Annotated in this window: 52 protein-coding genes (1 of these 52 only partly in view); 23 read left to right on the forward strand and 29 right to left on the reverse strand. The window is 66.9% G+C overall.

What is annotated here, in order from left to right:
- Window positions 1-340 precede the first annotated feature (340 nt).
- Together ASD86_RS12560 and ASD86_RS12565 are read right to left on the reverse strand one after the other, a co-directional pair.
- Entirely contained in the window at window positions 341-2617 is a 2277-nt protein-coding gene (locus ASD86_RS12560; RefSeq protein WP_056110914.1) for a DUF4082 domain-containing protein, read from the reverse strand.
- 348 nt (window positions 2618-2965) lie between these two features.
- Window positions 2966-4219: an ectonucleotide pyrophosphatase/phosphodiesterase gene (locus tag ASD86_RS12565; RefSeq protein WP_056110916.1), complete on the reverse strand. Its 1254-nt coding sequence runs from the start codon at window positions 4217-4219 to the stop codon at window positions 2966-2968.
- 169 nt (window positions 4220-4388) lie between these two features.
- On the opposite strand from ASD86_RS12565, the gene ASD86_RS12570 reads away from it, so the two are divergent.
- The gene (locus tag ASD86_RS12570) at window positions 4389-4943 is read left to right on the forward strand and encodes a hypothetical protein (protein ID WP_056110918.1); all 555 of its coding nucleotides are present in this window, start codon (window positions 4389-4391) and stop codon (window positions 4941-4943) included.
- Window positions 4944-5043: 100 nt separating this feature from the next.
- Window positions 5044-5376 (forward strand): hypothetical protein, encoded by a 333-nt coding sequence (locus ASD86_RS12575; RefSeq protein WP_056110920.1) that lies wholly within the window; start codon window positions 5044-5046, stop codon window positions 5374-5376.
- A gap of 137 nt (window positions 5377-5513) precedes the next feature.
- On the opposite strand, the gene ASD86_RS12580 is transcribed toward ASD86_RS12575, so the two are convergent.
- A complete protein-coding gene (locus tag ASD86_RS12580; RefSeq protein WP_056110922.1) occupies window positions 5514-6503 on the reverse strand; it encodes a retropepsin-like domain-containing protein in 990 nt (329 codons plus the stop codon).
- A 234-nt stretch (window positions 6504-6737) separates the two neighbouring features.
- Window positions 6738-7319 carry a TetR/AcrR family transcriptional regulator gene (locus ASD86_RS12585; protein ID WP_056110924.1) on the reverse strand — a complete coding sequence of 194 codons (582 nt, stop codon included), beginning with the start codon at window positions 7317-7319 and terminating at the stop codon, window positions 6738-6740.
- A gap of 144 nt (window positions 7320-7463) precedes the next feature.
- Between ASD86_RS12585 and hutU the strand changes: the two genes are divergently transcribed.
- Window positions 7464-9134 (forward strand): urocanate hydratase, encoded by a 1671-nt coding sequence (gene hutU / locus ASD86_RS12590; RefSeq protein ID WP_056110926.1) that lies wholly within the window; start codon window positions 7464-7466, stop codon window positions 9132-9134.
- A 122-nt stretch (window positions 9135-9256) separates the two neighbouring features.
- Here hutU and ASD86_RS12595 read toward each other — a convergent pair whose 3' ends face one another.
- The 3 genes from ASD86_RS12595 to ASD86_RS12605 form a co-directional block, all read right to left on the reverse strand.
- On the reverse strand, window positions 9257-9700 hold the full coding sequence (locus tag ASD86_RS12595) for a hypothetical protein (protein WP_056110928.1): 444 nt from the start codon (window positions 9698-9700) through the stop codon (window positions 9257-9259).
- A 137-nt stretch (window positions 9701-9837) separates the two neighbouring features.
- Window positions 9838-10074, reverse strand: coding sequence for a hypothetical protein (locus ASD86_RS12600; RefSeq protein WP_056110931.1), 237 nt, complete (start codon window positions 10072-10074; stop codon window positions 9838-9840).
- Between the two features lie 84 nt (window positions 10075-10158).
- Complete coding sequence (locus tag ASD86_RS12605; protein WP_056110932.1) at window positions 10159-10509, reverse strand: VOC family protein; 351 nt, start codon at window positions 10507-10509, stop codon at window positions 10159-10161.
- A gap of 195 nt (window positions 10510-10704) precedes the next feature.
- Here ASD86_RS12605 and ASD86_RS12610 point away from each other — a divergent pair, with 195 nt between their 5' ends.
- Window positions 10705-12501, forward strand: coding sequence for a DUF885 domain-containing protein (locus ASD86_RS12610; protein ID WP_056110933.1), 1797 nt, complete (start codon window positions 10705-10707; stop codon window positions 12499-12501).
- A 117-nt stretch (window positions 12502-12618) separates the two neighbouring features.
- Here the strand turns inward: ASD86_RS12610 and ASD86_RS12615 are convergent, their stop codons facing one another.
- Window positions 12619-13584, reverse strand: a complete 966-nt coding sequence (locus ASD86_RS12615; protein ID WP_056110934.1) for a CsgG/HfaB family protein — start codon at window positions 13582-13584, stop codon at window positions 12619-12621.
- Between the two features lie 281 nt (window positions 13585-13865).
- Between ASD86_RS12615 and ASD86_RS12620 the strand changes: the two genes are divergently transcribed.
- On the forward strand, window positions 13866-15026 hold the full coding sequence (locus ASD86_RS12620; protein ID WP_056110935.1) for an AAA family ATPase: 1161 nt from the start codon (window positions 13866-13868) through the stop codon (window positions 15024-15026).
- 202 nt (window positions 15027-15228) lie between these two features.
- On the opposite strand, the gene ASD86_RS12625 is transcribed toward ASD86_RS12620, so the two are convergent.
- Window positions 15229-16167, reverse strand: a complete 939-nt coding sequence (locus ASD86_RS12625; RefSeq protein WP_056110937.1) for a LysR family transcriptional regulator — start codon at window positions 16165-16167, stop codon at window positions 15229-15231.
- A 159-nt stretch (window positions 16168-16326) separates the two neighbouring features.
- Between ASD86_RS12625 and ASD86_RS12630 the strand changes: the two genes are divergently transcribed.
- From ASD86_RS12630 to ASD86_RS12640, 3 genes are all read left to right on the forward strand, one after another.
- Complete coding sequence (locus ASD86_RS12630; protein WP_056110938.1) at window positions 16327-17343, forward strand: NAD(P)-dependent alcohol dehydrogenase; 1017 nt, start codon at window positions 16327-16329, stop codon at window positions 17341-17343.
- Window positions 17344-17536: 193 nt separating this feature from the next.
- Entirely contained in the window at window positions 17537-18097 is a 561-nt protein-coding gene (locus ASD86_RS12635; RefSeq protein WP_056110940.1) for a GNAT family N-acetyltransferase, read from the forward strand.
- Window positions 18098-18422: 325 nt separating this feature from the next.
- A complete protein-coding gene (locus tag ASD86_RS12640) occupies window positions 18423-19139 on the forward strand; it encodes a glycoside hydrolase family 75 protein (RefSeq protein WP_157476568.1) in 717 nt (238 codons plus the stop codon).
- Window positions 19140-19160: 21 nt separating this feature from the next.
- Here ASD86_RS12640 and ASD86_RS12645 read toward each other — a convergent pair whose 3' ends face one another.
- From ASD86_RS12645 to ASD86_RS12660, 4 genes are all read right to left on the reverse strand, one after another.
- A complete protein-coding gene (locus tag ASD86_RS12645; protein ID WP_056110943.1) occupies window positions 19161-20240 on the reverse strand; it encodes a DNA methyltransferase in 1080 nt (359 codons plus the stop codon).
- Window positions 20227-21324 (reverse strand): hypothetical protein, encoded by a 1098-nt coding sequence (locus ASD86_RS12650; protein ID WP_157476743.1) that lies wholly within the window; start codon window positions 21322-21324, stop codon window positions 20227-20229. Before ASD86_RS12650 ends, ASD86_RS12645 begins: the two co-directional genes overlap by 14 nt.
- Before the next feature lie 258 nt (window positions 21325-21582).
- On the reverse strand, window positions 21583-23007 hold the full coding sequence (locus ASD86_RS12655; protein WP_056110948.1) for a nicotinate phosphoribosyltransferase: 1425 nt from the start codon (window positions 23005-23007) through the stop codon (window positions 21583-21585).
- A 75-nt stretch (window positions 23008-23082) separates the two neighbouring features.
- Window positions 23083-24138 carry a bifunctional nicotinamide-nucleotide adenylyltransferase/Nudix hydroxylase gene (locus ASD86_RS12660; RefSeq protein WP_056110949.1) on the reverse strand — a complete coding sequence of 352 codons (1056 nt, stop codon included), beginning with the start codon at window positions 24136-24138 and terminating at the stop codon, window positions 23083-23085.
- Window positions 24139-24608: 470 nt separating this feature from the next.
- On the opposite strand from ASD86_RS12660, the gene ASD86_RS12665 reads away from it, so the two are divergent.
- Together ASD86_RS12665 and ASD86_RS12670 are read left to right on the forward strand one after the other, a co-directional pair.
- Window positions 24609-25643, forward strand: coding sequence for a hypothetical protein (locus ASD86_RS12665; protein ID WP_056110951.1), 1035 nt, complete (start codon window positions 24609-24611; stop codon window positions 25641-25643).
- 72 nt (window positions 25644-25715) lie between these two features.
- On the forward strand, window positions 25716-26744 hold the full coding sequence (locus ASD86_RS12670; protein ID WP_157476570.1) for a hypothetical protein: 1029 nt from the start codon (window positions 25716-25718) through the stop codon (window positions 26742-26744).
- 173 nt (window positions 26745-26917) lie between these two features.
- On the opposite strand, the gene ASD86_RS12675 is transcribed toward ASD86_RS12670, so the two are convergent.
- Complete coding sequence (locus tag ASD86_RS12675; RefSeq protein ID WP_056110955.1) at window positions 26918-28450, reverse strand: hypothetical protein; 1533 nt, start codon at window positions 28448-28450, stop codon at window positions 26918-26920.
- Between the two features lie 27 nt (window positions 28451-28477).
- Window positions 28478-28702 carry an RNA-binding S4 domain-containing protein gene (locus tag ASD86_RS12680; protein WP_056110961.1) on the reverse strand — a complete coding sequence of 75 codons (225 nt, stop codon included), beginning with the start codon at window positions 28700-28702 and terminating at the stop codon, window positions 28478-28480.
- Between the two features lie 161 nt (window positions 28703-28863).
- On the opposite strand from ASD86_RS12680, the gene ASD86_RS12685 reads away from it, so the two are divergent.
- On the forward strand, window positions 28864-29856 hold the full coding sequence (locus ASD86_RS12685; protein WP_056110963.1) for a zinc-dependent alcohol dehydrogenase family protein: 993 nt from the start codon (window positions 28864-28866) through the stop codon (window positions 29854-29856).
- A 253-nt stretch (window positions 29857-30109) separates the two neighbouring features.
- Window positions 30110-30499 (forward strand): MAPEG family protein, encoded by a 390-nt coding sequence (locus ASD86_RS12690; RefSeq protein ID WP_056110966.1) that lies wholly within the window; start codon window positions 30110-30112, stop codon window positions 30497-30499.
- 3 nt (window positions 30500-30502) lie between these two features.
- Here the strand turns inward: ASD86_RS12690 and ASD86_RS12695 are convergent, their stop codons facing one another.
- Window positions 30503-30796 carry a GIY-YIG nuclease family protein gene (locus tag ASD86_RS12695; RefSeq protein ID WP_056112641.1) on the reverse strand — a complete coding sequence of 98 codons (294 nt, stop codon included), beginning with the start codon at window positions 30794-30796 and terminating at the stop codon, window positions 30503-30505.
- A gap of 231 nt (window positions 30797-31027) precedes the next feature.
- Here ASD86_RS12695 and ASD86_RS12700 point away from each other — a divergent pair, with 231 nt between their 5' ends.
- Window positions 31028-32065 carry a fatty acid desaturase gene (locus ASD86_RS12700; RefSeq protein WP_200957250.1) on the forward strand — a complete coding sequence of 346 codons (1038 nt, stop codon included), beginning with the start codon at window positions 31028-31030 and terminating at the stop codon, window positions 32063-32065.
- A gap of 317 nt (window positions 32066-32382) precedes the next feature.
- Window positions 32383-32697, forward strand: coding sequence for a metalloregulator ArsR/SmtB family transcription factor (locus ASD86_RS12705; RefSeq protein WP_056110968.1), 315 nt, complete (start codon window positions 32383-32385; stop codon window positions 32695-32697).
- Window positions 32698-32772: 75 nt separating this feature from the next.
- On the opposite strand, the gene ASD86_RS12710 is transcribed toward ASD86_RS12705, so the two are convergent.
- The 4 genes from ASD86_RS12710 to ASD86_RS12725 all read right to left on the reverse strand — a co-directional run bounded on the left by ASD86_RS12710 (window position 32773) and on the right by ASD86_RS12725 (window position 36291).
- Entirely contained in the window at window positions 32773-33447 is a 675-nt protein-coding gene (locus tag ASD86_RS12710; protein ID WP_157476572.1) for a serine/threonine protein kinase, read from the reverse strand.
- A gap of 44 nt (window positions 33448-33491) precedes the next feature.
- Window positions 33492-34043, reverse strand: coding sequence for a sigma-70 family RNA polymerase sigma factor (locus ASD86_RS12715; protein ID WP_082578312.1), 552 nt, complete (start codon window positions 34041-34043; stop codon window positions 33492-33494).
- Between the two features lie 191 nt (window positions 34044-34234).
- Window positions 34235-35287: an SRPBCC family protein gene (locus ASD86_RS12720; RefSeq protein WP_056110973.1), complete on the reverse strand. Its 1053-nt coding sequence runs from the start codon at window positions 35285-35287 to the stop codon at window positions 34235-34237.
- A gap of 2 nt (window positions 35288-35289) precedes the next feature.
- Window positions 35290-36291: an acyl-CoA desaturase gene (locus tag ASD86_RS12725; RefSeq protein ID WP_082578313.1), complete on the reverse strand. Its 1002-nt coding sequence runs from the start codon at window positions 36289-36291 to the stop codon at window positions 35290-35292.
- A gap of 441 nt (window positions 36292-36732) precedes the next feature.
- Here ASD86_RS12725 and ASD86_RS25950 point away from each other — a divergent pair, with 441 nt between their 5' ends.
- Window positions 36733-37128 carry an Imm8 family immunity protein gene (locus ASD86_RS25950; RefSeq protein WP_162253661.1) on the forward strand — a complete coding sequence of 132 codons (396 nt, stop codon included), beginning with the start codon at window positions 36733-36735 and terminating at the stop codon, window positions 37126-37128.
- A 34-nt stretch (window positions 37129-37162) separates the two neighbouring features.
- On the opposite strand, the gene ASD86_RS12740 is transcribed toward ASD86_RS25950, so the two are convergent.
- Complete coding sequence (locus tag ASD86_RS12740; RefSeq protein ID WP_056110978.1) at window positions 37163-37693, reverse strand: GreA/GreB family elongation factor; 531 nt, start codon at window positions 37691-37693, stop codon at window positions 37163-37165.
- A gap of 145 nt (window positions 37694-37838) precedes the next feature.
- Entirely contained in the window at window positions 37839-38408 is a 570-nt protein-coding gene (locus ASD86_RS12745) for a hypothetical protein (protein WP_056110980.1), read from the reverse strand.
- A gap of 199 nt (window positions 38409-38607) precedes the next feature.
- Between ASD86_RS12745 and dbpA the strand changes: the two genes are divergently transcribed.
- Window positions 38608-40020, forward strand: a complete 1413-nt coding sequence (gene dbpA / locus ASD86_RS12750) for an ATP-dependent RNA helicase DbpA (protein WP_056110983.1) — start codon at window positions 38608-38610, stop codon at window positions 40018-40020.
- 264 nt (window positions 40021-40284) lie between these two features.
- Here the strand turns inward: dbpA and ASD86_RS12755 are convergent, their stop codons facing one another.
- On the reverse strand, window positions 40285-41484 hold the full coding sequence (locus ASD86_RS12755) for a glycoside hydrolase family 64 protein (protein WP_056110985.1): 1200 nt from the start codon (window positions 41482-41484) through the stop codon (window positions 40285-40287).
- A gap of 468 nt (window positions 41485-41952) precedes the next feature.
- Between ASD86_RS12755 and ASD86_RS12760 the strand changes: the two genes are divergently transcribed.
- From ASD86_RS12760 to ASD86_RS12770, 3 genes are all read left to right on the forward strand, one after another.
- Window positions 41953-43365, forward strand: coding sequence for a M1 family metallopeptidase (locus ASD86_RS12760; RefSeq protein ID WP_157476574.1), 1413 nt, complete (start codon window positions 41953-41955; stop codon window positions 43363-43365).
- A 301-nt stretch (window positions 43366-43666) separates the two neighbouring features.
- Window positions 43667-46117 carry a TonB-dependent receptor gene (locus tag ASD86_RS12765; RefSeq protein WP_082578315.1) on the forward strand — a complete coding sequence of 817 codons (2451 nt, stop codon included), beginning with the start codon at window positions 43667-43669 and terminating at the stop codon, window positions 46115-46117.
- 47 nt (window positions 46118-46164) lie between these two features.
- Window positions 46165-46701: a TfoX/Sxy family protein gene (locus ASD86_RS12770; protein ID WP_056110987.1), complete on the forward strand. Its 537-nt coding sequence runs from the start codon at window positions 46165-46167 to the stop codon at window positions 46699-46701.
- An 18-nt stretch (window positions 46702-46719) separates the two neighbouring features.
- Here ASD86_RS12770 and ASD86_RS26730 read toward each other — a convergent pair whose 3' ends face one another.
- Together ASD86_RS26730 and ASD86_RS26735 are read right to left on the reverse strand one after the other, a co-directional pair.
- The gene (locus ASD86_RS26730) at window positions 46720-47106 is read right to left on the reverse strand and encodes a hypothetical protein (protein ID WP_056110989.1); all 387 of its coding nucleotides are present in this window, start codon (window positions 47104-47106) and stop codon (window positions 46720-46722) included.
- 135 nt (window positions 47107-47241) lie between these two features.
- Window positions 47242-48126: a LysR substrate-binding domain-containing protein gene (locus ASD86_RS26735; RefSeq protein WP_056110991.1), complete on the reverse strand. Its 885-nt coding sequence runs from the start codon at window positions 48124-48126 to the stop codon at window positions 47242-47244.
- A 386-nt stretch (window positions 48127-48512) separates the two neighbouring features.
- Between ASD86_RS26735 and ASD86_RS12785 the strand changes: the two genes are divergently transcribed.
- Entirely contained in the window at window positions 48513-49442 is a 930-nt protein-coding gene (locus tag ASD86_RS12785) for a DMT family transporter (RefSeq protein WP_082578316.1), read from the forward strand.
- 188 nt (window positions 49443-49630) lie between these two features.
- Window positions 49631-50545 (forward strand): cyclase family protein, encoded by a 915-nt coding sequence (locus ASD86_RS12790; protein WP_056110993.1) that lies wholly within the window; start codon window positions 49631-49633, stop codon window positions 50543-50545.
- Window positions 50546-50901: 356 nt separating this feature from the next.
- Here the strand turns inward: ASD86_RS12790 and ASD86_RS12795 are convergent, their stop codons facing one another.
- Window positions 50902-51801, reverse strand: coding sequence for a LysR family transcriptional regulator (locus ASD86_RS12795; RefSeq protein WP_200957251.1), 900 nt, complete (start codon window positions 51799-51801; stop codon window positions 50902-50904).
- An 83-nt stretch (window positions 51802-51884) separates the two neighbouring features.
- Here ASD86_RS12795 and ASD86_RS12800 point away from each other — a divergent pair, with 83 nt between their 5' ends.
- Complete coding sequence (locus ASD86_RS12800) at window positions 51885-52535, forward strand: NAD(P)-dependent oxidoreductase (RefSeq protein ID WP_056110995.1); 651 nt, start codon at window positions 51885-51887, stop codon at window positions 52533-52535.
- Between the two features lie 297 nt (window positions 52536-52832).
- Here the strand turns inward: ASD86_RS12800 and ASD86_RS12805 are convergent, their stop codons facing one another.
- The 3 genes from ASD86_RS12805 to ASD86_RS12815 all read right to left on the reverse strand — a co-directional run bounded on the left by ASD86_RS12805 (window position 52833) and on the right by ASD86_RS12815 (window position 55416).
- The gene (locus ASD86_RS12805; protein ID WP_056111000.1) at window positions 52833-53804 is read right to left on the reverse strand and encodes an aldo/keto reductase; all 972 of its coding nucleotides are present in this window, start codon (window positions 53802-53804) and stop codon (window positions 52833-52835) included.
- A gap of 284 nt (window positions 53805-54088) precedes the next feature.
- Window positions 54089-55000: a DUF72 domain-containing protein gene (locus tag ASD86_RS12810; RefSeq protein ID WP_082578317.1), complete on the reverse strand. Its 912-nt coding sequence runs from the start codon at window positions 54998-55000 to the stop codon at window positions 54089-54091.
- Window positions 54997-55416 (reverse strand): VOC family protein, encoded by a 420-nt coding sequence (locus ASD86_RS12815; RefSeq protein ID WP_056111002.1) that lies wholly within the window; start codon window positions 55414-55416, stop codon window positions 54997-54999. Before ASD86_RS12815 ends, ASD86_RS12810 begins: the two co-directional genes overlap by 4 nt.
- Window positions 55417-55542: 126 nt before the next feature.
- On the opposite strand from ASD86_RS12815, the gene ASD86_RS12820 reads away from it, so the two are divergent.
- Window positions 55543-55747: the 5' portion of a GFA family protein gene (locus ASD86_RS12820; RefSeq protein ID WP_056111004.1), read on the forward strand. The gene runs 146 nt beyond the window's last position; the window shows 205 of its 351 coding nt (coding positions 1-205); it begins with the start codon at window positions 55543-55545; its stop codon lies off the right edge, out of view.

Genomic DNA, 55747 nt, shown 5'->3' on the forward strand with positions numbered 1-55747 from the left:
TGACGCGGGCATGCGCCACACGGGACATCCATGTCCCGGTGGCACACGGCGTGCATCCTGCACGCCGCCCTCTGGGTGTGCTTTTGCTAACGCGGGTTCCATGCCTCGCAGCGCTGGATGAACTGCGTGACTTCAGACCCCAAGCCAAAGCCACATGGCTTCCTGTAGGAGCGGCGCAAGCCGCGACATCGTTCGATCAGGTCGCGAAGATGGTTGCGGTCGGGCCAAGATCGTCGGTGGGGGAAAAGCGACTGCTAGCGAAACGCACCACCAAGAAAACCCCCGAGACCAACGCGCGGCCTCGGGGTGGACCAAACCAGCCATGCCTGCGATGTAACGATTACTGACAACTAGGCAGCGGCGTCCCGTCATCCCAGGCATTGCGCAACCACTTCAGCCCCTCGCTGCCGTTGTACGCAATCGTCGGCGAATGATTGGCCGGACTGTTGTTGCCCACGTAACACGCGCTGCCCCATTGCGAATTGCGCACGAACCGGGTGTCGCTGACTTCGATCACCACGCCCGAACCCAATCCGGAATCGTACGGCGCCAGGGTGTAACCGCCGCCAGCGAGCCGGCTTTCGCGGATGGTCAGGGTCGACCCCGCGCCCGGGCGATCGGCCCAGAACACCGCGGCGTTGCCGTAACCGGAGGCGTTGACCGGACGCGCGTCGATGTTGCTGTGCAGGATGCTGACGTGGCCGACCTGGCCCGGCGAATAGAACTGCACCGCGTCCAGATGATCGTCGGGATAGAAGCAGGTGTTGTGGATCAGGCTGTCCTGGATCAGCACCGGTTCGCCACCGCCGGTGATCAGCATGTCGTCGCCGTTGTGGTGCAGGTGGGCGCGGATCAGGGTGTAGCCGTTGTCGCCGGTGATCAGGCGGCGTCCGCCGTTGTTGACCGCGGGGCAAGAGTCGGGGCCGACGTCGACATCCTTGAGTACCAGGTTGCGGATGTTGCGATTGTCGACGAAGCCTTTGATCCGGCTGTTGGTCACGGTGACGTTGTTATGGCGGATGACCAGGTCGCCGGTGATCAGCAGGCCGTTGATGACCTGCCCGTCGCGGGTGCTGCTCAGATTGCCGTTGATCGTGGTCAACGCCTGGCCGGCCGGTACGCCGGTGCAGGCCGCGTTCGGGAACGCCGGGAACGGCGGGCAATTGCGCGTGCTGCCGGTTGGCGGGGTGGTGACGACGATCGCCGACGAACGCGCCGATTCGTTGCCGGCGGCATCGACCGCGCTGACCCGGTAGCTGTAGCTCGTCTGCGGCTGCGCGCTGTCGTGCACGAACGCGGGCACATCGACTTCGCCCAGCGCTACCGGATTGGCGTCGACATAGACGCGGTAACGCACCGCGCTGGTGTCGTCGCTGCTGGCGTCCCAGTTCAACGATACGGTGGTCGCATCGCCGACGATCGCGCGCAAGCCGGTCGGCACGCTCGGCGCGGTGGTATCGCCGTCCAGTGGGGAGAATTCGACATCGACCCAGTAATTCGCCGAGCGCCAAGTCGCGTCCGGGAACGCGCTTTGCGCGCCGTAGCGGTAGTTGCCGTTGCCGCCGTCGCTGCCGTCGCGCAATGCGCGCAAGGGGCCGTTGGCGTAGTCGGCGACGGCGAAGTAATCCAGATCGGCCGAGTAATGGCCGCCGGGCGCGTAATACGACACCACGTAGGTCGTGTCGGCGACGATCCGCACCGGCGTGGCGAAGGCGACGCGCTGCCAGCCCGAGACTGTTTCGTCGACGAAGTTCGCGCGCGCCAGCAAGGCGCCGTCGTTGCTCCAAAGGTTGCCGACGTGGACGCCCGTATTGGCCGCGGCCTTGTAGAAGCGCACGCCCTTGATCCAGCCCGGTTGGACGCTGCGGAACCGCAGGCCCAGCTCGACCCCGCCGGTATCGGGGGCATCGACCACGGTCGGCACGGCGCTATCGTTCCACAGGCTCAGGCGGCCGGCTTCGAACGCGCGCACTTCGCGGATGTTGGTCCAGTACGAACTGTTGTGGGTGCAGTGCAATTGGCCGGTGATGCGCACCGCGCGCACTTCGCTCGGCGCGCCGCGGAAGGTGTAGGTGACGCCGGCGGTTTGCGAGGAGTCGTACTGATACGCCGGCTCCAGGGTCCAACCGCTGTCGCGCCAGTCGCCGCTGAAGCTGTTGGAGAACTGCAGGGTAAGGCCCGCGCAGAAGGCGCCGTCGCCGCTGCTGTTCCAACTGCCGTGGACGATCTCGACCCGGTCGATGGTGCGCAGTCGGTCGCGCCACATCACTCCGGCGGCCTCGTAATTGTTGATCGGTTCGGGCTGGCCGCCGCTGAGGTCGACGTCGACCGTGTCGTCGCCGTCGTTGAGCAGCGGCGCGGCGACACGCACGCTGGTCGGCTCGGTTTCGCTGCGGCCGTCGGCGCCGGGCGTGAGCCCGTGCGCCCAACGGTAGGCGGTGCCGGCCGGCGCGATGTTCTGCGCGCCGGCCGAGCCGACGCACAGCAGCGCGGACAACGACAAGACACACGCCGACAACAGGCGCACCGCATCGGTGCGGGTTCGGCTGCGTTCGGGAACTGCGAAACAGCGGCGCGCGCGGCAGCGCGCAGGCTCGGTGCCTGGGGTGGTGTGCATGGGCGGATCTCGAGAATGGATCGCGATGACGCGGCGCGTCCAGGCGTGGGCGCGCCGTCGCTTGGACGGTGACGGTGCGGGAACCGACTCGCTGAATTCCCGCGGCTAAGCTAGCGCCACGCAGGTCGGCGAAATTCGGGCGGCGGTCACCAAAATCCGCATCGATGACAAACGTCAGCGCGGCGGGCTGTTAGCGATGCCGGCGAAGCGTCGATTCGCGCATTACGGTCTGTGTGTTGTCATCGAGCGGGCATGACAACGCCCGCATGATGATGCGTCGCCGATGCGATTGCGCGGGTTAGTGCGCGGCGACCGCGGTCGCCATGCGTGTCGCCGCGTTCGTGGTCGTCAGCGCCGCTCGGGATCACGCAACGCCGGCAGCAGCGGCGCGATATCGCCGTCGTTCCTGGCCGGGCGGATGCCGATCAGGCGCGCCAGCAGCGGATACACATCGACGTTGTCGAATGCGGGAATGGTCGCGCCGCGTTTGAACGCGGGGCCGCGGGCGACAAAGATCGCGCGCATCGACGGCAACGCCGGATCGAAACCGTGAGAGCCGCGGGTCTGGACCTTGGTCGCGCCGCGCAGCTTTTCGCCTTCGATCGCATCCCAGCCTTCGTGCATCTGACACACGATCGGCGGCACCCGCGGATGGGTGCCGTAATGCCAGCGCGCCGGCAGCTCGCTCTTGCGCCAGCAGTCGTATTGCGCGTGCGCGCCGAGCAGGCGACGCTCGACCTGGGCTTCGAAGCCGGGATTTGGGGCGATGCCGATCGACTGGCCGACCGAAGTCACCACGGCCTGCTCGGGGGTGACCATGTCCTCGACCGCGATGCGATGGCCCGGTACCACTTCGGCCATGCCGTGGTCGGACACGACGATCAAGTTGACGTGTTCGAGTTGATCGCGCGCGGACAGACCGTCGAGCAGACGGCCGATCGCCGCGTCGATGCGCACCATTGCCTCACGCGCTTCGGGCGAATTCGGACCGTGCTCGTGGCCTTCGTGATCGAGCGCGTCGAAGTACAAGGTCGCCACGTGCGGTCGGGTCGAGGCCGGTTCGCCGAGCCAGCCCAGCACCTCGTCGACGCGCGCGTTTTCATCGACCTTGGCGTCGAACGGGCGCCATCGGTTCGGGCGCAGGCCGTGGATCGGCGCTTCGCTGCCCGGCCAGAACAAGGTCGCGCTGCGCAGGCCGGCTTTTTGCGCGCCGATCCAGATCGGTTCGCCGCCGCTCCACCAGCGGGTATCGCCGACCGCATCGCGATCGGCGACCTTGAACTTGCCGATGGCCGCGTCGCTCATGCTGTTGTGGATCACGCCGTGGTGGTCCGGACGCAGGCCGGTGACCAGGGTGTAGTGATTGGGAAAGGTCAGCGACGGGTAGGACGGGGTCATCCATTGCGCGCGCACGCCGTCGCCGGCCAGCCGTTCCAGGTTCGGGGTCTGGCCGAGTTCGAAATAACTCGCGCGAAAGCCGTCGATCGAAATCAGCAGCAGGGGCGTGTCGGCCGGCGGCGCCTCGGGGCGAGTCGGCGAAGAGCAGGCGGCGAGGGCGAAAACGAGCAGGGCGGCGCTGGCCGCGGTAAGAATCGAGCGCATCGCGACATGATAGCCGGCGCCGATGGCCGGCCTGTGTCACCGCATCGGCGGCGCGCGCCGCGCGGCGAATCGCCAGGATCGGCACGGGGCGCTCGGCATGACTTCCGTCGCTGGCGGGGACACGGCGCGCGGCCGATAGTGATCGCGGGATCCTGTCGCGAGTTCCGCCATGCGCCGCATCGTTCGCACCGTCTGCCTGCTGGGCTCGTTGAGCGTATCGGTCGCGGCCGCGCAGACGCCGCCCGCGCCACCCGCGCCGCCGTCGCCGCAACTGAGCGCGGACGAATGCGCGGTGTGGGCGCGCGAGCTGGGATTCGCCCGCTCCATCGTCGAACACGACCGCAAGGCCTTTGCCGAGCATGTGCATGAACAGGCCGCGTTCGGCGCCGGTCGCGCCCAGCCCACGCGGGGCCGCGACCGCATCGTTGAAGAGTGGGCGGGCCTGATCGAAGGCAAGCGCCTGCGCCTGCGCTGGTATCCGACCCGGGTCACCATCGCCGGCGCGCCCGACATCGCCTGGTCGAGTGGGCCGGCGCTGTATCAGACGCTCGAGCCCGGCGCGCAGCCGCGTTACGCGATCGGCGCCTATCAATCGGTCTGGCAGCGCGGCGCGGACGGGGTGTGGCGGGTGTTGTTCGATGACGGCATCGTGCCGCGGCCGGCGACCGAGGCCGAGGCGATGGCGTTCCAGAGCGGCCGCCGCGAGACCTGTCCACAACGCTGACAACCGGCTAAACGGCGCGCATGACACTCGCGTCATGCCGATGCGGCCGGCGTATGGTGATGGAGCCCTTTCCCAACCCTGTTCGTACAGGAGGCGCTTCATGAAACGTCTGATGCTCGCCACGGCGTTGAGCGCATTCGCGTTCGTCGCCGCGGCGCAAACCCCCAATGTGCAAGCTCCGGTCGAAACCGCGGCGCAGCCGGCCGTGCAGGCCGATGTACGCGTCGATGCCAACGCCGACACCCAGGCGCAACCGGCGAAGAAAAAACTCAGCGACGCGTACTGCCTGCGCCAGACCGGCTCGCGCATCCAGTCCAAGGCCAAGCAGGACTGCGCCGCTCACGGCCGCAGCTACAGCCGTGACGATATCAACGGCACCGGCGAGGTCGATGTCGCCAGCGCGCTGCGCAAGCTCGATCCGGCCGTGCACTGAGGCCGCGCTCGCGCGGTAAGCAGTAACCGTTTCGCTTAACTTCTGGTCCGACTCTGGATCGATCGAACGCCCGGCTCGTGCCGGGCGTCTTTTTGTCCGCGGCCGGGCTTGTCCGGCGCGGCCCGCACGAGCGACGGTCAGCGTTCGAACACCGCCATGCCGCTCGGGTAATCGACGCTGATCTTCAAGCTCGAAAACGCGTTGCCGCCGATCGCACCGTCGACGCGCCGGTCCATCCACTGCGACATGAACTCGTGGAAATTCTTGTCCGGCCGCTCGGCGAACCAGACCGGGCCGACGCGGTAGCCGCCGACCTGCACCTGCGGCACCTCGATGATGCGCACGCGTCCGTCGCCATCGGCCTTTTCGATCACCCGCCATCGCGGATGGCGCTCGCGCCAGCGTTGCAACACGTCGCTGGTGATGAAGCTGCCGGCGCGCACGGTCGGGCCGCCGTCGAGTTCGCGCGCGGCCTGCGCGCTCAGACGCAGGCTCGCGCCGGTATCGAACAGCAGTTGCAGGGTTTCGCCTTCGATCCGCACCGGAATGCGCGGGAAATGCGTGGTCGCTTTGCCGTCCGCGTCTTTCTGAAATCCCAGTCTGACCCGATGCCTGGCCGCGACCCGCGGCAGCGCGTTCGCGGGCAGCAGGCGCAGCTCGCCGCGCGGGTAGTCGAACTGCCAGCTGCGTCCGCCGAACCAATCCGCGCCGAGCATGCCGTCGCCCAGGTGCCGGACCTGATCGGGCGGCGCCTGCATCAGCGGCACGCGGTGTTCGCTGCGCAGCGAGGCGGGAATCCAGGCGCCGGCCTGGAATTGCGGCCAGCTCACCAATTGCGGCTGCTCGCGCGATGCGTTCGGATCGGGCGTCACGCCCAGCGCCTTGGCGCCGGTCTCGGTGAACAGCAGGCCGCCGCCGGTGTCGGAAAACAGGCGCAGCGCGCGGCCGTCGGCCAGTTTCGGATGCAGGTAGAACAAGCCGGCTTCGAGCGTCGCCGGCAAGGTCAGCGGTTTGCCGTCGGCGATTGGCGGCGGCGTCTGCGCCAGCGCGGGAATCAAGGTCGACGCGGCGGTCATCATCATCATCGCCAGCGTGGCGCGCGGACGGGGCTCGGAGCGTGCGGGCATCGTGCAATATCCTGTTCGGGGTGCCGCGACTTTGGCGTCGCGCGGTCGCGGCAGGCAGTGCCGAATGTAGGCCAACCTTTGACCCAGATCCGGACAGGTTGTGCGGATCGAACCGATGGTCGCGATCGGAGCAGCCAATCGGTACGGACCGGTCAATCCGGAGCCGGTGCGAAGTCCGTGATAGCGAGGTGTCGCGAAGAAGGGTTGGTCGCGATCCGGACCGGCGCCGCGGCTTCAGACCTCGATGCCCTGCAGCAAGCGCGCCAGCGAGGCCTGATAGAAACGCCGGAATTCGCGCTCGTCGTAACTGAAACGGCCGGCCCGGTACAGCACGATCAGGCCGTGCGTATGCGCCCACAAGGTCATCGCGATATCCCAGGCGTCGCCGGGACGCAGGCGTCCGGCCTGCTGCGCTTCGATCACCACGTCGGCGACCACGTTCAAGGTCGGCGAGCGGCGCGCGCGAAAATCCTCGGGAAAGCGCCGCGCCTGTTCGCGCGGCATCGAGAAGGCGTGATCGAACAGATGCGGATGCGCCAATGCGTAGTCGAGGTAGATCTGCTGAATCGCCAGCAGTCGCGCGATCACGTCGCCGCCTTCGTTGCGCGCGCTCCAGTGGCGGGAGATTTCCTGGAAGCTGTCGTCGCTGATCCGCTGCAACAGCGCTTCGCGATTGGGGAAATGACGATAGATCGCCATCGGCGTCAGCCCGACGGCCTGGGCGATGCGGCGCATGCTGATCGCCTGCGCGCCGCCACGTTCGAACAGCGCGCGCGCGGCGCGCAGGATGCGATCGGCGGTGGCGGGCGCGCTCATGTGTACAGCGTATACATTTTCGCTCCGGCGCGACAGTTTCGGGCGCTAACCCCGCTTTGCCGCCGCTCGCGGCGCTGCCGGCGCTGGCGAGCGGCTGGAACGCGGCGCGATAATTCGAGTCTCTTTCGCGCATCGGAAACCGCCATGTCCGCAGCCACTCGCAACGATCCCACCCGCGTCATCCGCGCCCCGCGCGGCAGCGAGAAGAGCTGCAAGTCCTGGCTCAGCGAAGCCGCGTTCCGGATGATCCAGAACAACCTGGACCCGGACGTGGCCGAGAACCCGGCCGAACTGGTGGTCTACGGCGGCATCGGCCGCGCCGCACGCGACTGGCCCTCGTTCGATGCGATCCTGAAATCGCTGCGCGAACTGGAGGACAACGAGACTTTGTTGATCCAGTCGGGCAAGCCGGTCGGTGTGTTTCCGACTCACGCCGATGCGCCGCGGGTGCTGTTGGCGAATTCCAACCTGGTGCCGCATTGGGCGACTTGGGAACACTTCAACGAGCTCGATAAGAAGGGCTTGATGATGTACGGCCAGATGACCGCCGGCAGCTGGATCTATATCGGCTCGCAGGGCATCGTCCAGGGCACGTACGAAACCTTCGTCGAGATGGGCCGCCAGCACTACGGCGGCGATCTGACCGGCAAGTGGATCCTGACCGCCGGGCTGGGCGGCATGGGCGGCGCACAGCCGCTGGCCGCGTCGCTAGCCGGCGCGTGTTCGCTCAACATCGAATGCAAACAGAGCAGCATCGACATGCGCCTGCGCACGCGTTACGTCGATGAGCAGGCGAGCGATCTCGACGATGCGCTCGCGCGTATCGCGAAGTACACCGCCGCGGGCGAAGCCAAGTCGATCGCGTTGCTAGGCAACGCCGCCGACGTGCTGCCGGAACTGGTGCGTCGCGGCGTGCGTCCCGATGCGGTCACCGATCAGACCAGCGCGCACGATCCGGTGCACGGCTATCTGCCGATCGGCTGGACGGTCGAGCGCTGGCTGGCCGAGCAGAAGAGCGATCCGCAGGGCGTGAGCGACGCGGCCAAGAAATCGATGCGGGTGCACGTCGAAGCGATGCTCGCGTTCCAGCAGCAGGGCATCCCGACCTTCGATTACGGCAACAACATCCGCCAGATGGCGCAGGACGAAGGCTGCGAAAACGCCTTCGATTTCCCCGGTTTCGTGCCGGCCTATGTGCGTCCGCTGTTCTGCCGCGGCGTCGGTCCGTTCCGCTGGGTCGCGCTCAGCGGCGATCCGGAGGACATCTACAAGACCGACGCCAAGGTCAAGGAACTGATCGCCGACGACGCGCACCTGCACCGTTGGCTGGACATGGCGCGCGAGCGCATCAGCTTCCAGGGGCTGCCGGCTCGCATCTGCTGGGTCGGCCTGGGCCTGCGCCACAAGCTCGGCCTGGCGTTCAACGAGATGGTGCGCAACGGCGAGTTGAAGGCGCCGATCGTGATCGGCCGCGATCACCTCGACAGCGGTTCGGTGGCCTCGCCCAATCGCGAAACCGAAGCGATGAAGGACGGCAGCGACGCGGTCAGCGACTGGCCCTTGCTCAACGCCATGCTCAACGTCGCCGGCGGCGCGACGTGGGTTTCGCTGCACCACGGCGGCGGCGTCGGCATGGGCTATTCGCAGCACTCCGGCGTGGTCATCGTCTGCGACGGCAGCGAGGAAGCCGACAAGCGCATCGCGCGAGTGCTGTGGAACGATCCGGGCACCGGCGTGATGCGTCATGCCGATGCGGGCTATGAGATCGCGCAGCAGTGCGCGAAGGAACAGGGCTTGAAGCTGCCGATGCTGTAAGCGCTGCGGTTTGTCGCGGATCGAAACGGCCCGGATTTCCGGGCCGTTTTTTTATCGGGACTTTGTTACTGGAACAGTTCCGCTGGCGGCGTGATGGCGCAGGCGAAACCACCTCGCGCCGCTCAGCCCGGCGCGTTTTCCGGCGGCTGCGTCCACTCGATTTCGAGCCGGTTCCATTGCCCGGGAAACAGTTCGCCGTCGATCGATGCGCGGCGGATTTCGCCGTGACGGCGCACGGTCTGCGTCGCGAGCCGGTCGATGGCCTTGTCGAGCAGGGCTTCCAGCTCGTTGTAGCGCGGGTCGAAATGCCCGTACTTCGGATGCGAGTCGGCGCTCAGCCGGCCGGCGTGGGCTTCGGTTTCCCAGCGTTGCCAGATCGCCCAGTGCTCCTGCGCCCAGGCGAAGGTTTCCTCGTCGATCGGGGTGATGTCGAACAGATCGCCGTAGATGCCGAGTTCGTCATCGAACACGCAGGAGAAGTAGTGCGGGCGGCCGTCGTGGTCGGCGACGCCGGTACGCGGGCCGTCCGCGTAATCCCAGATCATGCGCAGGGGTTCGTAGGCCATGGGGGCGATCGGTGAGTGGAAGCGATGGGCATAGCATGCGCGATCGTCCGGCGCGGTCAAGATGGTGGCGGTTCGATCTCATGCGCCGGAGCGGGCGGGTGTCGTGATTCGCGAAGCCGGCCCCGTGGCGAGGACGATCAGGCCGGTGGCTGCACGTAGCGATACGCCATGAACGCGGCGACCGCGAATGCTGCCCAGGCCAGCAGGCCGACCAGCGCACACAAGCCGTCGCTGGGCTCCTTGCCGCGATAGAAAGGTTTGAGCAACAAATGGCCGGTGCCGTACAGCAATAGTTCGACCACCAGCTCGACCAGCATGCGTCCGACGAAACGCAGCACGCCGCCGAGCAATTCGCCTACCGCATCCAGGGCCATCGAGATCGTTCCTTCGCCGATCGCCTGATCATAAGCCAGGCCGCCGACGCGCTGCGTTTGCGACGCGCCGGCGTTAACGCGGATTTATTCTTGGGTCCACACCGCCAACTCGTAACCGTCCGGATCGGTGAAGTGGAAACGCCGACCGCCGGGAAACTCGTGATTGGCCACGATCGGCGCGCCGGCGTCTTCGACCTTGCGTCGCGCCTTGTCCAGATCGTCGGCGTAGATGATCACCAACGCGCCGCCCGGTTGCGGCCTGCCTTGCGTGGTGAAGCCGCCCTTCATGCGGCCGTCGTTGAACTCGCAATAGTTCGGGCCGTAGTCGGTGAAGGTCCAGCCGAACGCTTCGGCGTAGAAGGCCTTGGACGCGGCGATGTCGGACACGGTGAATTCGATGTAGTCCAGACGCAGGTTGCGATCGGAGGCAGGCATGGGCGTGATCCAGTGGCGAACGACCTTCCTTTGTACACGCTCGCACGCATCGCGTCGTCGTGAGACTGCGGTCGCAACCGTTTGTGACGCGGGACAAAGCTTCGCAGGCCATTAGCCACCGTGACCTCCGGCGCAGGGTGCGGTGTGCGCGCAATCGCTAACATCGAGGCGCGGATGACCGCCGGGGAGAGGCTTATGCGACGCGACAAACAACGAATCGGACTGCTGGCCCTGTCGCTCGCGTTCGCGCTGCCGGCGTTCGCGCTGCCGGCGTTTGCGGCCGCGGCGGCGGCCAAGGCCGACGCGCCCAAGCAAGGCGCCGCCAACGACGCATCCGCCCAGGTCGACGCGATCGCCGACGATTATCTGGCCGCGGTGCTCGAATTCGATCCGGGCCCGGCTTATCAGACCGGCCTGCCGTTGAAGCGGCACGACTACCTGCCGCATAACTCCGCCGCCGATCTGCGCGCGTTCGAACGGCGCGAGGACGGCTTGTGGCAGCGCTTCTCGGCGATCGACCGCGCCGCGGTCGGCGACGATGGCGCGCAGTTGCTGTATGCGCAACTGCGCGAGATGTTGCAGGCCAGTCGCGGCATGCGCGTGTGCAAGGCAGAGGGTTGGAACGTCAACCACATGGGCGGCTGGCAGAACAATCTGGCCGACCTGGCCGATCGCCAGCCGGTGACGACGGCCGAGCAGCGCAAGCAGGCGCTGACCCGCTGGCGCGGTTTTCCGGGCTATGTCGACAACGAGATCGCCAATCTGCGCGCGGGCCTCAAGGCCGGCTATTCGGCGCCCAAGACGCTGGGCGCGCGGGTGCTCAAGCAGATCGATGCCTTGCTGGCGATGAAACCGACGCAATCGCCGTTCTACGCACCGGCGCAACACAGCGGCGATGCCGCGTTCGGCAAGGAATTCGAAGGCCTCGTCGCCGATCAGATCCAGCCGGCCCTGCGGCGCTACCGCGATTTCCTCGCCGACGAATACATCAAGCAAAGCCGCGACAGCATCGGCCTGTCGGCCTTGCCCGACGGCGTCGCCTGCTATCGCGCGTTGCTGCGCCAGTTCACCACGCTCGATCGCGCACCCGAGGAGGTGTATGCGCTCGGCAAGCGCACCGTCGCCGAGAACACCCGCACGGTGAGCGAACTCGGGCAGAAGCTGTTCGGTGTCAGCGACCTGCCGACCATCGTCAAGCGCATGGACGAAGCCGCGGACAACCGTTTCGCCTCGGCCGACGAGGAACTTGCGTTCTCGCGCGGCCTGCTCGCACGCTCGCGCGAACGCAGCGCGAAGTATTTCGTCGCGATGCCGTCGCAGCCGGCGATCGTCGAACCCTTGAAGGAAGAACAGCGCGGCTCGGGCGTGAGTTCGCATTACGAAATGCAGCCCGACGAAACCAAGCCGGGCATCTACCGCGCCAACCTCGACCGTCCCGGCGACGATCGCCGCGGCGCGGCCGAGATCACCCTGGTGCATGAAACCTGGCCCGGCCATCACCTGCAGATCGCGCTCGCGCGCGGCGTGCAGCGTCATCCGTTCTCGTCGTTGGCGTTCAATTCGGCCTATGTCGAAGGCTGGGCGCGTTATGCCGAAGCGCTGAGCGAGGAGGCCGGCATCTACACCACGCCGTATGCGGCGATCGGCCGGCGCGCGTGGCCGGCGCGCGGCATGGTGCTGGACCCGGGCATCCATCTGTACGGATGGACCCGCCAGCAGGTGGTCGATTACATGGTCGAGAGCGGTCGTTTCAGCGCCAAGGTCGCCGAGGAATCGGTCGATCGCTATGCGGCGATGCCGGGCCAGATCACCTCTTACGATTCGGGCGCGCTGGAGATCTTCGCGTTGCGTCGCGAGGCCGAGCAGGCGCTCGGCGAGCGTTTCGACATCCGCCAGTTCCACCAGCAGGTGCTCGGCGACGGCATCGTGCCCTTGCAGTACTTGCGTGAGCGGGTGCAGGCGTGGATCGCGCGCAGCCGCGAGGCGAAGTAAGGCGACGTCGCGCGCGAGTTGGTTGCGATCGCGCGCTCGGTTCGAGCAACAAAAAAGGGCTGCCGTCGCCGGCAGCCCTTTGTTTTTCCGTTTACCGACAATGCGGACCGCGAAGACTTACTTCGACAGCTCCAGCGCCAGCGAAGACACCCAGCCCTTGTTGCCGAGTTCGTCCTCGACTTCCCACATCGCGCCCTGCTTGTTGCCGGTCGGGTACAGCATCATGCCCGGGTCGAGCGGACGCACCACGGTGCCGGTGCCCTTGGAATTGGCGAACAGGCGCGCGGACTTGACCACGGTGACCGCCTGCTGCGAATTCGAGGCCGAGGGGTTGCCCGACAGGCCGCCCAGTTCGGCGACCAGGTTGGTGTAGGCCTGCAGATAGGCCATGGTGATGACCTGACCGACTTCGGTATTGGCATAGCCCGACACGCCGGCGCCGCCCAGGCCGCTGCCGCCGAACAAGGCGCCGCTGCCGCCGAAACCGATGTCGGTCTTCTTGGCGCTGCCCTCGGCCATCGCGACCTGCTCGGAGGAGCGCACGTCGGTCACCGTCAGCACCACGTCGGCGGTCTTCTTGTTGAAGTTGAGGTTGCCGGCGACCGCGCCGGCCTTGCCGCCGATCAGACCGCCGAGCAGGCCGCCGATCGCGTTGCCGCCGGCGTTGCTGTTCTTGGAGATCAGGTCGGGCACCAGCACGTAGTCGGCGGCGCGGATCTGGCCCTTGCCGATGTTGGATTTGTTGCGCAGCTGGCCGTCGGAGGCCAGATCGCGCTCGCGCATCGCCGAGTCCATGCCGGCGCCGCGGTCGACCAGGGTGAAGCAGCGCGACTTCTGCACGAACACCTTGATCAGCTTGCTCGGTGCGGGCAGCTGCTGGCCGCTCCACCAGTTCACCGAGTCTTCCGGCTCGATCACCGAAATCGCGCCGAGGTTCTTGGAGCAGGTCGGGATCTGGGTCATCTTCTCGGCGCGCTGGTCCTGCACGCTCTTGCGCTGGGCCCAGCCCGGTGCGGCGCTCAGCGCGGCGGCCAGCCCGATCACGCAGGCGGCGGCCTGGATTCCCCTGTTTGCGGTCTTCATCGTTCTTCGTTCCTTCAAACTGCTTTCCTGAAAGCCGCGGCCGGTGCGGACGCAGCGCCTGATTCGAGCCGATCCGCCCATCCGCCGCCTGGCCACGGGCCAGATCGGTCGGATCCCCAGACGAACGCAGGCACGGGGTATCCGCGCCTGAGGGTGACTCGCTCCGCAATAATAACGTGATCGATGTCCGTTTAAGGACGTCGCCTGTCAGTGTCGACAGGGGCGGGCGTCGCCGGGCGGGTTCTGGCAGGCTGGGCGCCCGTCTTCCGCGTTCGACCCGCATGCTCAGCACTCTGGCCATCGCCAACTACCGTTCCCTGCGCGAACTGGTCGTGCCGATGGGCCGGCTCAACGTGGTCACCGGCGCCAACGGCAGCGGCAAGTCGAACCTGTACCGCGCGCTGCGCCTGCTCGCCCAGACCGCGCAAGGCGGGGTGGTGACGGCGCTGGCGCGCGAGGGCGGGCTGGAGTCGACCCTGTGGGCCGGGCCGGAGACGATTTCGGCGCGGATGAAGCGCGGCGAGGTGCCGATCCAGGGCGGGCCGCGCAACGCGCCGGTGTCGCTGCGGCTGGGGTTCGCCGGCGACGAATACGGCTATGCGATCGACCTGGGCCTGCCGATACCTAGCCGGTCGATGTTTGCGCACGATCCGGAGATCAAGCGCGAGGTGATCTGGAGCGGGCCGTTCCTGCGCGCGTCCAATCTGCTGGTCGACCGGCGCGGGCCTATGGCGCGGGTGCGCGAGGGCCGCGGCTGGCGGGTCGCCGCCGAACACCTGAGCGCGTTCGACAGCGTGTTCGCCCAGATCGCCGACCCGCGCGCCGCGCCGGAGGTGCTGAGCCTGCGCGAAACCATCCGCGGCTGGCGCTTCTACGATCACTTCCGCAGCGACGCGCAGGCGCCGGCGCGGCAGCCGCAACTGGGCACGCGCACGCCGGTGCTGAGCCACGACGGCCGCGATCTGGCCGCGGCCTGGCAGACCATCGTCGAGATCGGCGATCCGCGCGCACTGGCCGAGGCGGTCGACGATGCGTTTCCCGGCGCGCGGGTCGAGGTCGACGGCGAGGGCGGGCGGTTCTCGCTGCGCTTCTTCCAGCACGGCCTGCTGCGGCCGTTGTCGGCGGCGGAACTGTCCGACGGCACCTTGCGCTATCTGCTGTGGATCGCCGCCCTGCACACCCCGCGCCCGCCGCCGCTGATGGTGCTCAACGAACCCGAAACCAGCCTGCACCCGGACCTGCTGCCGGCGCTGGCGCGGCTGATCGCGCACGCTTCGCGCCGCACCCAGGTGTGGGTGGTCTCGCACGCCTCGCGCCTGATCAGCGCGCTGGAGGCCGAAGACGATTGCAACAGCCTGCATCTGGAAAAACAGTTCAGCCAGACCGGCATCGCCGGGCAGGGGATGCTGGATGCGCCGGCTTGGTATTGGCCGGAGCGTTAGTGCTGCGGCGGCTCGTCTTTTTTGAAGACGTTGTCGTTCCCCGCTTTGACGCTGTTGCTGTTCCCCCCTTTGGAAAAGGGGGGCAGGGGGGATTCGCTTTTGCTCTTTCAGTTCCGATGCGACGCCGTTGCGTGCGGGTAAAAGCAAATCCCCCCTGCCCCCCCCTTTTTCAAAGGGGGGAAAGCGGTAGATCGCTACGCCGCTACGCCGCCTCGCGCCACCCCTGCGCCTCCAACCCCACCAACACCGGAATCCGCTCCACGAGCAGATCGATCGCCGCGCGCGTGCGCAGCGGCAGGTAGTGGGTGTGCGGCCACACCGCGTTGATGCGGCCGCCGACCACGCGGTCGGCGTGCATCACCATCTGCAATTCGCCGGTGCGCACGTACTGGCTCAGCAGCCAGCACGGCAACAGGGCCAGACCGGCGTCGGCGATCGCGGCGTCGGCGATGGCCTGCAGGTCGTCGAAACGCAGACGCGCGCGCACTTCGGGTTCGCGCACCTGGCCGTTCGCGTCGCGCAGGCGCCACGGCACGCTCTGGCCGTTGCGGCCGTACAGCACCGCGTCGTGGCCGGCGAAGTCGTCGACCTCGCGCGGCAGTCCGCGCTGCGCCAGATACGCGGGCGAAGCGCAGATGCCGAGGCTTTCGTCGGTCAGCCGGCGCGCCGCGAGGGTCGCGCTGTCGGGCAGGCGACCGATGCGGATCGCCAGGTCGTAGCCGTCTTCGACCAGATCGACCACGCGATCGTTGAAAGACAGGTCGATGTCGAGTTTCGGATGCCGGCGCGCGAGTTCCAGCATCACCGGCGCCACGCAATGACGGCCGAACAGCACCGGCGCGCTGACCCGCAACCGACCGCTGGGTTCGCGCCGGCCGCTGTCGAGCGCGGCCTGCGCGGCGTCGAGTTCGGCCAGCGCTTTGACGCAGCGTTCGTAATAGGCCTGGCCGTCGTCGGTCAGGCTCTGGCGGCGGGTGCTGCGATGGAACAGGCGCGCGCCGAGCTGCTGTTCGAGCCGGGCGATGCGCTTGCCGATCGCCGAGCGGGTCACGCCCAGGCGCTCGGCGGCGATCGCGAAGCTGCCGGCCTCGGCCGACTGGACGAAGGCGACGATGCCGAGCAGGTGGTCGTTGACGGCCATATTGGTTCCTCAGGGGATACGAAGTGTGGCCTGAATCTAGCCACTGGGGCGCGTGGGGCGACGCTATCGTAGCGCCACACGGTCGCCAGGCACATCGGGTACGCACACATTCGATCCGCCGCCGGGCGACCGCACTCCCCCCGTCTACAGAGAATCCCCATGAAGGCTTATCGCATCCGCAGCGGCGCCGGTATCGGCACGCTGGAATCGTTCGAACGTCCCTCGCTCGCGCTGGCCGCCGGTCAGGTCCGGGTCCGGGTCCGCGCGGTGTCGTTGAATTTTCGCGACCTGATGATCGCCGGCGGCAGCTACCTGGCTAGTTCGGACACGCCGGTGGTGCCGGCCTCGGACGCGGTGGGCGAAATCGTCGAGGTCGGCGCGGACACCCATCGCTGGAAGGTCGGCGACCGGGTCGCGACCAGCTTCTTCCCGTACTGGCACGCCGGCGCGCCGACCGCGCACAACACCCGCGACGCGTTCGGCGCGGTCGCCGACGGCGTGCTGGCCGAGGAAATCGTGGTCTTCGAAGACTCGGTGTTCGCGGTGCCCGCGCACCTCGACGACGCACAGGCCGCGACCCTGACCTGCGCCGGGGTGACCGCGTGGAATGCGCTGTTCGTCGACGCGCGTTTGCAGCCGGGCGCGAGCGTGTTGCTGCTGGGCACCGGCGGCGTGTCGATCTGGGGTCTGCAACTGGCCAAGGCGGCCGGGCTGCAGGCGATCATCACCTCGTCGAGCGACGACAAGCTCGCGCGCGCCAAGGCGCTGGGCGCCGATGCGACGATCAATTACCGCGCCACGCCCGAATGGCAGGACGAAGTGCGCCGTCTCACCGACGGACGCGGCGTGGATGCGGTGCTGGAAGTCGGCGGCCAGGGCACCTTGCAGCGTTCGATCGACGCCGCCGCGCTCAGCGGGACGATCTCGATCATCGGTGGTGTCAGCGGTTTCGGTGGCGATTTCAGCCCGTTCTCGCTGATCACCGGGATCAAGCGCCTGTCCGGCATCTTCGTCGGCAGCCGCGCGATGGCCGAGGATCTGTCGCGCTTCGTCGCGGTCAACGCGATCGCGCCGGTGGTCGATCGGGTGTTCGGCTTCGATCAGGCGCGCGAGGCGTATGAGCATCTGCAAAGCGGCGCGCATTTCGGCAAGGTGGTGATCGAGGTCGGGCGCTGAGCGAACGGGGCCAGGTGGCGCGGGTTGCATGGGATAGCGCCGTCGATGCGGCGGCGCGGTCGCGGCTCGCGCCGCTTCTACGGGGGGCTGTCACGAGTTGCATGGGATTGCGCGTCGGTATGGCGGCGCTGGCACGGATGCGTTCGAGCGGCGGGCGTGCGATCTTGATCGGCCCTTTCGAAAGCCTCCCGTCATGAGCGATTCGACCGATGTTGCCGCCGCCCTCACCGCCACCCACATCCGCCGCGCCCATGCCGGCGACGCCGGCGCGCTGGCCCTGGCCGGCGCGGCGACGTTCCTGGAAACCTTCGCCGGCATCCTGCACGGCCGCGACATCGTCGAGCACTGCCGCGCGCAGCACGCGCCCGAGGTCTACACCGCCTGGCTCGGCGATCCGGCGACCGCGTCGTGGCTGGCCGAAACCGATCGGGGCGATGCGCCGGTCGGTTATGCGGTGGTCGCGCCGGCCAAGTTGCCGCTCGACGACTTGAGCGCGGACGATCTGGAGCTCAAGCGCATCTATCTGTTGTCGCGTTTTCATGGCGGCGGCGTCGGCCGCGAACTGATGCGGCATGCCGTGGCCGAATCGCGCGCGCGCGGTGCGCGGCGTCTGCTGCTCGGAGTCTATGCCGGCAATGCGCGCGCGTTGGCCTTCTATGCGCGCAACGGTTTCCGCCAGGTCGGCGAACGGCGCTTCCAAGTAGGTGGAAACACCTATGGCGATGCGATCCTCGCATTAAATCTGCATGAATGAACGTTGTGGGTGCATCGATGTGCAGCGCGATCGATTGAATCCGGCCAGCGCCCATATCGCGCAGGAAAATGCGCGCTTTATGTGCCTTATGCATGTAAAAAATACGCGGAAAATTTTAATTGGACAGATCGCGAACACGATCAGTCGGTAACGCGCGCGTGCGCTCGCTCAAGCCGTCGCGGGCCGCGCGCGAGCGCGGCCGAAACAGGAAAATAAATTCGCGCGAAATCACATCGGATTGACATGAAACGGCGCGTCGGCACGTTAGCCTGCGCACAGAACACGGCAACATCGCTGTGTTCGTCGACCAGGCAAGGAGGGTGCCGTGAGTATTTTGGTCGTTGACCGTTGGATGGACTTTAAGGGAACTTCGATTCACACACTCGATGCTGGCACTCAACAGGCATATGCCTATCTGAGTCCGCATATTTCGATCACCGCGGACGGCGCGCCCGACGCCTATCATCCACAAAACCTGGGGCTGGCGAACATCCGCCTGAGCGGCTGGCCCGATGGCGACTGGCGCAGCGCGCTGGTCGCCGATCCCAAGCGGCCCGGGCGGCCGCTGGAACAAAGCCGCGGTCGCAACGCCGGCTACTACATCTCGATGACCGCATTGAGCGATCCCGAGCGCCCGCGCACCGATCCGCTGGCCTATGTCGACGCCGCGCGCATTCCGTATCTGACCTTGCCGTCGACGTTCCTGGAGATAAACGGCACCGGCGAGCTCGGCGATTTCGTCGTGGCCTATCACCCGCGAACGCGTCGCTGCAGTTACGGCGTGGTCGGCGACATCGGCTGGGACAAGCCGCTGGGCGAGGTGTCGATCCGCATGGCCAGCGATCTGTCGGGGCAGACGGTGAACCTGGCCAGCGGCAAGGGCGCGCCGAGCGGGGAGACCTTGTACCTGGTGTTTCCCAGGTCGCGGCTGAGCCCGGCGTGGCCGATGGCGCCGGCGGCGATTCGCGCGCGTTGCGCGGCGCTGCTCAAGCCGTTGGGTGGAAGCGCGCGGTTGGAGCAGATCGCCGAAGCGCTGGCCTGAGGCCGGCGCGGCGGCGTGCGCTCACGACCGCTCGACCTGCGGCTGGCCCGCCAGACTGAGGTCCAGCCGCACTAGGCGACCGAGCCGGTCGCGGCGCTGCGCGCGCAGATACCAATGCGCGCGCAGCCGATCGATGCGCACCGGCGGTAACACCGGTGCGCCCCACAGGCTCAATTCGTAATGGCGCTCGTGCAGCCAGTGCAGCAGCGCGTTGAAGCGCTCTTCGTCGTCGGGCAATTGCAGGTCCGCATCGCCGGGCCGGCGCGCGTCCGGATCGCCATCGTGGGCGAGCCAATGCGCGAAGCTGCCGTACAAGTCGAACGCGAAGCCGGCCTCGCGCATCGCCCGCAGTTCGTCGATGGTGCTGCGCAGGCAGATGGTTTCGGCGGTCTTCTGCATCACCAGCGCGTACTCGTGGCTGCGGTTGCTGGCGCTGGCGCCGGCGGGCAGCGGCGCGACATCGCGCTCGTAGCACAGCAGGCGCTCTTCGCGCGCCACGAACATCGCGCCGAGCACCCGGCCCAGGTCCCAGGCCAGCGGCAGCATGCGGCCTTCGACCACGAGGTTCTCGGCCATCGCGATGCAATAGCCGCCCTCGGGCAGGGCCGCGCGCACCGCGTAGAAGATGTCGCGCAGGCGTTCGAGGTAAGCGGCGTAGTCGCGTTCGAGATACAGCTGATCGCGGTTGCGCGGGCTGTCGTCCATGCTGGTCTGCGGCCAGCGGCAACCGAAGTAGGGCACGCTGGTCAGACACAGGTCGATTGGGCCAGGGATCGCGGTCCGCGGCAGGCTGCCGATCGCGATCGGCGCATCGACGCCGTGCCGGCGCAGCCGTTCGCTCGCGAGCGCGGCGCGGTCGGGATCGATCTCGACGCCGCAACCGGCGCGACCTTCCAGCGCCGCGGCCAGCAAGGTCGTGCCGAAGCCGCAGAACGGATCGAACACGGTCTGCCCGGGGCGGCTGAAGTGGCGCACGAACGGGCGCATCTGGTTGACCCAGCCGCAGTCGCGGCCGTCGAAGCCGTCGCGGCCGCGCAGATCCTCGGGCAAGCGATGTTCGGGCGGATCGGGCGACAGCACCCACCAACTACGGTTGTCCATGCATCGCTCCGTGAGTCTTGTCCCAGAGAATGTCGCGGTCGGGTTGCCAACCGGCGCACAGACGGCCGTCGGCATGGAACACCAGTTTGTAGATGTCGCCGCTGGCGTGGCGGCGATGCATCGCGCTGTAGTCGGAGGATTCGAACACCACCTCCAGGCCGCTGCTTTCGTCGCGCAGGCGCAGGTTCCAGAAGTAATAGCCTTCAGTGATCTGCAGCGCGCGCAGGCGCGGCCACCAGTGCGCGGCCATGCAATCGCCGAGCACCTGTTCGATCGCGACGCGTTCGCTGTCGACGTAACGGCGGGTGCCGTTGTCGCGGTATCCCTCGCCCAGGCGCGAGAACTCGCGGAAGATCACCGTGCCGGCGCCGCATTGCTTCGCCCAGTCGAGGTAGGCGGCGACGCCGTGCGCATCGGCGACGCCGTCGCGTTGCAGGATGCAGACCTGGCGCAGCGGCAACGCGGCCGAGATCGCGCGCGCGACCGCTTCGAACGCGGCGTTGTCGGCGACCGCTTCGCCGCCGCGAAACCGCATGATGCGCTGGTTGCGCAGCGGGTCGGGGTGATGCCGCGACAGTTCGACCCAGGACAGGCCGAAGTCTTGCAGCGCGGCGATCAGTTCCTCGCCGCGACCGCGCGCGAAGCCGGCGCCGTTGCTGTACAGCACTCGATCCTGGGCGATGACGCCGTCGCGTTCGGCTTGTTGCAAGGTCTGCAGCAGTCGCAGGAACCAATCTTCGTCGTCGCTGGATTCCAGGCCCGACAGCGACCACGACAGCGGCAGACCGCGCAGTTGCGCCAATGCCTGCTTCAGGGTGTCGAAATAATCGTTGGCCGGACGCAAGGTCTGCGCCATCGTGCCGCCTTCGAGCGGGCGCAGGGTTTCCGAACAGAAGCGACAACGCGCCGAGCATGCGCGCACCGAGGCGTACGGGGTGAAGGTGATGGGTTGGGCGAAGCGGTAGCGTCGGCCGCTCACGCTGTGCGGATGCCAGCGGGTGGCGTCGTGCTCGACCGGCGCGCGGCGCGCGAGTTGCGGCGTGCTCGCGCGCAGGCGTTCGAACAATGAGGAGGCTGCGCTCAGGGGCAGGGTCGCCGGGTCTGCGGCGGCTAGCCCTTCGATGGGGGCTTGCATGGTGGTTTCCGATGATGGTTGGGTGGGGCGACAGAGCCGAAGCATTCGCGTCTTCGACGCTCATCCCCTCACCCTGGCCCTCTCCCGCAAGCGGGAGAGGGAACCGGTTGCGTTGCTATCCGATAACTGCGTCGTTCCCGATCGCATCGCCCTTGGCCCCTCTCCCGTGCAACGGGAGAGGGGTTGGGGTGAGGGCCGCGATCAAGATCAAAGCCGGGTAGCGTTAGCCAACTCGCGCACCTGCGCGAAGGTCCAGTCGTTGACGATCCTGCCGTCCTCCCACACCGTCACCATCGCGTCGTCGAAGCCCAGCGGCTTGACCGCTTCTTCCAGCGACGCGGCTTCCGGCGGCACCGGCACGGTCTTGAAGTGACCGTATTCGCGATGGCGCAGCAGGGTCATGCGGCCGCGCTTGCTCGACTTGCCCTTGTCGGTGACCGGGTCTTTGTACACGTCGATCCATTCGCCGTTGACCCGCGCCGCCGAACACTTGAGCGCGAACTTCTGGGTGTCGCGATCCAGGCGCTGCAACAGCGCGCCGCCCATGCCGAAGGCGAGGTTGTCGGTGGCGTAGCCGTAGCTGGTGATGCGTTCGAGGATCGCGCGGATGCTGGTCGGGTTGATGCCGTCGCCCTGGATCACGCGGACGTGGTTCAACACCTTGAAGCCCTTGCTGTTGACGGTGTGGCCGAAGGCTTCGTCGAGCATGGTCACGCACTGGTGCACTACGTCGACCGGATCGCCGGAGTCCGGACGCACCACCAAGGTCGCGCCCGAGGCGATCACTTCCTCGCGCAAGGTCTTGCCCCAGTGTTCGCGGATCGCGTGGAAGATGTCGTAGCTGTCGGACACCACCGCGACGATCGCGCCGGGCTTGCCGAACTGGGTCAGCATGTTGCGGTACGCATCGACCTCGTGCTCGCGGCCCCAACTGGTGATGGTGCTGTGCTCGGCGGCCGGGATCGAGAAACCCGCCATCGGCTCGTGGTAGTAGCGCTTGGCCAGCAACAGGCCCGAAACCGTGTCGGTGCCGAGGAAGTTGACCAGGTGCGCGGCGCCGCCGAATGCCGCCGATTCGGTGCTGGACACGCCGCGCGCGCCGAAGTCGTGCAGCTTGAACGGCAACTGGCCTTCGGGATCGTCGCTGGTGCGTTCCAGGAACTGGCGGATCGTCTGCTTGGCATGCCAGCTGATCGTCGCCACCGTCACCGGATACCACAGCCGCAGCAGCAAGGTTTCCAGATACGACGGCACCCAATACGCGTCCGGGTCGGTCGATTCGATCGTCACCAAGGCCTGGTGCGTCGGCACCACCGTGCCTTCGGGCACGGCGCGGATCCGGATCGGCATCAGCCCGCCATGGCGATCGACGATGTAGCGCCAACCGGTTTCGTTGAACGGCTCGCCATGCGCGGCGAACAGGTCGCGCGCTTCGTCGATGTCGGCGTGGGTGATCGGCTTGGCCAGGTATTCCTTGAGGATCGCCTGCAGGCCGAAGAACACGGTGCGGTCGTGCACGCCGCCGCGCGATTCGACGTAGAAGAACGTCGCATCGGTGCCGGGCGGGTATTGCAGCCAGTGGCTGGCTTTATAGCTGTCGGTGTTGAGCAGCAGGTTGTCGAGGCATTGCATGACGGGAAGCTCCTTCGCGTCTGGGGTAAGCCGGCGGTCTGTCCGCCGGCGGAGGGCCGGGCGGTGCGTTTGCGCTTAGCCGCGGCCGAGAAAGAATTCGAGGATGTGCAGATGGTCTTCGAACAGTTGCGGGCCCATTTCCAGCGCCTCGCTGACCGCGATCCAGCGCGCCTTGTCGGCATCGTCGCCGCCGCGCACCGGCGGCAATTCGCCGGCGGGGAATTCGAAGTGGAAGGCGTGGGTGATGGTGCGTCCGCGCGCGCTGCGTTCGGGATGATCGAATACGTGCTCGCCCTTGATCGAGCCCTTGAGCACCGGCAGCGGCAGCTTGAGCCGGGTTTCCTCGCGCAGCTCGCGCAGGCAGGCTTCCAGCAGGCTTTCGTGCTGGCCGACGAAACCGCCCGGCAGCGCCCACAGGCCCTTGCCCGGTTCAGCGCGACGGCGCACCAGCAGCACGTGGCCGGAATGCACGATCACCGCGTCGGTGGTAACGAAGGTCGGCGGGTAGGGCGCATCGCTCCAGGCCGCGCGGTATTGTTCGATGAACTGATACTCGGCGACCAACTGGGTGAACGCCGGCGAACTTTTACGGAATGCTTCGAGCATGTCGAACACCGGCCCGGGCACGTTGGCGCGGATCAGCATCAGGCCGCCGTGGCTGTCGATCTGGTTGGCTTCGAACAGGAAGCGGCGCAGCTCGGTGGCCGACAGGGTGGCGGTGTGGCTGACGTCGACCAGCGGCCACTGCGGAAACTCGCGCAGGTAGTAGCTGGAGGCGTCCTTGTCCATGCCGATCAGGCCGATGCGCGCTTCGGCATCGCCGCCGTCGGCGCGCACCGCCTCGGCGACCGCGCGCTGGACGTTGGCGATCCACAGGCTCTCGTTGTAGAGGTGATCGCGCAGCGGACGCACGATCAGCCGGTCGGCGGCATCGTTCAACGCGGCCTGGATCATCACCGCGCGCTCGGCGACGGTGAACGGGTTCTTGGTGGTGCGAGGGGTGTCGGCGGAACCGACCAGGAAGATGACTTTGGACGCCTTGGCCAGAGCGTGGCGGGCGACGGCGGCATGGCCGTTGTGGAACGGCTCGAAGCGGCCAATGAAAACCAGGTAATCGAATTCGATTGCCATGAGAATCCCTCACGGAGTAGTTGGTCGCCATCGGTCTGTCCGGTGGCGTATGGCGAATGCTACGCCGATGGGATGCGCCGTCAAGTGCCAACCGCAGCGACGTACGCAAGCGTCTGAATCCGAAGCCGCGGCGGGGCGGGCTTTGAGCATCGCAGGCTTCGGATCAAAGGCAGCGGAGTTCTTTCGCTTCGGTTGGTGGCGTGGTATCCCACCTCTTCGAGTGGTCGCGGCTCGCGCCACTCCCACAGGGGCTTGCGTGCGGCATACGTCGCCAGCCGCGACGACGATGGCAATCCCCCTGTAGGAGCGACGTAAGTCGCGACCGCGCCCCATCCACCGACGGCGATACGATCCGACAGCGACGCGCCCTCGATGTCCGCAGCTCATCACCGCAGAACATTCGCGCAGCCACCGCTCCCGGCCACAGCCCCGACGCATACAATCGGCTGAACCAGGCAGGGAGGCACTACATGACGATGATCGTTCCGGAATTCTGGGCGGAGGCCCGGATCAGCGAACAGTTCGGCCGTGATCACGTGTCCGGGCGACGTTCGCTCACGGTGCGTCGCTTCGGGTGGTCCGATCTCAGCCTCGCCGACGCGCAAGCGATGGCCGATGCGCGAGTACGCGAGGCCTTCGATCGGATCCTCGCCGGCACCAGCCTGCCCAAGCGCGATCCGCGCGTGCCCTACGACGCCGAAGGCCTACCGATCCGCGAACAGATCGTCGAACGCGACGGCGATATCGTCATCACCCGCAACAGCTACGGCGCGCGCTGCCTCAACTCGCCGAATGTGCTGTTCGCCGACGTCGATTTCGACCAGCCGAAATCGGCCTGGAACAAGTACTACTTTGTTTCGTCGCTGGCGGCGGCGCTGATCGCGGGGGTGGTGTCGCGCAATCTGGGAGTGTTCGTGCTGAGCTGGATCTTCGCCACCGGCATCGCCATCGCGCTGGCCCAGGCGCACGGCCGCGCGCGCCATCGCGCCGACGGGGGTCCCGAAGGCCGCGCGCGCAGACGCATCGACGCCTTCATCGCCGCGCATCCGGACTGGCATCTGCGTCTGTATCGCACACCGAACGGCTTTCGCCTGCTGGCGATGCACCAAGTGTTCGATCCGAACGATCCGGCGGTGGTGGCGTTCTTCGAAGCGATCGGCGCCGATGCGTATTACGCGCTGCTGTGTCGTAGCCAGCATTGCTTCCGCGCGCGGGTCAGCCCGAAACCGTGGCGCATCGGCGATCGGGCGCGCTCGCGAGCCCGCGCCGGCGTCGCTTCGAACAGGCCGGACTCGATGCCCAAAGCCGGCGTCTGGCCGATCGCCGCCGATCGCATTCACGAGCGCGAACGCTGGGTCGAGGACTACGAGCGCAAGTCGGTGGGCTATGCGTCGTGTCGTTTCGTCGAAGCGCTGGGCAGCCGCGATTACGTCATGGCGGCCCAGGCGGTGCAGCGATTGCATGACGCTCTGTGCCGATCCGATACGACCTTGCCGTTGGCCTGATTGCAGCGGCATCGCGGGCCGACCGCGGTCGCGTCGGTCGAACAGTGGTCGGCGATATGGACGGGGAACTGGATGAATACAGCAATTGCGTCTGGACCGAACCCGATCCGGATCGCCTTGATTGCCGGAGCATTGACAGTCGTCATCGCCGGTGCGATGGCGGCGGTGGACGATCTGCGTCGGCAACGCATCCGTGTTCCGGAGCCGATGCTCGGCGCCGCCGCGGTCTCCGGCGATCCCGTCGATCCGAGCATGGCGTCGGCCCGACAACGCGGTAAGCGCATACAAGACGAACTGCGCCAATTGGGCTCGCGCCACCCCTGGGCCGGAACCTATCGATGGTCTTCCGGATTCGATTACCTGGAGGTTTCACTCGCGCCCCGATCCGGCGCGGTCATGCGGGCCGGCTCGGATGTGATCGGCCCAGAGGCGTATTTCGAATGTCCCGTTCGCGTCGGCGAGAACGCAGTCGTGCATCTGCAATGGTCGCCGCTCGCCATGCCATCGGCGTCGGGGTTCTTGTCCGCCGAGCTGATTCCTGTTCGCTGGGGTGAGCGACGTTATCTGCTGCCGCCCTCGGCGCTGCATGGCTTCGTCGAACGTATTCACCGAGGGCAAGAGCCGCGTGTGGACCTTGTTTCCGAAGGTCCCGGGAACAGGCGCGACGGCGGGTTGTTGCGCGCAGGCGATGAGTTCAAACCGGTGTGGGGATTGCCGCAACTGCCGTCGGGGACCTTGCCGGGCTTGCGCCTGGCCCCGCAACCTGTCGCGGTGCTCGACGTGCGGGCCGGCCAATCGAATCGCGAGGGCGACGATTGCCGAATCGCCTATCGATTCGCGCTGGACATGGGCAGCCGCGAAGGCTTGCAGGTTGGCGAGGAACTCGTCACGTCATCGAGTGACGGCCACGAACGAATGCGACTCGAACGGGTCGGTCCGCGGCAATCTGTCGCCGTTTTGGACCGGCATGGCTGTAGATCGGAATTGGCCGCATTGCGCAAGGCCAAGGTCAGCCGCGCGTTCTACAACCCGATTGCCGCGCAGACCGAACTGGCCGCGGTCATGATCGAACGGCAACGGAAATCAGGCGGGGCCGATTGAGCTGGTTATCCGAGGGAGTACTTGTTTGCGACCGCTGCTGCGCCTCGATACGGCAACCCGTCCAATTCGGTCGGTGCGGGTACGGCAGCAGCGCGCCGTTGATCTGAATCGGGCGATCCGCTCCGCGCAAGTTGATCGGTGTGGCGAGAAGGCGCCACCGCTCCCGCGCATCGTCAGCGAGGGGATGCGTCGATGAACCCCAGGATCTGATCCGCCAAATCTTCCGGCAGGCGCGGCCGTGCGGCGTTCAATAGGTCATGCAATGGCGGAGTATCGCCATCGCAGCGCGCGCCGAACCGGTAGCGGACAGTATAGCTCCAGTCGCGCAGGTGATGGACGATCCATGGCTGCAACTGCGGGGTGCTGTTCTCGGCAAGCGTTCGCAACAGGAAGCCGAGCGCCTGCCATTTGTCGATCAAGGTGGTGGTCGCGATCATTTTCGCGCGATAGCCGGGATCGTCGTGACGGTCCCAGCCGCGCTGCAGGATCGCGAGCGTCATTGGCGCCGCGCCGCTGGCGAATGCGGCGAGCGCAGCCTTCATCACCCGGGAGTTTCGATCTTGCGTCGCCTGCGCCAGAACCGATTGCAAATCCGGCGTCTGCGCGCGGATCAGGCCGCGCAAGGCATGGCCGCGCAGCGCGGGCGTCGGATGAGCGAACCAGCGCTTGAGCAGGTCGATGTCTTCGAGTTGCGCGCAATCGCTCAACGAGGCGAGCGCGGCGCGTGCCTCGTGGCTGTCCGCGCCGGCCGCGACCTGGCGCCAGTGTTCGGCCGCGTCTTCGCCGTAGTGGGTCTTCAACAGATAGGCCGCGACCCGGCGCGGGCCGGCGGAGCGGTCCAGCAGGGCGCTGCGCAATTGTTCTCGCGCGTTCGGCAGGCCGAAGCGCTGCACCTGGCGCAGCGCTTCGGTGCGCACCGCCGCGTGGGCAAAGGTGGTGGCGCGGGCGAGATGGGCAGCGCGGTCGGTCGCGCGGTTGCTTTCGCTCAGACTGCGGAGCGCCTGCAGTGCGATGCGCGGGTGCGGGTCGTTCAGCGCCGCCAGGCAGGCGTCGTCGCGGAGCTGCGGATCGCAGTCGGCAATGGCGGCATAGGCCCATTCGCGGACCAGCGGCGAGGGGTGCGCGGTCATCGCCCAGCGCGCCTGTGCATGCCGCGGCGAACGCAGGCTCGGTTCGATGCGCTTCGTCCACACGCCGTCGCGGAAACGCGCTCGCATGCGCAAGCGCAAGGCCACATCCAGGCTTTCGAACAGGACGCTGTCGTCCTGCAACAGCAATCGGCCCAATAAACGTTCGGCTTCGCGGCGGACAGGGTCGACCCAATCGTCGCAGCGGATCAAGGCCGCGCTCAGCGCCAGCCGACCGGGGTAGGCAGCGAAATCGCGCAGCGCCTGCTCGCGTACGTAGCCGCTGCGGTCGCAGGCCGAGACGAACAAGCACGCTTGCGCCTGCTCGGGCGTGTCGCGCAGGGATTCGATGCGGACCCGGTTGTCGGGGGTATGCGCGGGCGAATAGAAGAATCTGGCGCGGAGCTGGTTGTCCAGTTGCGCCAGACTGCGATCGTCGAGTGCGAACAGATCGGCGATCGCGCGATCGAAGGCCACGGCGAATTCGCCCGGGCGTTGCCCCGGCAGGAGTGCCGTCGCGAGTAAATGGCGCCAGCCGGCCGGCAACAGCGCGGGCGGTTTAGGCGGACCGAACAACATAGCCTCGCTCCTTTGGCTAAGGGGCCCTCAGGCCGCGACCACCTCGATGGTCACGCCCTGGAGCTGCACCGTCTGCCCGACCCGGATCTTGCAGGTCTTGCGCAGTTCCACTTGGCCGTCGACCCGGACCGCGCCGCTGGCGACGATCGCCTTGCCGGCGCCGCCGCTGTCGCACAGGCCGGTCAGTTTCAGCAGCTGGTTGAGCTCTACGTAGTCGTGGCCGGGGTCGAGTTCGAAGCGGATCGGTTGCATGAGGCCATCGACGATGAAGGGCCAAGCAGGGTCGCAGCGCTGAGACTTGCGCGCAAGACGTTTGCACCGGGTCCGGCGTACTCTCGCGTATGCAGGCGCGCCGCGGCCGGTCGTCGGTCGCGCGCGCGGTCCCTTGTTCCCGTCCGGTTTGGAGTGACGCAATGAAGAAAGCCCAATACACCCAGCGCGGTCCGGTGCCGCAGGACGTCATCGAGGCGGTGGAGTTTCAGACCCCGCCGCTGAGCGCGGGCCAGGTGCTGATCGAAGTGCTGGCCGCGCCGATCAATCCGTCCGACGTGCTGACCCTGACCGGCGAATACGGCTTGCTGCCGCCGTTGCCGGCGGTCGGCGGCAACGAGGGCGTTGGCCGGATCGCCGAGCTCGGGCCGGAGGTGACCCAGCTCAAGGTCGGCCAGACCGTGCTGCTGCCGATCCAGGGCGGCAGTTGGGCCACGCACATGGTCGGCACCGCCAAGCACCTGATCGCCTTGCCCGACGGCGCCGATCCCAAGCAACTGGCGATGATCACGGTCAATCCGCCGACCGCGCTGCTGATGCTCAGCGAGTTCGTCGACCTGCAGCCGGGCGACTGGGTGATTCAGAACGCGGCCAATTCGGCGGTCGGCACCTATCTGATCCAGATCGCCAAGTCGCGCGGGCTGCGCACGATCAACGTGGTGCGGCGCGAGTCGGCGGTCGAGGCGGTGCGCGCGGCCGGCGCCGACGTGGTGCTGGTTGACGGCGACGACTTGGGCAAGCGCGCGCGCGAAGCGGCGGACAAGGCGCCGATCAAGCTCGGCATCGATGCGGTCGGCGGGGTGTCGACCCAGCACATCGCGCAGTCGCTGGGCGAGGGCGGCATCGTGGTCAACTACGGTGCGATGAGCGGCGAAGCATGTTCGATTTCGCCGGCCTCGTTCGTGTTCCGCGACGTGAGCCTGCGCGGGTTCTGGCTGTCGCGCTGGTTTCAGCAGGCGAGCCCGGCGCGACGCGCGGAAGTGTTCGGCGAGATCGCCCAGCGCGTCGCCAGCGGGCAGTTGCAGGCGCGGGTGCAGACGACCTACGGACTAGATCAGATCAAGGAAGCGGTCGCGGCCGCGGCGGCCGGCGAGCGCGACGGCAAGATTCTGATTCTGCCGAACGGACCGGTGTGAGGGATCGAGCGTGCGGTGCCCGCGGCCGAGGGTATCGGTCGTCGGTACGACCCGCGATGGGATCGGTTGTGCGCGTGATCGCGCTGAGGTTTTCGTGGGCGAGGCTTTTCGATCGACGTACGATCACACTGCAGACCATCCAGCGACCCGAGCCGAGAGCGTCAGGACGCGAGCCACGCTCACCTGGATCTCGTAGCATCGCTCGCTCTTGCCGCCTCGCCACCACGCACCGCATCTTCAAGGAGACACACGCATGAGCACCGAACTGCAGATGCTGGCCTGGTCAATCGCACTGGGCATCGTGCACTTGCTGGTCAATGCGAGCTTCATGACCGCGCAGCGCGGCGTGCGCTGGAACGCGAGCGCGCGCGACGGCGCGGTCGAACCCTTGACCGGCGTGGCCGCGCGCATGGACCGCGCCTGGCGCAATTTCCTCGAAACCTTTCCGCTGTTCGCCGCCGCGGTGCTGGCGGTCGCCGTCGCCGGCCGCGGCAACGACGACACCGCGCTCGGCGCGCAGTTGTACTTCTGGGCGCGGCTGGTCTACGTGCCGGTGTATGCCGCCGGCATCCCCTACCTGCGTTCGGCGGTGTGGGCGGTGGCGCTGTGGGGCCTGCTCAAGCTGCTATGGGCATTGTTCTGAGGCTCAGCCCGAGGCGGCTTCGACGGCGGCTTCGGCCGGGATGTCGGTGCCGGCTTGCGCGCACAGCCGGCGTTTGGCCGTCGGCGACAGTTGCTTGATCGCATATTCCGCGCGCAGCGCCGACGAACGGTCCGGATACATGAACCGCGCCAACAGTCGCGACGGTGGCCGCGAACGCGTGTAGCGCGCGCCCTTGCCGGCCAGATGCTGGGCGTAGCGGCGCTCTACATCCAGCGCGATGCCGGTGTACAGGCTGCCGTCGCGGCATTCGATGACGTAGACATACCAAGCGGACATGCCCATAGCCTAGCGGCCCGCGGGCGCAAGGCGTAGTGTGGGAACGCTCGGGGAACCCGCCAAACCGGCCGCGCTGACCGTCAGGTCCGGTGCCGCCACCGCCGCCATTGACTACTGCTTTGGTAGGTATTTCCCGAAAGACCGGTCTCGATCACATCCATACGCACGCGCATGTCATTGCCAGGTCTTCGTGCGCTCACCACAATGCGATGTCCTGACTGGAGTTCCCGCTTGAACGCTGACGCCGATTCGCAACCTTCCGTAACCAACCTGCGTCAGCTTTGCGCGCGTTTCGCCAAGCCTCAAACGGGACGGGCGGTGTGGCAACTGATCAACACCCTGGTGCCGTTCGCGGCGATGTGGGTGCTGATGGCCTGGAGCGTGGTCGGCCATTGGGGCTACGGCTGGACCTTGCTGATGGCGATTCCGACCGCCGGCCTGTACGTGCGCACCTTCATCATTCAGCACGACTGCGGGCATGGCTCGTTCTTCGCCAGCAGCCGCGCCAACGACATGGTCGGGCGCTGCCTGGGCCTGGTCACTCTGTTCCCGTACGGGTACTGGAAGAAGACCCACGCCATCCACCACGGTACCTCCGGCAACCTCGACCGCCGCGAGATGGGCGACATCGAGACCCTGACCGTCGCCGAATACCGCGCGCGTTCGTGGCTGGGCCGTTTGAGCTACCGCCTGTACCGCAGCATCCCGGTGCTGCTCGGCGTCGGCCCGGTCTATCAGTTCGTGATCAAGCACCGCTTCCCGTTCGACCTTCCGTTCACCTGGAAGCGCGAGTGGGCGAGCGTGCTGTTCAACAACCTCGCGCTGGCGCTGACCATCATCGCGATGGGCTTCGCGATCGGCTGGCACACGGTGTTCATGGTGCATCTGCCGATCGTGCTGCTGGCCGGCGCCGCCGGCGTGTGGCTGTTCTACGTGCAGCACACCTTCGAAGACGCCTACTGGACCCGCAAGGGCGAGTGGGATTCGCACGAGGCGGCGATCGCCGGCAGCTCCTACTACGACCTGCCGGGCATCGTGCATTGGTTCACCGGCAACATCGGCTACCACCACATCCACCATCTGGCCAGCCGCATCCCCAACTACCGCCTGCGCGAAGCGTTCGAATCCAGCCCGCTGCTGCAGGCCGCGCCGCGCCTGACCCTGTGGTCGAGCCTGAAGTGCGCGCGCATGAAGCTGTGGGACGAGGAATTGCAGCGCATGGTCGGCTTCCCGAAGCGCCTGAAGCACGCCCAGGCGCCCAGCGCCTGAAACAAGTGCAAGCGCACAGCGCTTGACCATTTCCCCCTCTCCCGCCATGCGGGAGAGGGCAGGGGTGAGGGCCCCGAAGGCCGGGAATCGGGAATAGGGAATAGGGAATCGCAAAAGCGGCTCCCGAGGTCCCGACGATCCGCCAGCCGCCACGGCTAGGCTCTTCCGATTCCCGATTCCCGATTCCCGAATCCCGAATCCCGAATCCCGAATCCCGAATCCCGGCCTCCAAAACAATTAGCAATTTAGTTAAATAAGCACCACTATAATCGGACCCGCGCCACCCCGGCGCGCGCCCCGACCGCAGCGGTGCCCTCATGATGCAGGACAAGATCTTCGAAGCCCTGGCCTCGACGCCGCGACGGCAGATCCTGGCCTTCCTGTCCGAGCGCGAGCTCAGCGCCGGCGACATCGCCGCGCGTTTCGAGATGAGCGCGCCGGCGATCTCGCGGCACCTGTCGGTGCTGGTCAATGCCGGCCTGATCAGCAGCGAGCGCCGCGGCCAGTTCGTGGTCTACAAGCTGGTCCCGGACCATCTGGTCAACACCCTGACCCAGTTCGCGTTCGAAATCTGCCCGGTCGGCGGACCGCTCAAACGCGAAAGCCGGCGCGCCAAGAAGGCGGCCGGCTGAGTTTCGCTGAAGTCTCCGCGCCAACCGGCCTGATCGCCGGCGGTCGTTACGGCCGTCGCTCACCGGCCCGCCACCTCACTCACGTTCGAACTGCGCGATCTCGTCGAGCAACGCCTGGGCGCGGCGCAGGCTGACGCCGGTGACGCTGTCCTCCATCAGCTTCGCCAGGCGCGGACGGCTGGGCTGGCGCGACCAGTGATAGAGGCCCCAGGTCGCGAGCAGGCCGGCCACTCCGATCGCGCTGCCGATGACGTAGACCGACGGCGCGTGGAGGTAGATGTCGGCGCCGAAGAAAGTCATGAACAGCATGCTCACGAACGGCATCCAGAACAGCCACCAGGACAGACCGACCGCCAGGCCCGTGCGGATATAGGTCTTGCGCAGACTCGCCAGGCGTTTCTGGATCGTCATCACCGGCGCGGTGTAGTCGGTCTTGGCCAGCAAGGCCTGCATCGCGGCGCCGCAGCCGATCAGGGCGATGCCGTAGACATGCACGATCACGCCGAACACGACCAGATGCGCGCGGTCCAGGTGATGCATCCAGAACAACGCGCCCCAGACGATGCACACCAGGCCGAACAGCATCTGCAGCGCCTGTCCCCAGACCAGCGGGCGCAGGCCGGATTTCATCCGCTTGCCGCGTTCCTCGCGAAAGCGCAGCAGGTCCATCGCGTATTGGCGATCGAGTTTGCGATCGAGTTCTTTCCAGGCCAGTTTGAAGTCGTCGAGTTCCATCGTGATTGCGCTCATGAGGTCGTGTTGCCGTCGTGGGAATGAGGTTGAACAGGCGTGGCTCAGTCGGCCAGATCGGTGCGGATGCGTTGCTTGAGCCGCGCGATCTTGGTCGCGACATTGGTTTCGCTCAGGCCGAGCACTTCGCCGATCTCGCGATAGCTGCGCTCCTCCAGATACAGCAGCAACAGCGCGCGATTGAGCGGCTCCAGCGCGGCGATCAGCCGGTCGAGCGCGCGCAGGCGTTGCGCGGCCTCCGGATCGGCGGCGCGGTCGTCGGCCACATCGTGCAGTTGCTCGTCGAGCGCGACCGCGTTTTGCTGCCGCGGCACATTGCTGCGTACCTGCGAGATCGCCACGTTCAGCGCGATCCGGTACATCCAGGTCGAGAAGCTGCGCTGCGGATCGAAACTCGGGAACGCGCGCCACAGCTGCACCGCGATTTCCTGGGCCAGGTCGGCGCGGTCCTCGTCGTTGCGGCAGTAGGTGTTGGCGACCTTGTAGACGATGCCGCGATGGGCCTGCAGCAGCGCTTCGAAGCGCTGCCGCGCGGCCTCGCCCGGCGGGTTGCCGGCGTTGTCGCCCTGTCTGGATTTGACGCCGCTATGGTCCATCGCCTGCCGTTCCCGTTGCCGTATGCACAGTGATTCGCACGACGGCGGGAATCATCACACCCGCGGCGGAGCGCGGGGTGAGGGCGGGGCGGGTGGGGCCGGTCCGATTCGGTCTGGTCAGGTCAGGTCGAATCAGATCGGGCCGTGTCGGATGGATCGAATCAGGCCGGATCGAATCAGACTGGATCGAATCAGGCCGGCGCCGCGGCGGGCTCGGCGCGGCGGCGGTAGAAGTCGAGGATGACCTCGCTGAAATCGCCGATCAGCCAGTTCGCCAGCGGCACCGTGTACCAGTTGAAGCCGGTGCTGACCCGGTAGTCCATGCGGATGGTTAGTTCAGTGGCGGCGCCGCGCGGGGTCAGGGTGTAGCGGGTGTCGAGCAGGTCGAAGTAGGGGCCGCCGATGCGGACGTGATCGTCGAGCGCGCCGGCCGGGACCGAATCGTCTTCGAACAGGTATTGCCAGCGCACGTACTGCCGCGGCTTCCAGTCGGCCGACACCTGCTGGAAGTGGATGCCCTTGCCCATGCGCACCTCGCGCACCAGCCCGTTCTCGGTTTCGTGGGTGAGACCGGCCAGCGGCGTGGGCACGCCGATGCGGTACATCCAGGCGCGATCGACTTCGCTGGCCTGGATATGGTCGGCGTCGAGCAGCACCTTCCACACCTCCGCGGGCGCGGCCTGGATCAGCACGCGGCGTTCGACGTGTTCGAAGCGTTGCGGGGTGTCCTGGCCGACGCCGAGCATTCCCAGCACCAGCGGCAGGGCGACGAAGCTGTAGACCGTCGGGGTTTTCGAGCGCTCGAGCCGGCGGCAGATCGCGCCCATGACCACGCCGCCGAGGCCGCCCATCACCGCGAAGATCGGCATCACCATGACCACGCAGATCGCGCCTTCCAGCAACAGCAGCATGCTGCCGAGCACGCACAGCGAGACGCTGAGCACCGGCATGAAGAAGTGATATGTGGTGCTGCGCGGTTTGATCCGTTCGGCCAGATACACCGTGACCGCGCCGATCGCGAACGGCGCGAGCACGATGAAGATCCACAGCATGGTCGCGAACGCATGGCCGGGTTGGCCGTTGAAGGCCAGGCGCAGCAGCAGCCCGATCAAGGCGCCGCCGAACAGCGGCGAGGCATGCACCAGCAGCCACACGCTCGGATCGCGACGCGGCGGTGCGGCGGCTTGTTCGAGCGGTGGTGGAGACTGCGGCAGTTCGGGCAGATCGGGCGGTTCGGCAGTCATGGTCAGGCTCGGTTGATCAAGGCAACAGGTTTCGCGCGGCCGGGCATCGGCGATGCAGCGGGCAATGGGTTGGGCGCTGGATCCAGGCGATGCAGTTCCTCGCGCGGCGGCAGGTCCTCGGGCAGGCGCAGATCGCGCACCAGCCCCAGCCGCTCGCAGCCGCGCAGGAACCACCAGCCCGGGTCCCATTCGCCGGCATACAGGCCCAACCGCGCCGAGCCGGGAAACGCATGGTGGTTGTTATGCCAGCATTCGCCCATGGTCAGCAGCGACACGAACCGCACATTGCGGCCCTGCACCGCGGCGCCGCGCACTTCATGGTGCATGCCACCGTGGTTGTGGGCGAAATAACCGACCAGCCAATGTCCGAACACGCCCGCGGTAACCCGTGCGCACACGCCCCAGAACACCCAGCCCCAGCCGCCGATCGCATAGAACGCGAGTGCCCACGGCAGGTGCTGCAACATCCAGGTGCGCTGCAGAAAGCGGTAAAAACGGTCGTCGGCGATGCGCGCTTCGATCTCGATCCGCGGTGGCTGCGCCAGACGCAATTCGCAATGCAACTGCCACCACGCATCGACGTGGAAGCGGCGGCGATGAGCGAGGTAATCGTGGCAGTCGGGCAAACGTTGGGCGTAATCGCGCAGGTCGTGAGTGCGCACCAGCCTGATCGGCCCGGCCAGGCCGACCTGCACGCCGCAGTAGACCAGCAGGTATTCCATCCATTTCGGGCAGGCGAAACTGTCGTGGATCAGCTTGCGGTGCATGCCCAGCGAATGGCCGAGCAGCAGCACCGTCGCGGTGGACACCACGAACAGCGCGAACGCCGCCCACGTGAACGTCGCGATGCCGCCGACCACCGCGGCGATGGCCATGGTCGAAAACCACAACGAGCGCACCGGTTCCCAGACCACGCGGCCGTCGCTGACGCCGCGGATCGACGCGGCGACTTCGGTCTGCGCCTGGACGCGATGCGATTGCAGACTTGCGGGCAATGCGTTCATGACCTCTCCATGGTGGAACTGTAGCTGCGCGCGCGATACAGGCGCGACCTCCGCGAGCGGTCGGGTGCGCGGACCGGCATCGCCTTATGTATTCAGCAATTAACTAATTTGCTAAATGATTTGCCTGGATGGCGGGAGGCGTCAAGCGCGGGCCGACGAGCGGTTGCCGCGCGAGCGCTGGAGACTTCGCTGGTGACGGGTGGTTGCGCGGTGCTCGGATCGAAAGGCGTCGGGCCTGAAGGCCCTGTCACTGAGACCTCGCGCTTCGTGCCGGCCTGAAAAGGCGGCGCGATCGGGCGATGACGCCGCAAGCAAGCGACGACGCGGCAAGAGCCGTTAGGATTTCACGATTTCACGATTTCACGATTTCACGATTTCATGGCGTCATGGCATGGCCGTGACGATCGTGATGTTCATATGGATGCGGAGGCAGGAGTGAAAGTGAATCTCGAAGTCCTCGACCTCAGGTCCCTGGATATCGACGACCTGCCCGCATGGCGCCCCGCGTCTCCCGCGGATGTCTACCTGACGGTAGAGCTGGAGATCGGCGAGGTCGGCGTATCCGGCGGGCACGTGTTTCAACTGCTGGTGGCGACGCCGCAGGGCGTGAGGGGGCACCATCAAGGCAAGGCGCTGGAAGCGTACACATCGATGCGAAAACGCGGGAAGACCCTCGACATCGACGCGCTGCTCGTCGTCGACCCGTATGAGTGGACCTGCGTGCATGCCGCGCTGCTGCAGCGGGTGGCGTCGTGCGAGCGATCGACGTGGGCCGAATCGCTCGACTGCCTGCGCACGAAATTCTTCTGGGAATACGAAGGCGTCGAATACCGATAGCGGCGCCGGGATCGCCAGGCGTCGCGAACTGAGCTCAGCCGTATTCGATCGCCAGCACTTCGACGTTGAGATCCCCGGCTGGCCGTTTCCATACCGCGCTGTCGCCGACTCGCGCGCCATGCAGGCTGCGCGCCAGCGGCGAAACCCAGCTGATCAGGCCATGCTCGGGGTCGGCTTCGTCTTCGCCGACGATGCGATAGCGGTGTTCGTTGCCCTCCTCGTCGATCAATTCCACGCGCGCGCCGAACGCGACCCGGTCGGGCGGCTGGCGTTCGGGCGCGATGGTGATCGCGCCGAGGATGCGCGCCTGCAGCCAGCGGATATCGCGATGGACGTGGGCGCGTTCGAGCTTGACCCCGACCCGTTCGCCGCCGCCGTCGTCTTCGCTCGCCGCGGCGATTTCCGCGTCGAGCGCGGCCAGGCGGCGCGAGGTGTCGTCCAGGCGCGAGCGCAGCAACGCCATGCCGCGCGGGGTGACGTAGTTGGGATGTTCGCTGATCGGCAGCTCGGGCAGATCGCCGGTGCTGTCGTCGCCATCGCCTTCCTTGACGAAGGCGCGGCTCATGCGGAAACGGTCGGATCGGGCATCGGTCCAATGTAGACGAATCGAGGTTGCATCGGGGTGAGCGATGCGATCGGACCGAATGTGCAAGCTTGTGGATTGTGCGGTCTATTGCCCGGTATCCATGGACGCATATCCGCGCGCGCGTTCACTCGACGAAATCGTAAAGCCGATAGATCCACGATAATTGATACAGCAGGCTGACGATCACGAAGATCCGATGAAAGCGCAACGAACGGGTGCGCATGGCGATCAGGCACATGACTACATAGGCCAGATTGCGCAATGGGTATTCGATGCCGAAGGCCTCGAAATACGACCGGCCCTTGATCAGGGTATCGCCGAAGTCGATCACGTAGGTCACCGCCATGATCCCGAAGAACCAGGTGCGCCGCGACAGGAAGTAATCCTGCCAGCCCTCGTAGTCGCCGATGTCGTCGGGAAACAGCAAGGTGCATAGCAGGAACAGGACCACGACATAGGCGATCAGAAACGCGAACGACACGAAGCTCCACTGCGTCAGGTGCACCAGGCGGAACTCCCACCACCAGAAGTGCGCGAGCAGGGTGAACATCGAGATCGCCCAGCCGATATGCACCCAGAACACGCGTTCGCGGCCGGGATGCTGGACGAAGCGGGCCAGGCCCTTGAGCAAGGTGGTGATGGCCAGGCCCAGCACGATGCCGAGCAGGACGCGGATATGCAGGAACTGCTCCATGGGACGGCCTCCGGATCGGTGGCGGTGGGGAGTTCTGAGGCGCTGCGGTGACAGGATAGGACGATGTGGGGCGGGTGGGGGCAGCGAAGCGATGCCCGGTACCGTCGATATCCCTGTCTGAATGTTCTACGCCGGAGCCAGGATGCCGCCACGGACGGGTTTTCCGGGCGGGTGGCGCCCGAAGCTGCGATCATGGCGCATGACCGATCAACTTCCGCCCGCCGCCGCCGTCGCGGCCGCCACCGCTTTCGATTCCCTCGCCCTGAGCCCGGCCCTGCTGCAGGGCGTGGCCGCGCTGGGCTATACCGTGATGACCCCGGTGCAGGCGCGCGCCTTGCCGGCGATCCTGGAAGGCCGCGATCTGATCGCGCAGGCCCCGACCGGCAGCGGCAAGACCGCGGCGTTCGGCCTGGGCCTGCTGCAGCGGCTCGATCCCGCCGCGATCCGCACCCAGGCGCTGGTGCTGTGCCCGACCCGCGAGCTCGCCGATCAGGTCGGCAACCAGTTGCGCAAGCTGGCGTTCGCGATCGCCAATCTGAAAGTCTCGGTGCTGTGCGGCGGCATGCCGCTCGGCCCGCAACTGGCCTCGCTGGAACATGCGCCGCATGTGGTTGTCGGCACGCCGGGCCGCCTGCAGGAATTGCTGCGCAAGAAGGCGCTCAAGCTCGACGGTGTGCGTACCCTGGTGTTCGACGAAGCCGACCGCATGCTCGACATGGGCTTCGAGGAGCCGATGCGCGAGATCGTCGCCAAGACCCCGAAGACCCGTCAGAGCCTGCTGTTCTCGGCGACCTTTCCCGATGCGATTCGCGATCTCGCGCGCGCCGCTATGCGCGAGCCGCTCGAGGTCACGGTCGAAGGCGAGGCCACCGCGCCGCAGATCGAGCAGTATTTCTATGAGGTCGAACCGACCCGCAAGACGCCTCTGCTCGCCGCGTTGTTGCTCGAATACCGGCCCGAATCGTGCGTGGTGTTCTGCAATATGCGCAAGGACACCGAGGAAGTCGTCGGCTCGCTGAGCCATTACGGCTTCACCGCGCTGGCCCTGCACGGCGACATGGAGCAGCGCGATCGCGATGAAGTGCTGGTGCGGTTCGCCAACCGCAGCTGCAACGTGCTGGTCGCCAGCGACGTGGCCGCGCGCGGGCTCGACGTCGAGGACCTCGGCGCGGTGGTCAACTACGACCTGCCGACCGATCCGGACGTGTACGTGCATCGCATCGGCCGTACCGGCCGCGCCGGTCGCGGCGGCGTCGCGCTGAGCCTGTGCGGCCCGCGCGAAACCGGCCGCGCCCAGCAGATCGAACAAAACCAGGGCGCGCCGTTGCACTGGCGTCGCGCCGAACCGCTGAGCGGCAAGGCCAAGAACGCGCCGGCCGCGCCGATGGCGACCTTGCGCATCGACGCCGGCAAGACCGACAAGCTGCGCCCCGGCGACATCCTCGGTGCGCTGACCGGCGATGCCGGTCTGAAGGCCGAGGCGGTCGGCAAGATCAATGTCTACGCGACGCGTTCCTACGTCGCCGTCGCAACCGGCCAGGCCGGCGCGGCGCTGGCGCGCTTGCGCGAAGGCAAGATCAAGGGGCGCAAGTTTCGGGTCAGTCGGATTTGATCTTTGCGTTTGCGTTTGCGATTGCCTAGCGACAGCGGTTGCCGGATCGCCGCAGGCCGACTGTAGGAGCGGCGCGAGCCGCGACCGCGCCACCGCGGTTGCGTCGTAAACGCGATGTCACGGTCGCAGCTTGCGCAGCTCCTACAGGGCGTGATCGTGCCTACGTCGCGAGATGGCAATAGCCGCCGTCGCCACAGCATGGCGCTGGGCACGCCGTGAACGCGATGCGCCGCGCGCCCCATGGCGGCGACGCATCGCGACCATTCACCGCAATGCGCGCACCGTCACTGTCAACGTATCCGGATCGCCCGAACGCGCCGCGCCGCTGAAATCCTGGCCGCCGCTCGGCGACACGTCGTCGTAGGGAAAGGCGTAGCCGCGGTTGTCGGGCAGGCGCTCATGAACCAGTCGCGCGTAGTGGTTGGTCTGCGCATTGCGGTAGAAGCGGCTGGCGACTTCGCCCTGCGGCTGGTTGGCGTTGTCGAGCAGGGTGGTGCGATTGAGCGCCGCGGCCAGGCGCGGAATGATCGCCTTGCGCACCTCGCTGGCGCCGGCCAGGCTGAAGGGGCCGCTGTCGCAGCTGAGCACGTCGGCGGTGCTCGGACGGGCGAAGGTCTCGCCGTTGTTGAAGCGCAGCAGGCCGTCGCCACCGACCCGCGCGGTCAACACGCCGAAGCCGGACTGGGTGTCGACGGTCAACGTGTTGGATGCGTATTTGCTCCAGACCGAGTTGATGTAGCCGCTGAGATAATTCTGGAACCGGCTGGCTTGGTAGTGCGCGCTCATCGCGCGCAAGTTGCGGCCGTCGCTGCCGCGCTGGATCAGCGAGTTCCAGGCCGAACCTTCCTGGCTCGCCTGTTGTTGCAACGCGTAGCAGATCGGATCGAGCGAACCGGCCGGCAGACCCGGAATGGTTTCGACCCGGCCCGACAGCGAGCGCAGCGACAGGCCCAGCGGCGCGGCGACGAAGTCGACGTAGCTGATGTTGGAGAACAGCTCCCACTCGTTGAAGGTGAACTCGGCGAAGGTCCAGTTCTTCTGGAAATTGGTGTCGCTGGTGTTGAGGAAACTCGGGTGGACCACGGCCGGGCCGGGATTGACGTAGAAGTTGAGCTTGCTGCCGGTGACCACGTAGATGCGCGCGCCGTACATGCGCGGCACCGCGACGCGCGTCGATGAGCCCTGGCCGCCGAGCGGGATCGCGCAATCCGCGCCGAGCGGGGTGACCGGCGCCGAAGGCGAGGGCGGGTAATAGCTGCTGCCGTCGGCGCGCACGAACAGCGGCTGGTTGTTGGAGAAACCGACTACGTAGGCGTAAGCGGTGTTCTGACCCGAGGCGTTGACCAGGTTGAGGGTGAAACGCGCGGGCGTGGCGGCGAGGGCCGAGCGCGACACCAGCGGACCGGCGACGCCGGCGGCGAGCGCGGCGGCCGAGGCACCGAGGAAGTTGCGGCGAGTGACCATGCGATGGGGCTCCTGAGCGAGGCAAGCCCCTGGGCTTTCCCGAGCTCGGCCACGGGCCGGATCAGTCGGGGCGACGCGCGAGGCGCCGCGAAAAGCATGAGAGCTTGACGTGGATGGGCGTGATCGCCCGCGACGCGATCGCCCGCGCGCCTGCGCTCACGGCCCGCACCATGTCCTATAGCTGACAGCGCTGTCAGTGATCGGGGGCGCAGATCGGCAAGCGTGAACGGGCGAAGGCCCGGGTGCGATGCGCGATGCTGAACGGTGGTCCGGTTCGCGCCGATGCGGCCCGCATCGAGGGCTTGCCGGATCGGTCCGCTCGCGCGCTGTCCCCGCGCCGCGTGCTGCTTCATGAACGGCCGGGGTTCAGCCGCGCGTCCACATCGGCGATCATCGACAGCCGGATCGATCGATATCTGGACCGCGCCGCGCCAGGATGCGCGCCGCGAGGGGTAGAACGGAGTTGATATGCACGATGCAGCAAGCTTTATCGCGCCGCGTTCGTCGCGCGCACCACGCCGCGGCGCGGCTCGCACATTGAGCCGCCATGCGGCCGTGGCGCTGGCCTGGGCCACGTTTGCGCTGAGCTTCTCGGCTGCGGCGCAGATGTCGCCCGAACGCGCCGGCGCCAACCTCGACGTGCTGCATTACACCGCGCGGATCGAACCCGATATCGCCGCCCGCACGCTGCGCGGCGAGGTCGCGATCCGGCTGGCGATGCGTAGCGGCGGCGCGCAGTCGATCGAATTCGACGCCGGCGATCTGGAGATCGACACGGTGCGCGAGCACGGCAAGGCGCTGGGCTTCGAAAAGATCGACAAGCGCGTGCGCATCCGCCTGCCGATGCCGGCGGTCGCGGGCGAGCGTCGCGAGATCGACATCGCTTATCACGGCGCGCCGCGCCACGGCCTGGAATTCCATCCCGAGCGCAACGAGGTCTATACGATCTTCTCGACCAGCCAATGGCTGGTGTGCATCGACGCGCCGTCCGAACGCGCGACCCTGGACCTGACCCTGACCGTGCCCAGCGGCCTCAAAGCGGTCGGCAACGGCCGGCTGGTGGCGAAGTCGGCGCTCGGCGGGCGTCGCGATTCGTACCGCTGGCGTCAGGATCAGGCGATGCCGAGTTACGTCTACGGCTTCGCCGCCGGCCGCTACAACGAAGCCAGCGGCAGCGGCGAAAACGGCGACCTTCGCTATCTGTCGGGCGAGCTCGACAGCGCGCAACTGCGCCGGGTGTTCGCCGACAGCGCCGACATGCTGCGTTTCTTCGGCCGCCGCGCCGGCATCCGCTATCGCGGCCCCTACACCCAGGCGCTGGTGGCCAAGACCATCGGCCAGGAACTGGACGGGTTTTCGCTGATGTCGGAAGCCTACGGCCGCGAAGTGCTGGACAAGCCCGAGGCGCAGTCGCTGATCGCGCACGAGATCGCCCACCAGTGGTGGGGCAACCGCATCACCTGCCGCGAATGGGGCCACTTCTGGCTCAACGAGGCCTTCGCCAATTTCATGGCGGCCGCGTACATGCAGCACCGCTTCGGCGAAGACAGTTACCGCGAGCGGGTGGAGCAGTGGAAGCGGCGGCTGGACAAACTGCGCGCCGACGGCAAGGACCACGCGCTGGTGTACGCCTCGTGGTCGCGGCCCAGCGCCGACGATCGCGCGGTGGTGTACCAGAAGGGTGCCTACGTGCTGCATCTGCTGCGCGAAGAACTCGGCGAGCGCGCGTTCTGGCGCGGCATCCGCGCGTACACCCGCGCGCATTACGGCCATTCGGTGGTGACCTCGGATTTCCGCCAGGCGATGGAGCGCGCGAGCGGGCGCGATCTGTCGGGGTTTTTCGCGCGCTGGGTGGAGTCGGGCGAGGGTATGGCGAAGTAGGGCATCGGCCTCACCGAAGCGACGCAACCCCACTGTAGGAGCGGCGTGAGCCGCGATCGCGACATCTTGCCTGCGACGCTGGCGAGGGTTCGCGGTCGCGGCTCACGCCGCTCCTACCCTTTGGGACGTGGCGATCGCGAACGTCGTGAGCGCGACACGCCGGCACCGGCTCGCGATCCGCGGGTCCCGTGATCGTGCCTGCATCACACTTCACGTTTTCGGCTCGGACGCTGTGCGCAAACAGGCGTGTTGGCTTTAGGCTAGGCGATCGCCCCAGCCAGACCCAGCAAGGACTCACGCCATGACCCAGCCCCGCCTCGCCCCCCGCCGTGCCCGCCTGCACCGCGCCAGCCTCTACAGCGCCTGCGCGCTATCGCTGGCCAGCGGCTTGTTCGCCGGCACCGCACTGGCCCAGGAGGCCCAGGACGCCGCTCCGGCGCCGGCACCGGCCAGCGAGGCGCGCACCCTGGAGACGGTGTCGGTGCTCGGTTCGCGGCGCAGTCAGCGCTCGTCCGACACCACCTCGATCTCGCCGGTCGATGTGCTGCCGATGGCCAAGAACGCCGAGGAAGGCGCCCAGTTCGACCTCGCCCAGTCGCTGCAATACGCCGCGCCCTCGTTCAACTCGACCCGCCAGAGCGGCGCCGACGGCGCCGACCTGGTCGACTCGGCCGCGCTGCGCGGCCTGGGCTCGGACCAGACCCTGGTGCTAGTCAACGGCAAGCGCCACCACACCACCGCGCTGCTCAATCTGTTCGGCGCGCGCAATCGCGGCAACACCGGCACCGACCTCAACACCATTCCGCTGATGGCGATCGACAGCGTCGAGATCCTGCGCGACGGCGCCGCCGCGCAGTACGGTTCGGACGCGATCGCGGGTGTCATGAACATCTCGCTGAAGAAGCGCAAAGGCTGCGAAGCGGTCGCCGGTTACGGCCAGTATTCCAAGGGCGACGGCGAGAACTGGCTGGCCAGCGCGTACTGCGGCTTCAGCCTGGGCAGCGACGGCAGCCTCGGCATCACCGGCGAGTGGCAGGACCGCGGCCGTTCCGACCGCTCCGAACCGGCCGGCAGCCCGCGCATCATCGGCGACTCGAAGGTCCGCAACGAAACCTTGTTCCTCAACGGCGACAAGCCGCTGACCGAGAACCTCGATCTGTACTTCACCCTCGGCGTGCAGAAGCGCGACGCATCCTCGGCCGCGTTCGCGCGCGACGGCCTGGGCTCGGAGGACATTCCCTCGCGCAACTCCGCGGCGATGTACCCCGACGGTTTCGTGCCCTTCATCGACGGCGAGCTCGACGACCGCTTCGGCATCCTCGGCCTGCGCGGCACCCTGGGCGAGTGGAACGCCGATCTTTCCTACACCCACGGTTACAACAAGCTGCGCTACACCATCAACAACACCCTCAACGCTTCGCTGGCCAATCTCGATCTGCTGGGCGGCGGCCAGGGCGTGAGCGCGCGCAGCTTCAACGCCGGCGGGTTCTCGTTCGAACAGAACACCGTCAACCTCGACATCAACCGCTTCTACGATCAAGTGTTCAACGGCCTCAACGTGGCCTTCGGCCTGGAACGCCGCGATGAGAAGTACAAGATCTTCGCCGGCGAACCGGGGTCCTACATCGACGCCGACGGCGTGGGCGTCGGCGGCAACGCCGGCAGCCAGGGCTTCCCGGGCTTCCAGCCCGGCGATGCCGGCAGCCACAGCCGCGACAGCTGGGCCGCGTATGCCGACGTCGAAGCCGACTTCACCGAGCGCTTCACCGCCGGCGTGGCGGTGCGATACGAGGACTACAGCGATTTCGGCAAGACCACGACCGGCAAGCTCGCCGCCGGTTTCCGCGCCACCGACACCTTGATGTTCCGCGCCTCGGCCAGCACCGGTTTCCGCGCGCCGTCGCTGCAGCAGAAGTACTTCTCCTCGACCATTACCGACTTCGTCAACGGCGAGCCGGTCGACGTGGTGATCGCGCCCAACGGCGGCACCATCGCCAATGCCGCCGGCCTGCCTTTGCTGACCAAGGAAAAATCGCGCAACTACACCCTCGGCCTGACCTGGTCGCCGACCGCGGATACGTCGTTGACATTGGATGCGTACCGCATCGACATTGACGACCGCATCGTGCTCAGCGGCCGCTTCGACACCACCGATCCGACCATCGGTTCGATCCTCGATTCGCTCGGCGTCGGCCAGGCGCAGTTCTTCGTCAACTCGGTCGATACCCGCACCGAGGGCGTGGACTTCACCTTCAACAACGAACGCGAACTCGGCAACGACTTCAAGCTCGGCACCTTCTTCGCCTTGAACCTCAACCGCACCAAGGTCAACGCGATCCACGCGCCGCCGGCCCTGGTCGGCCGCGAGGACGTGCTGTTGTCCGAGCGCGAGCGCTTGTTCATCGAGCAGGGCGCGCCGAAGTCCAAGGCCGTGCTCGGCTTCGACCTGTCGCGCGGCGCCTGGGACGGCAACCTCAAGCTGATCTATTTCGGCCCGCAGACCTTGGGCACGTTCTCGGGCACCGCCGCCGGCGTGCCGAACGCGCGCTACAAGTCCAGGAGCTCGGCCGACCTGAGCGTGACCTACGCGTTCAGCGAAAACACCAAGCTCACCGTCGGCGCCACCAACCTGTTCAACGTCAAGCCGAGCCGGCAGAACCCGGACGAAACCGACAACGGACACATCTTCGACAGCGTCCAGTTCGGTTTGAACGGCACGGCCTACTTCGTGCGCCTGTGGCATAAGTTCTGATCGCGCGACGCTGACGCGGTGGCGACAACGGCGATAAGATCGAAGCCATGAGCGCCGATCTTATCGCCCACCTGCAGGACGTCGCCTCGGACTTCGGCGCGCTCAGCGCGCGCCGGATGTTCGGCGGCCATGGCATCTACCACGATGGGGTGATGATCGGATTGATCTCCGATGACGTGCTGTATCTGAAGGTCGACGATCAAACCCGCGAGCGTTTCCGCGCGGCCGACAGCGAGCCTTTCATGTACACGCGGCGCGGCGAGACGGTGCCGACCAGTTACTGGTCGGTGCCGGAGGCGGCGATGGATTCGCCGCAGGATATGAAGCCGTGGTTGGTGCTGGCGTTCGAAGCGGCGTTGCGCAAGGCGAACGCGCCGCCGAAGAAGCGCAAGGCGGCGACGACATCCAAGGGCACCGGCGCGGCGAAGCAGGTTGCCGGGACGACGACGAAGTCGAAACCCAAGCCAACAGCAAAAACCGGGGCGAAGCCGAAATCCGCGCCGAAGAAATCCGCGATCAAGAAGGCCGCATCGAAGAAGGCCGCCCCGAAGAAAGCCAGACCGAAGCCAAAAGGCGCGCGCTGACTACGCAGCGGCAGTCGCTCAGCGGATGAGGCCGATCCATCGAAAGATGGCTTCGGTCACCGGCATGCCCGTGATCTTCGAATCAGCTTTCGTGCTCAGATCGGGCCGTACTTCGACCGCGACTTCCCAGTTGCCGCCGCCTTCGAAGTAAATGTCCGCGCCCTGCGCGACGATGCGATCGCCCGCTTTGAACTGCACGCTAATGTTGGATTCGCCGAGGGGTTCGACGTCCGCGTCCACGGTCTGCCCCGGCGCGATGCGCTCGAAGCGCTGGACGAAGCCCGCCCCGATCACTTCGACCTCGCGCAATTCGATGGCGGAATGGTTGGTGACGCTCAGCGGAGTATCGGAGCATCCGCTCAGCAACAACGCGGCGGCGATGGCGGCGATCGATTCCAGGCGCATGCGAGTTCCCACGAAGATTAGGCGGCGACCGCCGATTCGCGCTCGCCCCGGCAACGGGAACCCTGACCGGTCAACGTGAAGCGACGGCGAAGTCCGGACCGGCGAAGGCGGGTCGAATCATGGCGCGCCGCGCTTTCAGCGCTTATCCACCGCCAGCAACCAATCCAGAAACGCCTGCGCCGCCGGCCGCAGCCGCCGGTGCGAGGGATAGATCGCGTAGTACCCCCAACGCGCCGGCATCGACGGGCCGGGCAGGCGGATCAGCTGACCCGAGCGCAGGTACGGCACCACGATCTGCTCGCGCGCCAGCGCCACGCCGATGCCTTGCGCGGCCGCCATCATCGCGTCGGTGGTGTTGCTAAAGATGTAGCGTTCCTCAAGCTTGCGGCCATGCACGTCGGCGGCGCGAAACCAGTCGTGCCAGCCTTGCCGCGCCTGATCGGCGAGCAACGGCAGCTCGGCGATCTGCGCCGGCTCGGTCACCTGATCGATGCCGGGAAACGCCGGCGAGGCGACCGGGAACAAGGCGTCGTCCATCAGATGATGCGCGGTCAGTCCCGGCCAATGGCCGGCGCCGTGGCGCACGCCGAGGTCGGGGCCGCTGTCGTCGAAGCGGGTCAGCGCGATCTCGGTATCGACCCGCAACTGGATGTGCGGATGGGCGCGGGTGAATCCGCCCAGGCGCGGCAGCAGCCAGGTGTAGGCGAGCGAGTGCAGGGTGGTGATGCGGACCCGATCGCGCTCCTCGCGCGCCAAGCGCAGGCTGCGCAGCACGCCGTCCATGTCGGCCAGCGCGGTGCCGGCGGCATCGGCGAGCTGGCGGCCCTGGTCGGTCAGCGCGACCCCGCGCGCGTGGCGCTGGAACAGGCTCAGGCCGAGCCGGCTTTCGAGCTTGCGCACGTGGTGGCTGACCGCGCTGGCGGTCAGATGCAGTTCCTCGGCGGCGTGGGCGAAATTCTGATGCCGCGCCGCCGCTTCGAACGCCGCCAGGGCCGGCAGCCAGTCCGCTCTGAGCGCCATATCGAGCCTTGAGTAATATTTGTGGCTGGGTTCGAAAGTATGCGCTTGCATGACTTTGGCGGCCAGTCAGAATAGGCGTCAGGGAAAAGCCAGATTGTCGTCAGGGCCGGATTTCGAGCCACGACGGAACCGGCAAGTTGCTTGGCGGGATGTGCGGACGACGACAGCTTTCCGGTGTATCCGCACGCCGTTTACCGGCGACCTGCGGGTGATCCGAGCGGCCGCGAACCGCACTTGATTCGCGCTTTCGAACTTCACCGCGCGACGCGATGTCGGCGTCGAGAATTCGGATATCGCCGGCGCGCCGATCGCTGCACGCTGCCCCCAGATTCGCAAGCCGGCGCCCCCACGCCCCGGTACCGTCTTCGTCGCTTCGCGAGGTTCCCATGAGTACGTCTCCATCGCTCCGCCTGCCTACCGATGCGCAGCCCGCCGCCGCACCGACCGATGAAGCCGCGACCGTGCAGAGTTGGCGCACGCCGTTGGAACTGACCATCCTCGGCGCGATCTGGGGCTCGTCGTTCCTGTTCATGCGGGTGGCGGCGAAAGACTTCGGCGCGGTGCCGCTGGTGGAAATGCGCCTGGGCCTGGGCGCGCTGATCTTGCTGCCGTTCCTGTGGAAGGCGCGGGCGTCGTTCAAGGGCGCGATCTGGGCCAAGCTGGCGATGATCGGCCTGATCAATTCGGCGATCCCCTTCATCCTGTTCGCCTGGGCCGCGCAGCGCGCGCCGGCCGGAATCGGCGCGATCACCAATTCGATGGCGGTGCTGTTCACCGCCTTGGTCGGGTTCCTGTTCTTCGGCGAGAAGATCGGCACCCAGCGCGCGATCGCGCTATTGGCCGGATTCGCCGGCGTGGTCGTGCTGGCCAGCGGCAAGACCGCCGGCGCGAGCATCGGCTGGGCGGTCGCGGCCGGCTGTACCGCGGCGTTCCTGTACGGCATTGGCGCCAACTTGGTGCGGCGCCAGCTGACCGGCCTGCCGGCCGCGGCGGTCGCGGCGGCGACCTTGGGCACGTCGGCGCTGTTGATGCTGCCGTTCGCGATCGCCTACTGGCCCGATCATGCGATCCCGGCCAAGTCGTGGTTCTCCGCCTCAATGCTCGGCGTGGTCTGCACCGGCATCGCCTTCGTCATGTACTACCGGCTGATCCAGCGCATCGGCGCGGGCCGCGCGGTCGCGGTGACGTACTTGGTGCCGCTGTTCGGAGTGGCTTGGGGTTGGATGCTGCTGGGCGAGCCTTTGACGCTGACGATGCTGATCGCGGCGGCGTTGATTCTGGGCAGCGTGGCGTTGAGTCAGCGGGCGGCGAAGTAGGTTTCCTCCGGTCGCGCGCGGGACACTGGCTGGCCCGGGTAATTTCAATTCGTCATCCCCGCGAAGGCGGGGATCCAGAGACTTCAGAGTCCTGTCGCGGTGAAGCCCTGGATTCCCGCCTTCGCGGGAATGACGGGCAATAGCATTCATCGCGCCGGCCATCGCAATCGTCCTTCGCGGAGAATCCTTTGACCTCGACCCAACACCGCGTCCAATTCGACTTCGAAATCGAATTCAGCAACGGCGGCGGCCTGCAAGGCCAGGGCTTTCGCCTCGACATCGACGGCGACGACATCGGCGATGCCGAATTGATCGACTACATCGTGCGCGACCTGCGCCTGCTGATGGTCGGACCCGCGCGCATCCTCAACAAGACCATCCTGGTCGAGGCGCACAAGCGCACGGCCGGCGCGATCGAAGGCGGCGAGATCCGCTACATCGACCTGAGCCACACCATCGAAGACGGCCTGGTGACCTACCCGGGAATGCCGGCCACGCATATCTGCGACTACCTCAGCCGCGAGCGTTCGCGCGAGTTGTACGAGGAGGGCACCCAGTTTCAGATCGGGCGCATCGACATGGTCGCCAACACCGGCACTTATATCGACTGTCCTTCGCATCGCTACGAGAACGGCAAGGACTTGTCGCAGATCGGGCCGGAAGACTGCGCCGACCTCGACGCGATCGTGGTGCGCGTGCCGGCGTCGGTGCAGGCCATCGACGACAGCCATTTCCGCGACCTGGAACTGCGCGGCCGCGCGGTGTTGGTGCATACCGGCTGGGATGTGCATTTCGCCACGCCGGCGTATGGCGTCGATCATCCGTTCCTGACCGAAGCGGCCGCGCAGTGGCTGCGCGACTGCGGGGTCAAGCTGGTCGGGATCGACTCGGTGAATATCGACGACACTCGCGGCAAGTCGCGGCCGGTGCATTCGACCTTGCTCGGCGCGGGCATCTTGATCGTCGAACACCTGCGCAATCTGGCGGCGTTGCCCGACAGCGGTTTCAGCTTCAGCGCGGTGCCGCCGAAGGTGAAGGGCATGGGGACGTTTCCGGTGCGGGCGCTGGCGAAGATCGCTGTTGCTGTTGCATCGGTTGGCTGAGCTGGAGGTCTAACCTTTGCTGATCGAAAGGCGTCGGGGCTGAAGCCCCTCCCACAAAAGACCTCGTGGCAGCGAAGTGTGGTTGTTTAGAAGCGGCCAGGGTGGAGGTCCGATTGCATCGGATCGAACGGCGTCGGAGCTGAAGCCCCTCCCACAAAAGATCTCGCGGTAGCGAAGTGAGGTTGTTTGGAAGTGGGGCGGTGAAAGTTCGATCGCATCTGATCGAGCAGCATCGACGCTGAAGCGCTGCTGCAAATACTGCGAAGCGACGAGGTCTTTTGTGGGTGGGGCTTCAGCCCCGACGCTTTCCTGTCAGTTGTCGGCGATCGATCACGACGGCCACACCTCGGCGCCGACTACTGCAAATACGCCTGCAACGCCGCGATCGCCATGCGCACCTTCGCCGGCTGCGCATCGCGCTGCGCGGTCACTGCGAATACGCCCAGCGGCGGCATCGACCAGTCCGGCAGCACCCGCACCGCGCGACCGTCGGCCAGCAGCGGCGTCGCGTCGGGCTCGGGTAAGCGCACGATGCCCAAGCCCTGCAGCATCATTTCCATCAAGGTGCGCGAGCTGTTGCTGACGATGCGTCCGCCGACCCGCACCCGCCGCGCGGGCTCGCCGTCGCGATGCATGTCGACGTATTCGGGTTGGTTCATCACGCTCAGGATCAACATCGGATGTTGCGCGAGTTCCTCCGGCGTCCGCGGCAGGCCGTGTTCGCGCGCGTACTCGGGCGCGGCCACCAGCAGGTGCCGCCATTCGGCCATGCGCCGCGCGATCAGGTTGGAATCGGCCAGCCGTCCCACCCGGATCGCCAGATCGATGCGTTCGGCGATCAAGTCGATCTGGCGGTCGTCGGCGAACACCCGCAGCGACAGCGCCGGATAAGCGCGCAGCAACGGCGCCAGCGCCGGCGCCAGATGCGAGGCGAAGCCCACCGGCACGGCGATGCGCAACTCGCCGCGCGGCTCATCGCGCAGATCGCCCAGGCGGCCGTCGGCATTGCGCGCGGCGTGCAGCATCGCCGCGCAATCCTCGTAATAGGCCTGGCCGATTTCGGTGGTGGTGAGCTTGCGGGTGGAGCGGTGCAGCAGCACCACGCCGGTCTCGGCCTCCAGTTGGCGCAGCTGCTGGCTGACCGCGGACGGGGTCATGTCGAGCTCGCGCGCGGCCGCGCTCATCGAGCCCAGCTCGACCACCCGGGCGAACAGGGCCATGCGCTTGAGGCGGTCTATCGTGAAGTCCAGCTTCATGGTGATAGCGTCCAGGGCCGGATTATCGGCTGGCTTGTTAGCGAGCAGACTATATCCCGTCCCATCCACCACAGGAGTTCCCCATGAACATCGTTCTGATCGGCGCCACCGGTTACGTCGGCCGCGCCCTGCTCCAGGAAGCGCTGCAGCGCGGCCACCGCGTCACCGCCATTGCCCGCGACACCGCCGGTTTGCCGGCCCACGACGGTCTGAGCGCGAAGGCGGCGACCATCGACGGCGGCGACGCGGCCACGGTTGCGGCCTTGGTACGCGGCAGCGACGCGGTGATCGCCTCGTTCAACGCCGGAGGCTGGAAGAACCCGAATCTCGGCGCCGAGACCGTCGCCGGTTACGCTCAGATCGTCGCGGGCCTGAAGCAGGCCGACGTGCCGCGCCTGCTCGTGGTCGGCGGCGCCGGCAGCCTGGAAATCGCGCCGGGCCAACAGGTGCTCGACCAGCCCGGTTTCCCGGCCGAATACCGCGACGGCGCCGAGGCGATGCGCAGCGTGCTGAACACCTTGCGCGAGGAGCGCGATCTCGACTGGACCTTCCTGTCGCCGGCCGCGCATCTGGTGCCGGGCGAGCGCACCGGCCGTTACCGCATCGGCGGCGATCAGTTGCTGGTCGACGCGCAGGGCGAGAGCAACATCTCGGTGCAGGACTATGCGGTGGCGATGATCGATGAGCTGGAGCAGCCGGCGTATTCGCGCAAGCGGTTTACCGTGGCTTACTGATCTTGCAGGCCGGCATCCCCGCGAAGGCGGGGATCCAGAGGCTTCAGCGTCATCTTTCCAGATGGTCATCCCTGCCAAGGCGGGGATTCCGAGATTTCAACGTCATCCTTCAAGACCGTCATTCCCGCGAACGCGGGAATCCAGTGACTTCAAGCGTTCTCGCACGAAAGGCCCTGGATGTTCGGCTGCGCCGAAGTAAAGCGGAGCCCGTGTTCGCGGGAATGACGGTAGGAAGGAGGCATCGGTGTCGGAAGTTCGGAAAAAAAAGCGCAGCGTCGAGCGAGGCAACCAAGCCCCTCACCCCACCGCCACCACCAACGCCTCACGCTGCTTCGCATCCAACATCACCCCAACCCCGGCCTTCAGATTGTCGCTCTGATTGCGCGGTTTCGACGTCGCCGGTATCACCACCGTTACCGTCGCCTCGCTGAGCACGAATTTCAGCAGCAACTGCGCCCACGAATCCGCGCCAATCTCGATCGCCCACGCCGGCAGCGGCTTGCCTTTGACCTGGGCGAACAAGCGCCCGTCCTCGAACGCGCGATTGACCATCACCGCGATGCCGAGTTCGCGCGCGAGCGGGAAAATCGTCCGCTCAGCGCCGCGCGAAACCACCGAATAGTTGATCTGCACGAAGTCGGGCTTGAGCGCACGCATCTCGTCGGCCAGTTCGGCATGCGCTTCGTCGCGGTAGTGGGTCAGGCCGATCAATCGCACCTTGCCCTGTTGCTTGAGCTCGCGCGCGAGCGCGAACTGGACGCGGGTGTCGCGCAGGTTATGCACCTGCAACAGGTCGATGCGATCGGTGCGCAGCCGGCGCAGCGATTCGCCGAATTGCCGCCGTCCTTCCTCGATGCCGCTGACCCCCGACAACTTGGTCGCCAGGAACAATCGATCGCGCAGCTTGGCCTCGGTCACCAGATCGCCCAGCGCGTCTTCGGCGCTGGAATAGGTCGGCGCGGTATCGATGACGCTGGCGCCGGCGTCGACGAAACGCTTGAGCACTTCGCGCAGCGGTGCGCGCGCGGCCTCGTCGCGGCCGACTTCGAAACTGCCCGAGGTGCCCATGCCGATCACCGGGATCGATTCGCCGGTGCTCGGGATCTTGCGCTTGAGCAGTGGGCCGACGAAGGGCGTTTCGGCGGGCGCGGCTGCCGCGGCGTTGGATGCCGGCGGCGGCGATTCTTGACTGCAGGCGGCGAGGGGTGCGAGCGCGAAACCGGTGGCGGCGAGCGAGGCGGTGCTGAGGAAATCGCGACGAGTGGTCATGGGTGGACTCGTTGGAAATCGCAGTGGCTGATGAGGGTGGCGGGTGGTGAGTGGACGGGCGATAGAGGGCGGCGGCGGACGTTGCGTTGGCGCGGTCGCGGCTTGCGCCGCCCCTACAGGGGCCGATGCGGGAACGGCGCGAGTGGCAAATGCGCGACGCGGTCTCGTGAGCCGACTGTAGGAGCGGCGCAAGCCGCGACCGCGACACTACGATTGCGGCGCAACCATTCGCCAAGCGACATCATCAAGCCAGATCAGACCCAACGTCGAGCAACGCCAACCCATCACCGTGCGCCCAACTTCTGCAACAACCGCATCGCCGCAGCGGGATTTCGCTCCTTCGCCGCGCTGATGAAGTACACGAACACCTCCCGCGCCGGACCGGCGGCGAGCGGCGCGGCGACATGCGGCAAATCCGGATTGTCCTCGCCGCGCGCCCAAGCCTTCGCGCGTCGCGCCCAGGCGTCGAGCTCGTCGTCGGGGTAACCGGTCGGAATGCCCGCGCGCGAACCCATCAGCCGGGCGTAGACGAAATCGCCGGTGATGTCGGCCAAGGAGGGGTATTGATCGGAATCGGTGAACACCGTGGCGATGCGCCGCTCGCGCGCCAGCGCCAGGTAGTCGGCTTGTAGGAAACCGGGATGGCGCACTTCCAGCACGTGCTTGAGCGGACGGCCCTCGAGCGTGCGCGGCAGCGCGTCGAGAAACGCGGCCAGGTCGTCGCGATCGAATACGCGGCTGGGCGCGAGTTGCCACAGGATCGGCCCGAGCCGCTCGCCGAATTCGGCCAGGCCGCCTTCGATGAAGGCTTTCGCGCCCGACGCGGCCTTGGCCAGCGCGCCGCCCTGAGTGATGCGGCCGGGCGCCTTGAGCGAGAACACGAAATGCTCCGGCGTTTCCGCCGCCCACTTGGCGTAGGTCGCCGGTTTCTGCGCGCTGTAGAAGGTGCCGTTGATCTCGATGCTGCTGAGCTGACGGCTGGCGTATTCCAGCTCGCGCCGTTGCACCAGCTTGTCGGGATAGAAATTGCTGCGCCACGGCACGAAGGTCCAGCCGCCGATGCCGCTGCGGATGCCGTCGATGGGTTTGACCCCGGTGTTGCCGGCGAGCGGATCGGCCGGCGCGGCCGCGGCTGAGGCGAACAGGTCGCCGCCGGAGGCGGAGGCGTCGTTGGATTGGCTGCGTTTGCGATTCATAGGTTCCACGGGTTGTAGGTGCCGAACCACCACAGGCGGCCTTCGAGATCGCGGCAGGTGTAGGCGCGTCCGCCGTAATCCTGGTCGGCGATGTCGACCACGATGTCGGCGCCGGCCGCACGGGCGCGGGCGTAATGTTCGTCGGCGTCGCTGACGACGACCGAGCAGGCCTGAGTTTCGCGCCCGCCGATCTCATCGGGTTGGACGATGCGTTGGCCCCAGTCGCTGGCGTTGTCGACCGAGCCGAGCATGATCATGCCCGGTCCGTAGGTCAGTTGGGCGTGGTGGACGATCTCGCCGTCGGCGTAGACGGCGTGTTTCTCGAAACCGAAGGCGCGGCACAGCCACTCGATCGCGGCGGGCGCGTTGCGGTAGCGCAGGGACGGGATGATCGTGCTTCCGGCGATGGGATCCATGGGGCGCTCCTTGAGACCGAATGCGGGCGGCGTGGACAGCGCGAAGCGGACGTGACACACGTCAGGCGACGAGGATAACGCCGCGGCGTTATCCTCGCGTCTTCATCGGCGAAGGGAGTTTCGGACATGACCCAGTATTCGGGCGGCTGTCACTGCGGCAAGGTCGCCTACGAGGTCGAGGGCACGATCGACCAGGCGATCGACTGCAATTGTTCGATGTGCCAGCGCCGCGGCGGCCTGCTGTGGTTCGTGCCGCGCGGCAATTTCAGCCTTAAGACCGATCCGGCGGAACTTGGGACGTATCACTTCAACAAGCATTCGATCGACCATC

Source organism: Lysobacter sp. Root690 (assembly GCF_001427785.1).
Classification (GTDB): domain Bacteria; phylum Pseudomonadota; class Gammaproteobacteria; order Xanthomonadales; family Xanthomonadaceae; genus Lysobacter.

Coding starts and splice junctions, on each gene's coding strand:
- ASD86_RS12560 (WP_056110914.1), bottom strand. CDS start 2,617: ATGCACACCACCCCAGGCACCGAGCCTGCGCGCTGCCGCGCGCGCCGC.
- ASD86_RS12565 (WP_056110916.1), bottom strand. CDS start 4,219: ATGCGCTCGATTCTTACCGCGGCCAGCGCCGCCCTGCTCGTTTTCGCC.
- ASD86_RS12570 (WP_056110918.1), top strand. CDS start 4,389: ATGCGCCGCATCGTTCGCACCGTCTGCCTGCTGGGCTCGTTGAGCGTA.
- ASD86_RS12575 (WP_056110920.1), top strand. CDS start 5,044: ATGAAACGTCTGATGCTCGCCACGGCGTTGAGCGCATTCGCGTTCGTC.
- ASD86_RS12580 (WP_056110922.1), bottom strand. CDS start 6,503: ATGCCCGCACGCTCCGAGCCCCGTCCGCGCGCCACGCTGGCGATGATG.
- ASD86_RS12585 (WP_056110924.1), bottom strand. CDS start 7,319: ATGAGCGCGCCCGCCACCGCCGATCGCATCCTGCGCGCCGCGCGCGCG.
- hutU (WP_056110926.1), top strand. CDS start 7,464: ATGTCCGCAGCCACTCGCAACGATCCCACCCGCGTCATCCGCGCCCCG.
- ASD86_RS12595 (WP_056110928.1), bottom strand. CDS start 9,700: ATGGCCTACGAACCCCTGCGCATGATCTGGGATTACGCGGACGGCCCG.
- ASD86_RS12600 (WP_056110931.1), bottom strand. CDS start 10,074: ATGGCCCTGGATGCGGTAGGCGAATTGCTCGGCGGCGTGCTGCGTTTC.
- ASD86_RS12605 (WP_056110932.1), bottom strand. CDS start 10,509: ATGCCTGCCTCCGATCGCAACCTGCGTCTGGACTACATCGAATTCACC.
- ASD86_RS12610 (WP_056110933.1), top strand. CDS start 10,705: ATGCGACGCGACAAACAACGAATCGGACTGCTGGCCCTGTCGCTCGCG.
- ASD86_RS12615 (WP_056110934.1), bottom strand. CDS start 13,584: ATGAAGACCGCAAACAGGGGAATCCAGGCCGCCGCCTGCGTGATCGGG.
- ASD86_RS12620 (WP_056110935.1), top strand. CDS start 13,866: ATGCTCAGCACTCTGGCCATCGCCAACTACCGTTCCCTGCGCGAACTG.
- ASD86_RS12625 (WP_056110937.1), bottom strand. CDS start 16,167: ATGGCCGTCAACGACCACCTGCTCGGCATCGTCGCCTTCGTCCAGTCG.
- ASD86_RS12630 (WP_056110938.1), top strand. CDS start 16,327: ATGAAGGCTTATCGCATCCGCAGCGGCGCCGGTATCGGCACGCTGGAA.
- ASD86_RS12635 (WP_056110940.1), top strand. CDS start 17,537: ATGAGCGATTCGACCGATGTTGCCGCCGCCCTCACCGCCACCCACATC.
- ASD86_RS12645 (WP_056110943.1), bottom strand. CDS start 20,240: ATGGACAACCGTAGTTGGTGGGTGCTGTCGCCCGATCCGCCCGAACAT.
- ASD86_RS12655 (WP_056110948.1), bottom strand. CDS start 23,007: ATGCAATGCCTCGACAACCTGCTGCTCAACACCGACAGCTATAAAGCC.
- ASD86_RS12660 (WP_056110949.1), bottom strand. CDS start 24,138: ATGGCAATCGAATTCGATTACCTGGTTTTCATTGGCCGCTTCGAGCCG.
- ASD86_RS12665 (WP_056110951.1), top strand. CDS start 24,609: ATGACGATGATCGTTCCGGAATTCTGGGCGGAGGCCCGGATCAGCGAA.
- ASD86_RS12670 (WP_157476570.1), top strand. CDS start 25,716: ATGAATACAGCAATTGCGTCTGGACCGAACCCGATCCGGATCGCCTTG.
- ASD86_RS12675 (WP_056110955.1), bottom strand. CDS start 28,450: ATGTTGTTCGGTCCGCCTAAACCGCCCGCGCTGTTGCCGGCCGGCTGG.
- ASD86_RS12680 (WP_056110961.1), bottom strand. CDS start 28,702: ATGCAACCGATCCGCTTCGAACTCGACCCCGGCCACGACTACGTAGAG.
- ASD86_RS12685 (WP_056110963.1), top strand. CDS start 28,864: ATGAAGAAAGCCCAATACACCCAGCGCGGTCCGGTGCCGCAGGACGTC.
- ASD86_RS12690 (WP_056110966.1), top strand. CDS start 30,110: ATGAGCACCGAACTGCAGATGCTGGCCTGGTCAATCGCACTGGGCATC.
- ASD86_RS12695 (WP_056112641.1), bottom strand. CDS start 30,796: ATGTCCGCTTGGTATGTCTACGTCATCGAATGCCGCGACGGCAGCCTG.
- ASD86_RS12705 (WP_056110968.1), top strand. CDS start 32,383: ATGATGCAGGACAAGATCTTCGAAGCCCTGGCCTCGACGCCGCGACGG.
- ASD86_RS12710 (WP_157476572.1), bottom strand. CDS start 33,447: ATGAGCGCAATCACGATGGAACTCGACGACTTCAAACTGGCCTGGAAA.
- ASD86_RS12715 (WP_082578312.1), bottom strand. CDS start 34,043: ATGGACCATAGCGGCGTCAAATCCAGACAGGGCGACAACGCCGGCAAC.
- ASD86_RS12720 (WP_056110973.1), bottom strand. CDS start 35,287: ATGACTGCCGAACCGCCCGATCTGCCCGAACTGCCGCAGTCTCCACCA.
- ASD86_RS12725 (WP_082578313.1), bottom strand. CDS start 36,291: ATGAACGCATTGCCCGCAAGTCTGCAATCGCATCGCGTCCAGGCGCAG.
- ASD86_RS12740 (WP_056110978.1), bottom strand. CDS start 37,693: ATGAGCCGCGCCTTCGTCAAGGAAGGCGATGGCGACGACAGCACCGGC.
- ASD86_RS12745 (WP_056110980.1), bottom strand. CDS start 38,408: ATGGAGCAGTTCCTGCATATCCGCGTCCTGCTCGGCATCGTGCTGGGC.
- dbpA (WP_056110983.1), top strand. CDS start 38,608: ATGACCGATCAACTTCCGCCCGCCGCCGCCGTCGCGGCCGCCACCGCT.
- ASD86_RS12755 (WP_056110985.1), bottom strand. CDS start 41,484: ATGGTCACTCGCCGCAACTTCCTCGGTGCCTCGGCCGCCGCGCTCGCC.
- ASD86_RS12760 (WP_157476574.1), top strand. CDS start 41,953: ATGCACGATGCAGCAAGCTTTATCGCGCCGCGTTCGTCGCGCGCACCA.
- ASD86_RS12765 (WP_082578315.1), top strand. CDS start 43,667: ATGACCCAGCCCCGCCTCGCCCCCCGCCGTGCCCGCCTGCACCGCGCC.
- ASD86_RS12770 (WP_056110987.1), top strand. CDS start 46,165: ATGAGCGCCGATCTTATCGCCCACCTGCAGGACGTCGCCTCGGACTTC.
- ASD86_RS26730 (WP_056110989.1), bottom strand. CDS start 47,106: ATGCGCCTGGAATCGATCGCCGCCATCGCCGCCGCGTTGTTGCTGAGC.
- ASD86_RS26735 (WP_056110991.1), bottom strand. CDS start 48,126: ATGGCGCTCAGAGCGGACTGGCTGCCGGCCCTGGCGGCGTTCGAAGCG.
- ASD86_RS12785 (WP_082578316.1), top strand. CDS start 48,513: ATGAGTACGTCTCCATCGCTCCGCCTGCCTACCGATGCGCAGCCCGCC.
- ASD86_RS12795 (WP_200957251.1), bottom strand. CDS start 51,801: ATGAAGCTGGACTTCACGATAGACCGCCTCAAGCGCATGGCCCTGTTC.
- ASD86_RS12800 (WP_056110995.1), top strand. CDS start 51,885: ATGAACATCGTTCTGATCGGCGCCACCGGTTACGTCGGCCGCGCCCTG.
- ASD86_RS12805 (WP_056111000.1), bottom strand. CDS start 53,804: ATGACCACTCGTCGCGATTTCCTCAGCACCGCCTCGCTCGCCGCCACC.
- ASD86_RS12810 (WP_082578317.1), bottom strand. CDS start 55,000: ATGAATCGCAAACGCAGCCAATCCAACGACGCCTCCGCCTCCGGCGGC.
- ASD86_RS12815 (WP_056111002.1), bottom strand. CDS start 55,416: ATGGATCCCATCGCCGGAAGCACGATCATCCCGTCCCTGCGCTACCGC.